General features: G+C 50.1%; 49 protein-coding genes and 1 tRNA gene. 9 read left to right on the top strand and 41 right to left on the bottom strand.

Features of this window, described 5'->3' with window-relative positions:
* Window positions 1-319, bottom strand: a 319-nt coding sequence (locus OXH16_18625) for an ATP-binding cassette domain-containing protein (protein MCY3683418.1), incomplete at its 3' end; no start/stop codon positions are given.
* A gap of 136 nt (window positions 320-455) precedes the next feature.
* The gene (fdhD, locus tag OXH16_18620; protein MCY3683417.1) at window positions 456-1,286 is read right to left on the bottom strand and encodes a formate dehydrogenase accessory sulfurtransferase FdhD; all 831 of its coding nucleotides are present in this window, start codon (window positions 1,284-1,286) and stop codon (window positions 456-458) included.
* A gap of 157 nt (window positions 1,287-1,443) precedes the next feature.
* On the opposite strand from fdhD, the gene OXH16_18615 reads away from it, so the two are divergent.
* Entirely contained in the window at window positions 1,444-1,740 is a 297-nt protein-coding gene (locus tag OXH16_18615) for an integration host factor subunit beta (protein ID MCY3683416.1), read from the top strand.
* A gap of 223 nt (window positions 1,741-1,963) precedes the next feature.
* Here OXH16_18615 and OXH16_18610 read toward each other — a convergent pair whose 3' ends face one another.
* Together OXH16_18610 and OXH16_18605 are read right to left on the bottom strand one after the other, a co-directional pair.
* On the bottom strand, window positions 1,964-2,245 hold the full coding sequence (locus tag OXH16_18610; protein MCY3683415.1) for a hypothetical protein: 282 nt from the start codon (window positions 2,243-2,245) through the stop codon (window positions 1,964-1,966).
* A gap of 52 nt (window positions 2,246-2,297) precedes the next feature.
* On the bottom strand, window positions 2,298-4,499 hold the full coding sequence (locus OXH16_18605; GenBank protein MCY3683414.1) for a lamin tail domain-containing protein: 2,202 nt from the start codon (window positions 4,497-4,499) through the stop codon (window positions 2,298-2,300).
* Window positions 4,500-4,779: 280 nt separating this feature from the next.
* On the opposite strand from OXH16_18605, the gene OXH16_18600 reads away from it, so the two are divergent.
* Window positions 4,780-5,565, top strand: a complete 786-nt coding sequence (locus tag OXH16_18600) for a hypothetical protein (GenBank protein MCY3683413.1) — start codon at window positions 4,780-4,782, stop codon at window positions 5,563-5,565.
* 81 nt (window positions 5,566-5,646) lie between these two features.
* On the opposite strand, the gene rpoN is transcribed toward OXH16_18600, so the two are convergent.
* From rpoN to OXH16_18510, 18 genes are all read right to left on the bottom strand, one after another.
* The gene (gene rpoN / locus OXH16_18595; protein ID MCY3683412.1) at window positions 5,647-7,134 is read right to left on the bottom strand and encodes an RNA polymerase factor sigma-54; all 1,488 of its coding nucleotides are present in this window, start codon (window positions 7,132-7,134) and stop codon (window positions 5,647-5,649) included.
* Window positions 7,135-7,137: 3 nt separating this feature from the next.
* A complete protein-coding gene (locus OXH16_18590; protein MCY3683411.1) occupies window positions 7,138-7,686 on the bottom strand; it encodes an MOSC domain-containing protein in 549 nt (182 codons plus the stop codon).
* A gap of 93 nt (window positions 7,687-7,779) precedes the next feature.
* Window positions 7,780-8,505, bottom strand: a complete 726-nt coding sequence (gene lptB / locus OXH16_18585) for an LPS export ABC transporter ATP-binding protein (GenBank protein ID MCY3683410.1) — start codon at window positions 8,503-8,505, stop codon at window positions 7,780-7,782.
* The gene (locus OXH16_18580; GenBank protein ID MCY3683409.1) at window positions 8,502-9,896 is read right to left on the bottom strand and encodes a hypothetical protein; all 1,395 of its coding nucleotides are present in this window, start codon (window positions 9,894-9,896) and stop codon (window positions 8,502-8,504) included. Before OXH16_18580 ends, lptB begins: the two co-directional genes overlap by 4 nt.
* Before the next feature lie 5 nt (window positions 9,897-9,901).
* Window positions 9,902-10,426 carry an LPS export ABC transporter periplasmic protein LptC gene (gene lptC, locus OXH16_18575; GenBank protein MCY3683408.1) on the bottom strand — a complete coding sequence of 175 codons (525 nt, stop codon included), beginning with the start codon at window positions 10,424-10,426 and terminating at the stop codon, window positions 9,902-9,904.
* Window positions 10,398-12,179, bottom strand: a complete 1,782-nt coding sequence (locus OXH16_18570; GenBank protein ID MCY3683407.1) for a CTP synthase — start codon at window positions 12,177-12,179, stop codon at window positions 10,398-10,400. Before OXH16_18570 ends, lptC begins: the two co-directional genes overlap by 29 nt.
* A 63-nt stretch (window positions 12,180-12,242) precedes the next feature.
* Entirely contained in the window at window positions 12,243-12,527 is a 285-nt protein-coding gene (gene gatC, locus OXH16_18565; protein ID MCY3683406.1) for an Asp-tRNA(Asn)/Glu-tRNA(Gln) amidotransferase subunit GatC, read from the bottom strand.
* A gap of 238 nt (window positions 12,528-12,765) precedes the next feature.
* A complete protein-coding gene (locus OXH16_18560; protein ID MCY3683405.1) occupies window positions 12,766-14,745 on the bottom strand; it encodes a DUF262 domain-containing protein in 1,980 nt (659 codons plus the stop codon).
* Between the two features lie 57 nt (window positions 14,746-14,802).
* A complete protein-coding gene (locus OXH16_18555) occupies window positions 14,803-15,270 on the bottom strand; it encodes a PIN domain-containing protein (GenBank protein ID MCY3683404.1) in 468 nt (155 codons plus the stop codon).
* A 12-nt stretch (window positions 15,271-15,282) separates the two neighbouring features.
* A complete protein-coding gene (locus OXH16_18550) occupies window positions 15,283-16,224 on the bottom strand; it encodes a hypothetical protein (protein ID MCY3683403.1) in 942 nt (313 codons plus the stop codon).
* Window positions 16,225-16,257: 33 nt separating this feature from the next.
* On the bottom strand, window positions 16,258-18,429 hold the full coding sequence (locus OXH16_18545; protein MCY3683402.1) for a UvrD-helicase domain-containing protein: 2,172 nt from the start codon (window positions 18,427-18,429) through the stop codon (window positions 16,258-16,260).
* A 25-nt stretch (window positions 18,430-18,454) separates the two neighbouring features.
* Complete coding sequence (gene mltG / locus OXH16_18540; GenBank protein ID MCY3683401.1) at window positions 18,455-19,480, bottom strand: endolytic transglycosylase MltG; 1,026 nt, start codon at window positions 19,478-19,480, stop codon at window positions 18,455-18,457.
* Window positions 19,477-19,896, bottom strand: coding sequence for a Holliday junction resolvase RuvX (ruvX, locus tag OXH16_18535; protein ID MCY3683400.1), 420 nt, complete (start codon window positions 19,894-19,896; stop codon window positions 19,477-19,479). Before ruvX ends, mltG begins: the two co-directional genes overlap by 4 nt.
* Before the next feature lie 2 nt (window positions 19,897-19,898).
* A complete protein-coding gene (locus OXH16_18530; GenBank protein ID MCY3683399.1) occupies window positions 19,899-20,075 on the bottom strand; it encodes a hypothetical protein in 177 nt (58 codons plus the stop codon).
* Complete coding sequence (locus OXH16_18525; GenBank protein ID MCY3683398.1) at window positions 20,068-20,415, bottom strand: hypothetical protein; 348 nt, start codon at window positions 20,413-20,415, stop codon at window positions 20,068-20,070. The genes OXH16_18530 and OXH16_18525 overlap by 8 nt, the downstream gene beginning before the upstream one ends.
* Window positions 20,416-20,490: 75 nt before the next feature.
* Entirely contained in the window at window positions 20,491-23,688 is a 3,198-nt protein-coding gene (locus OXH16_18520; protein MCY3683397.1) for a GWxTD domain-containing protein, read from the bottom strand.
* Between the two features lie 12 nt (window positions 23,689-23,700).
* Entirely contained in the window at window positions 23,701-24,477 is a 777-nt protein-coding gene (locus OXH16_18515; protein ID MCY3683396.1) for a tetratricopeptide repeat protein, read from the bottom strand.
* Window positions 24,467-26,029: a hypothetical protein gene (locus OXH16_18510; GenBank protein ID MCY3683395.1), complete on the bottom strand. Its 1,563-nt coding sequence runs from the start codon at window positions 26,027-26,029 to the stop codon at window positions 24,467-24,469. Before OXH16_18510 ends, OXH16_18515 begins: the two co-directional genes overlap by 11 nt.
* Window positions 26,030-26,211: 182 nt before the next feature.
* Here OXH16_18510 and OXH16_18505 point away from each other — a divergent pair, with 182 nt between their 5' ends.
* A complete protein-coding gene (locus OXH16_18505; GenBank protein MCY3683394.1) occupies window positions 26,212-26,898 on the top strand; it encodes an energy transducer TonB in 687 nt (228 codons plus the stop codon).
* Window positions 26,899-26,974: 76 nt separating this feature from the next.
* On the opposite strand, the gene OXH16_18500 is transcribed toward OXH16_18505, so the two are convergent.
* Genes OXH16_18500 through OXH16_18490 form a run of 3 tightly spaced genes read right to left on the bottom strand, consistent with a single transcriptional unit; the run spans window position 26,975 to window position 29,691 of the window.
* Window positions 26,975-27,715, bottom strand: a complete 741-nt coding sequence (locus OXH16_18500) for an AAA family ATPase (protein MCY3683393.1) — start codon at window positions 27,713-27,715, stop codon at window positions 26,975-26,977.
* Window positions 27,716-27,737: 22 nt separating this feature from the next.
* Window positions 27,738-29,261: a CHAD domain-containing protein gene (locus OXH16_18495; protein ID MCY3683392.1), complete on the bottom strand. Its 1,524-nt coding sequence runs from the start codon at window positions 29,259-29,261 to the stop codon at window positions 27,738-27,740.
* Window positions 29,245-29,691 carry a CYTH domain-containing protein gene (locus OXH16_18490; protein MCY3683391.1) on the bottom strand — a complete coding sequence of 149 codons (447 nt, stop codon included), beginning with the start codon at window positions 29,689-29,691 and terminating at the stop codon, window positions 29,245-29,247. Before OXH16_18490 ends, OXH16_18495 begins: the two co-directional genes overlap by 17 nt.
* Before the next feature lie 253 nt (window positions 29,692-29,944).
* Between OXH16_18490 and OXH16_18485 the strand changes: the two genes are divergently transcribed.
* A complete protein-coding gene (locus OXH16_18485) occupies window positions 29,945-30,712 on the top strand; it encodes an SDR family NAD(P)-dependent oxidoreductase (GenBank protein MCY3683390.1) in 768 nt (255 codons plus the stop codon).
* 101 nt (window positions 30,713-30,813) lie between these two features.
* Here the strand turns inward: OXH16_18485 and OXH16_18480 are convergent, their stop codons facing one another.
* The 11 genes from OXH16_18480 to OXH16_18430 all read right to left on the bottom strand — a co-directional run bounded on the left by OXH16_18480 (window position 30,814) and on the right by OXH16_18430 (window position 45,050).
* On the bottom strand, window positions 30,814-31,575 hold the full coding sequence (locus OXH16_18480) for a hypothetical protein (protein MCY3683389.1): 762 nt from the start codon (window positions 31,573-31,575) through the stop codon (window positions 30,814-30,816).
* A 12-nt stretch (window positions 31,576-31,587) separates the two neighbouring features.
* The gene (locus OXH16_18475) at window positions 31,588-32,247 is read right to left on the bottom strand and encodes a class II aldolase/adducin family protein (protein MCY3683388.1); all 660 of its coding nucleotides are present in this window, start codon (window positions 32,245-32,247) and stop codon (window positions 31,588-31,590) included.
* Between the two features lie 10 nt (window positions 32,248-32,257).
* Window positions 32,258-33,526, bottom strand: a complete 1,269-nt coding sequence (locus OXH16_18470) for a four-carbon acid sugar kinase family protein (GenBank protein ID MCY3683387.1) — start codon at window positions 33,524-33,526, stop codon at window positions 32,258-32,260.
* The gene (locus tag OXH16_18465; GenBank protein ID MCY3683386.1) at window positions 33,519-34,664 is read right to left on the bottom strand and encodes a hypothetical protein; all 1,146 of its coding nucleotides are present in this window, start codon (window positions 34,662-34,664) and stop codon (window positions 33,519-33,521) included. The genes OXH16_18470 and OXH16_18465 overlap by 8 nt, the downstream gene beginning before the upstream one ends.
* A 66-nt stretch (window positions 34,665-34,730) precedes the next feature.
* Window positions 34,731-35,477 carry a phytanoyl-CoA dioxygenase family protein gene (locus tag OXH16_18460; GenBank protein MCY3683385.1) on the bottom strand — a complete coding sequence of 249 codons (747 nt, stop codon included), beginning with the start codon at window positions 35,475-35,477 and terminating at the stop codon, window positions 34,731-34,733.
* Window positions 35,478-35,535: 58 nt separating this feature from the next.
* Entirely contained in the window at window positions 35,536-37,209 is a 1,674-nt protein-coding gene (locus tag OXH16_18455) for a thiamine pyrophosphate-binding protein (protein MCY3683384.1), read from the bottom strand.
* 12 nt (window positions 37,210-37,221) lie between these two features.
* Window positions 37,222-37,896 carry an NIPSNAP family protein gene (locus OXH16_18450; protein MCY3683383.1) on the bottom strand — a complete coding sequence of 225 codons (675 nt, stop codon included), beginning with the start codon at window positions 37,894-37,896 and terminating at the stop codon, window positions 37,222-37,224.
* A 12-nt stretch (window positions 37,897-37,908) separates the two neighbouring features.
* Window positions 37,909-40,152 (bottom strand): arylsulfatase, encoded by a 2,244-nt coding sequence (locus OXH16_18445; protein ID MCY3683382.1) that lies wholly within the window; start codon window positions 40,150-40,152, stop codon window positions 37,909-37,911.
* Window positions 40,153-40,174: 22 nt separating this feature from the next.
* The gene (locus tag OXH16_18440) at window positions 40,175-42,412 is read right to left on the bottom strand and encodes an arylsulfatase (GenBank protein MCY3683381.1); all 2,238 of its coding nucleotides are present in this window, start codon (window positions 42,410-42,412) and stop codon (window positions 40,175-40,177) included.
* 115 nt (window positions 42,413-42,527) lie between these two features.
* Window positions 42,528-43,979 (bottom strand): sulfatase-like hydrolase/transferase, encoded by a 1,452-nt coding sequence (locus tag OXH16_18435; GenBank protein ID MCY3683380.1) that lies wholly within the window; start codon window positions 43,977-43,979, stop codon window positions 42,528-42,530.
* 15 nt (window positions 43,980-43,994) lie between these two features.
* A complete protein-coding gene (locus tag OXH16_18430) occupies window positions 43,995-45,050 on the bottom strand; it encodes a phytanoyl-CoA dioxygenase family protein (protein ID MCY3683379.1) in 1,056 nt (351 codons plus the stop codon).
* Between the two features lie 514 nt (window positions 45,051-45,564).
* Here OXH16_18430 and OXH16_18425 point away from each other — a divergent pair.
* The 4 genes from OXH16_18425 (at window position 45,565) to OXH16_18410 (ending at window position 47,875) form a co-directional block, all read left to right on the top strand.
* Window positions 45,565-45,792, top strand: a complete 228-nt coding sequence (locus OXH16_18425; GenBank protein ID MCY3683378.1) for a hypothetical protein — start codon at window positions 45,565-45,567, stop codon at window positions 45,790-45,792.
* Between the two features lie 54 nt (window positions 45,793-45,846).
* Window positions 45,847-46,356, top strand: coding sequence for a hypothetical protein (locus tag OXH16_18420; GenBank protein ID MCY3683377.1), 510 nt, complete (start codon window positions 45,847-45,849; stop codon window positions 46,354-46,356).
* Window positions 46,357-46,404: 48 nt separating this feature from the next.
* A complete protein-coding gene (locus tag OXH16_18415) occupies window positions 46,405-47,010 on the top strand; it encodes a hypothetical protein (GenBank protein MCY3683376.1) in 606 nt (201 codons plus the stop codon).
* 61 nt (window positions 47,011-47,071) lie between these two features.
* On the top strand, window positions 47,072-47,875 hold the full coding sequence (locus tag OXH16_18410) for a WG repeat-containing protein (GenBank protein ID MCY3683375.1): 804 nt from the start codon (window positions 47,072-47,074) through the stop codon (window positions 47,873-47,875).
* A 122-nt stretch (window positions 47,876-47,997) separates the two neighbouring features.
* On the opposite strand, the gene OXH16_18405 is transcribed toward OXH16_18410, so the two are convergent.
* The 5 genes from OXH16_18405 to OXH16_18385 all read right to left on the bottom strand — a co-directional run bounded on the left by OXH16_18405 (window position 47,998) and on the right by OXH16_18385 (window position 52,303).
* On the bottom strand, window positions 47,998-48,345 hold the full coding sequence (locus OXH16_18405; GenBank protein MCY3683374.1) for a hypothetical protein: 348 nt from the start codon (window positions 48,343-48,345) through the stop codon (window positions 47,998-48,000).
* Window positions 48,346-48,426: 81 nt separating this feature from the next.
* The gene (locus OXH16_18400; GenBank protein MCY3683373.1) at window positions 48,427-48,672 is read right to left on the bottom strand and encodes a type II toxin-antitoxin system Phd/YefM family antitoxin; all 246 of its coding nucleotides are present in this window, start codon (window positions 48,670-48,672) and stop codon (window positions 48,427-48,429) included.
* Between the two features lie 149 nt (window positions 48,673-48,821).
* Window positions 48,822-48,897: transfer RNA gene (locus OXH16_18395), tRNA-Arg, on the bottom strand.
* A gap of 15 nt (window positions 48,898-48,912) precedes the next feature.
* The gene (locus OXH16_18390; GenBank protein MCY3683372.1) at window positions 48,913-49,425 is read right to left on the bottom strand and encodes an adenine phosphoribosyltransferase; all 513 of its coding nucleotides are present in this window, start codon (window positions 49,423-49,425) and stop codon (window positions 48,913-48,915) included.
* Window positions 49,426-49,441: 16 nt separating this feature from the next.
* Window positions 49,442-52,303 (bottom strand): FAD-binding protein, encoded by a 2,862-nt coding sequence (locus OXH16_18385; protein ID MCY3683371.1) that lies wholly within the window; start codon window positions 52,301-52,303, stop codon window positions 49,442-49,444.
* Between the two features lie 132 nt (window positions 52,304-52,435).
* On the opposite strand from OXH16_18385, the gene OXH16_18380 reads away from it, so the two are divergent.
* On the top strand, window positions 52,436-53,668 hold the full coding sequence (locus OXH16_18380) for a DegT/DnrJ/EryC1/StrS family aminotransferase (protein ID MCY3683370.1): 1,233 nt from the start codon (window positions 52,436-52,438) through the stop codon (window positions 53,666-53,668).
* The last annotated feature ends 36 nt before the right edge of the window (window positions 53,669-53,704 follow it).

The following is a 53,704-nucleotide window of genomic DNA, read 5'->3' as shown; positions in this document are numbered from 1 at the left end:
GCAGACCGCCCAGAACAGCCATATAATCGAGAAATTCCCAGGCAGTCAATTGCGGATAGGTCCCAAAATGCTGAGGCAAATATCCCAGGCGCCGACGAATTTCTGTGCGGTCTTTTACCAGATCGAACTCATCCATGGTCACGCTGCCGCTCGATGCATCCATCTGAGTCGATAAAATTTTAATCAGCGTTGTTTTGCCCGCACCATTGGGACCCAACAGACCAAATGTTCCGTGCGGAATACTCAAGGTGACATCGTCCAGGGCGGGAACTGCGCCACGGCGATATACTTTTGTCAGATTTGAAATCCGAATAACCATCAATATGCTCCTCATTTACCTTTGCCAACGATTAGACCTGAAATTTACAAATAGTGTTCCCATATACAGCAAAAAATTAGCGGTTGGGCCAACCAGCCCAACCGCCTATAGGAAGCTGCAAGACCTCCTTCCCACCCTATTGCACAGCACCTGTATAAATGACCATCCTTTTATCGCGTGCAAAGCCAATGAGGGTTATCCCCATCGCCTGTGCAAGATCTGCTGCCAATGAACTCGCTGCAGATACGGCAACCACGACAGGTATGCGCGCAACAACGGCCTTTTGTACGATTTCGAAACTCGCCCTGCTGCTCACCGCGAGTATTTGCACCCCCTCCCCTTCTGCGATGCTGTGTGTTTCGAGCAAATGCCCCACAACCTTATCTACTGCATTGTGCCGGCCAATATCTTCAAAACAGCAATACATATCCCCTGTTTCAGAAAATGCGGCAGCAGCATGAACACCCCCTGTTTGTGCAAATACGTACTGCGATTGGCGCATCTGCTCCTGTGCACAAAAGATCATCGCTGATCGAACAGCGCGATTGTCGTCAATGGGCTGGCATCGCTGCATCATATCTTCTATCTGCTCGCGCCCACATACCCCACACGCAGATGAAGTCAGTGTGCCTCGTCGCCCTGCTCGAATCCTTTCGGGATCGAGTATCTCACCCGGATGAGGGAGAACATCCATAACATTTCCATACTCAGGGGTTCCCGGGCGGCCGCAGTGTTCCGCACGTCCGACATCGCCAATTTCACGAATAATGCCCTCGCCATACAAAAATCCGAGGGCAAGGGCGCGGTCATCCCCTGGTGTTCGCATGGTCACGGCAACGGATTCCCCGGCAACGCGAATTTCAAGTGGCTCCTCTACAACCAGCACATCATCCGCGGATTTGCCAATAGAGCCATCATACCGCGTGACGCGGTGTATTACACTGGTTTCTGTTTTTGCTCGCCGCATAGATTTATCCCTGTTATCAATGGTAAAATAAGCGACATATAGAGCAAAAGCAATTTTTCAATTTGGTATCCCCAGGAAATTTTTGTCTTTGCATATCAGGGGTTTAGAGCTATATTAGCCCAACGCTTTGATAATACCAGTGAAATGGGAGGACCGAATGACAATGACCAAAAAAGACATCGCGTTAAAAATTTCCGATCGTTTGGGAATTAAAAAGCAACTCGCTTATGAGATTGTAAATACGCTTTTTAACACGATGCGCGAAAATCTGGTCGCCGGTGATCGAATCGAAATCAGGGGATTTGGTGTTCTGGGTATCAAGCCGACCAAACCAAAACCCGCTGCACGCAACCCCCGTACAGGTGAGATAGTTTATGTTCCTGCACGGCGAAAAAGCTATTTTAAAGCGGGTGTTCTGATCAAAAAAGCATTGCACGAACCTTTGGATACGTAGGGTCTAACTATCTATAATTATAGAAAACAGGCAGGTAGTATCACGAAGCAGGTTATAGATCCAAACGTTTACGCCACAAGCGGTTTACAAATAAGGTCCAGCTAATAGCTGAACCTTATTTTTATAACTATAACACCAGGCTGACTGCTGAACTGCTGTCGCAGTTGTGCTCCGCTCCATTCTATCGGGGCAGTGTACAGCGAGCAGGTGTACAACCAATTCCTCAAGCCTGTTCATCTGCTATCGCAGCCGCATCATCTGCTTCTGCTTCAACCTGACTGTTTGATGTCAAAAACTCATACGCTTTATTTAACACCAATACAGCTTTGGGAATGTCGTTTACCTTCAAGCTATTGGTGGTTTGCCAATTCCCTTCTTTATCCAGATAACTTCGCTGAAATGAAACCGTGCGTACAGTGAAAGATTCTTCACCGCGCTTGTATTCATTTTCAAAAATCGAAGCACTGCACAGACCATGACGGAATGTAATTTCGGGTTGTGCCATCCTGTTTCACCTCCTCTCTGTTTAGCAAAAGATTAAGATAGAAAATAAGCTCTCACTTCAAGAGCGCGACGCGCTGTGTAAATGTCGCTTCTTTGTCTTTTAGAAGGACTATATAAATTCCAGAACTCACAGATACGCCAGAGTCATTTTTACCATCCCATATACGCCGATAATACCCGGCTGACAAATGCTGTTGAACCAATCGTCTGACAGGTTGTCCCAAAATATTGTATATAGTCACGTCAACAGGACCTCCTGTAGTGTAAAAACCCAATACAGTTGCAGAATTGAAGGGATTGGGTGACGGGTAAATGCCCTCTTTGTAATCCTCTTCGATAAGATTATTAACAGTCTGGTCTTCACCATGAAAAACAATGGGTTTTCCCGCTCCAATTAAGGTATCTGATTTCGCCTCTGAAATAGGTGATGTTCCGGGCGACATTGTTCGCCCATCTGAGATTTGGGGATGTAATATCGGAGGATCATCGGACGAAAATAGCCATGAAACGTCTGGTGTCGCTTTTGGTACGCGCACAGACCGCGCTACAGTCTTACCATCGGCCATGATCAGGTGGACGACGTCGCCACCGCTACTGAGTCCATTTCCAATTCGCCCCTCAGCAGATAAAACAGTGCCGGGAATGCCCACAGGTGTTCCCCCACCAAAAATGGTGATATAGCCACCGGGTGAGAGCACGACATCATCGGGAAAGGGAAAGAATCGAGATACAACAATATCATCATCTCCAAGTAGCCATCCACTCAGGTCGAGTGTATCTGCACCGATATTGGTCAATTCGACAAAAGCATCAGCATGCCGATCGACAATTCCATCGTTATTGGCATCCACCTGTTCAGGCAACATCAGAATTTCGGAAAATACCAGACCATCGGGGATCGTCACTGGCTCGGTCAATTTTTCGGGATCAATAGGATCATCACCTGGCTCTAAGCGCCCGACTGAGATAGGCTCCTCTTCGTATATCTGGTTGTGTAACAGATAATTGCCGTCTTCATCTCTGGCATAAGATACGCCTCTGGTCGAACGTTCATACGTCATTGAAAATACCACTGTACTGCTATCGGGTGCCAATAACTGCACGGTATCGCTCCAATTGGACAGACCATCGCCAATGCGACCGTCATCGGCAAATATCCGTTCGCCAACGGGCATATCCCCCCCGCCAAAGAGCACGACAACTGCTTGCGTATCGAGTACTGTGTTATCGGGAAATCGAAATAGACGATCTATTGGGGTATCGTCATCACCGAGAAAATAGCCACCAATGTCAATGGGATTCTCGCTCAGATTCGCCACTTCGATAAACTCATCCTGATAGGTATGTCGCACCCCATCGCCATTGGTATCGCCCGCATCTCCCCAGGCGGGATTGGGATACACCTCCCAGATCACCAATGGCGGTTTTTCTTTTTCTAACACCCGGATATATGTGTGACGACTCTCGCGACCGCGCCAGAAAAATCCGACCTCCGTCTCACCAGCACGCACAGCAACAACCTTGTCGCCGTGTTCGATTCGCACGATAGTGGTATCCCATGATACCCATAAAACCTCGTCTTCAATTCGTATTGCTTCTTCGGGCTTTCCATCCCGATAGGTCACGGGTATCAGATAAACGGACTCTCCTTCTATCATGTCCAGATATTCGGGAAGAGACTCGAAGGTATCGAAAAGCGACCGCGGTTTGCCCGGCGAAAACAACCCTCTGCCAGGGTCCGCACTGTGCAACACCCACCTGCCAGTTCCTTCTGGATACCGCACCAGAGATTGGTCTTTACCTCCCTCACTACCCCATTCTGCTCTTGCAATTGTATCGTTTGAGGTTGTGATGAGAAATACCGCATCTCCCGAATTGCTCAATCCCCCACCGATCTTACCATCATCGACAAAAACTTTGCCTTCAAATCCGGTCGGGGTCCCTCCGCCAAAAAGCACGATGTATTCGCCTGGATCAATCCGTGCATTTGGTGGAAAAGTGAACGGCCCTTTTGACCCGGGTTTCAAGTCTGACAATTGCCATCCACCAATATCAATAGCATCCGGTCCAGTATTCAGTATTTCCACAAATTCATCCCCGTAGCTGTTTTGAATCCCATCCCCATTGGCATCGCCTCTATTTCCCGACGGTGGGTCTGCAAGGACCTCATTGATTACGACAACTGCTTCAGCGGGAACAATCTGCGTTCCCCACAGCATTCCCAACATCACAACAACAATCCCGTATCTCACCATATTGACCTCGCGCAATGTTTTTTGACCAGAACATTTGCAAATCGCGTGCCAAAATCTGAAAAATTCCGCAAGAGACGTTAAATCAATGGGTTATGCTTCCAAAAGACTGTATAGCCAGACTGTCTGGGAGTACAAAACGTTCAATTTCCGGCAATGAATGAATCAAATTTTTCACTAAAAAATCCCCGGCCACTAAAGTGACCGGGGGTTATTTTTTCTTGACGTATATCGAAAAAACCTCTTATTGGTTGTATCTTCTAACCAACAGGAGGATGATACTATGGACTGTAAACTACCCGAAGACTTTCACTCGGTTCTCCAAATCGAGAATGCTTCCGAACGCTTTGACGAAGCCTTACAGGTCGCCGAAAAAATTTCTGATGCTGGCGTCAAATTGTATCCCAACATGGACCACGCAGCGATCTTTACGGATCCTCCATACCTCGTCGCGGGACCTCTAAAAACAATGGGTTATATAGCAGGTTGGGACACCAAGTGTTATCCCTCACCCGTTGATGAACAGGATTATATCAACGTGCCATCGGGGTTGCCTCCCGGACACCCTGCTCTCACAAGAGGCTGGTTTCACTATGTCGCAGTGGTTCATCCCGTTGATCAACCCGCGCTTGATCAGATGCTCGGGCAGGGGTACGGAAATCCCTTTATCCACCACCTGACCTGGGGAATAGTGCCGCCAGATCGAAACGGAGGAGATGATTTTGATTATGCCTGCAGGATTATTTCTCACATGGTTAGCGCTCGACAACGCATTGGAGGTTATCTCAATACAGAACCGGGGACCCTGATTATGGCGTTGCCTCCCAATATTACACAACACCCGCGATTTGAAACCACTCTTCCCCTATTGCTCGACGGATTAGACGCCGACGCTTATCAGGTTGAAACCATGCAAGGTGGTGGGTTTCTGATTCAGTTTTTTGTACTAACTGGCGGGCGGATTGAAGTTGCACTTCGCATCAATACCCAGCAGACCTTTAATCCCAAAAGTGTACACAAGATCTCTGAAGACGAAATCAGCACTCAGCAGACAGACCGAAGGGAATAGACGAATAGACGAATAGACGAACCTCGCTCAACCCCCAACTGCTATCGTAGATTCGTAGATTCGCTGATTCGTAGATTTGTTCTAAATCGCCTTCCGCAGCCGCGCAGAGCTGATATTGAGTTCATCTCGATATTTGGCTACTGTGCGTCGCGCGATAGTAATGCCTTCTTTTTCAAGAATATCTGATATGTGTTGATCGCTCAATGGATTCTGCACATCTTCATCGCGAATGAGTGCTGCAATTTTTTCTTTTACACTTCTGGCAGAGATATCGTCGTCGTCGTATCGACTCAATCCACTATCAAAAAAATATTTCAACTCATAAACGCCATGCGGTGTTTGCACGTATTTGCCATTGCTCACACGGCTGATGGTCGATATGTGCATCTGCACCCTGTCAGCTACTTCTTGAAGTACCATCGGCTTGAGAAAACCAGGACCCCGGTCAAAAAACTCAATCTGATTTTCGACAATACATCGCATGACCTTTAACATAGTTATGCGTCTTTGGTGAATCGCATTGATAAACCAGCGCGCAGAATTGAGTTTTTCAACGACAAATTTTTTGGTCTCTCGCAATTTTAGGTCATCTCGCCCCGATTTATTCGATTGCCTGAGCAAGGTGCGATAAATTGGACTGACACGCAATTCTGGCAGCATGCGATCGGTCAGGGAAACAACGTATTCGTCACCGATCTTTTGGACTTCGAGATCGGGAATGACATGGTTGAGATTCAATTCGGGTTCGGGTTCAACATTGGGCTTGGGGCTGAGCGATGCGAGGACTTCTTCGACAACGCGCATATCATCAATACTTGTGTCAAGAGCCTGATTTATCTGGCTAAACCGGCGGTTGATCCAGTCGTCGAGGTGATTGCGTACCACCTTTGTAACCAAACCGTTTGTGATATTTTTTTCTTTTAACTGAATCAACAAACACTCTTGAAGATTTCGTGCACCAACACCTACCGGGTCAAATGTCTGGATAATGCCCAAAATGCGTTCCACGTTATCGTGATTGACCCCAAGCTCATCGGCTACTTCCTCTGTCGAACATTCCAGAAACCCGTCTTCGTCAATATTGCAAATTAGATATTCGGCGATGATGCGGTCGCTCGGCGAAAGATCCGTAACTACCACCTGTTCTAAAAGTGAATCTCGAAGCGTTTTCTCGATGGTGCTGTCGTTGTGCCAGTCTTCATTGGATTCAAATTCTTCGCGCGGGCTGGCATATCCGGATTCATTTAAGTAGTGGTCCCAGTCATGCGCATCGAATACGTCTGTGTCGAGCGTGTTTAAATCCGATTCTTCAAATTCCAATTCTTCAAGGGGAGCTTCATCCTGCTCTTCGTCCTCGGTTTCGTCATCCAGTTCGGCTTCGGGTTCTTCTTGCTCTAAATCCAGGGTCGCTTCTTCGTCAATTTCCAGAAGTGGATTGATCTCCAATTCCTGTCGAATTAATTCCGCTAATTCCAGAGTTGGCATTTGGAGCAGGTGCAAAGACTGGATAAGTTGCGGCGCCAGTTTTTGTTGGAGCATCTGAGATTGTGTATAATCAAGACCAATCATAGTTTACACCTTCTCCACAGTATCACCAATCCGTATAGTGCCAGAGCGAATGACCTTTGCATTGATGCCGCGCAACTGAAGCTGTTTGCCCACGGGAGAACTGATAAATTTCAGCGCATCCAACCCAAAACGCGCAGCAAATTTTTTACAGCCCGTGTGCGGTTGATCTGTTACCTCGATCACCGCTTCCCCCAGACTCAGTCTGGTACCCGGTGGCACATTCTCTGCGCTCAAATCGAGATCCATATACAATTGATCCCCCGCCAGTGCCCAACGCTCCTTTTTCTGTGCCAACAGGGCAATCACGCGGGCGTTCATAATGTTGAGTTGCATGTCTGGATGGGCCGACCCATCTGCGGTTTGAGAACTGCCGCGCGTTTTCCAGTTGTCGCCCACGAGTCCTTCAAACAGATCGAGTTTCCCCACATCCAGGACCTCCCGCGCTTCAACCTTCGGCCGTCGCACAATCAACGCCAGCACACCCGCATCTGTGGGCGACTGGCGAATACCTTCTAATCCCGTTTCCAACTCTGCCATCGTTACATGTTTCATTTTTGTCCTCATTGGTGTTCAGTAAAGAGAAAAGGCAACTTTAAATAAAATAACAAATAACGGAGAGGATTGTAAACCCTTTTTCCCCATTTGTCACGAATCCAGGCGAAATCGGTCACCCAGATAAATGCGACGCGCTTCGTCGCTTGCTGCCAATGCCCGGGATGTACCTGATAGGAGAATCTTTCCCTCGGAGAGCAAATAGGAGCGGTCAGTAATCGCCAGAGTTTCTCGCACATTGTGATCTGTAATCAAAACCCCAATATTCAGGCGTTTCAATTCTGCAATAATATTTTGAATATCTTCAACCGCACGTGGATCCACGCCGGCAAAAGGTTCGTCAAGCAGCATAAAAAGCGGATCTCGAGAGAGTGCCCGTGCAATTTCCAGTCGGCGCGTTTCGCCGCCCGACAAACTATCTGCGCGTTGGTGCGATAAATGTCCCACTCCCAGATCTTCCAATACCTTGTGAGCGCGGTCTAACCGTTCTGCCTTAGCCATTTTCTCGTATTCGAGCACGGACAGTACATTTTCCAATACAGTCATCTTTCTAAAAACCGTAGATTCCTGTGCCAGATAACCGATGCCCAGGCGTGCGCGGCGATACATGGGCAATGCCGTGATGTCTCGATCACCTAAGAAAATGTGTCCGGCATTTGACGAAATTGCGCCGACAATGAGGTAAAAACAGGTGGTTTTTCCCGCGCCATTAGGCCCTAATAGGCCGACAATTTCACCGGGATTGACAATCAAGTTGACCTGATTGACAACCAGACGTCGCGCGTATTTTTTGACCAGTCCCTCGGCTCTCAGGTTCACGGCGCATCCTCCAATTCAGCGGTATAGTGACCCCGAACAGCCCCCTCCGCCCGGATAGATGACAACTGCCCGGGGACAAATTTTAAAAGGAGATAATCCCCGGAGACCGTCACATCATCGCTATCTTGCGTGATCCGCGTGCAATACGCTTCATCGGAAATCGCCATCTGGGCTAACTCGCCATTGGAAAACCACAACATACATTGCTCGCCCCCCAGGCGACTTTCAGATAGGCTATCCCGGGCAACATAGGAACCGAGGCAGCCATCCGATAGTATCAGACTGTCCAGCTTACCCTCTTTATAGGCCACTTTGAGATCGCCGCCAGACAATACCGCTCGCGACGTATCTCGCTCGCTCAGATTGAGTATGACGTTTCCCCAGGCGTGCATGCGCTGTGGGGTTTCATCACGAAAGACAATTCGAGCAGAATCCGAGCGTATTTTTTGTGCGTGACCATTGGCAAGAGCCATAGCATGGATGCGTGTGCTATCTGAAAGCACCAGCGCACGGATGGTCTGGTCAGATACCTCCATAAGAATTTCTGCGCCCTGTGCCGAAACGGAATCGCGCCTGCTGGGATTGGTCCAGGTCATCAAGGGCCTACCTGAAAGGACGATTGCAGAATCTGCATACGCGCCAGACATGGCTTTTCCTCGCGTGTGTCCCTGGCGCAAGATGAGGTTGCCATTGAGCAAGAGTTCCCGTCCCTGATTGGCAAAGACAATAGAATCGGACTGCGCCTTGAGGGTATCGCCGTATTCCCCTACTACCTGTAACTGTGTTTGACCCCACAAATTGCCGCGTTCGCGGATTAAATCGTAGCGCAATTGGGAAGCGCGGAGACTTCGGCCTTCGGGCAATAGCAGGATGACATCACCCTCGGCAATAAGCGAGTCCTCTTTGCTTAAAAACTGCACGGTATGCGCCTCGAGCGTGCGCTGATCATCGCTTAAAAAGACATGCCCGCGAAATATCGCGCGGGCATCGCGGTCTTGAAACACGAGTGTATCAGCGCGAATTTCCCGCACAGTGTCTTTGTAACTCACTTGATGCACAAAAAGATAAATCGCATCTCCAACGCGTACATGTGCAGAATCGGCTTTTACAGTGAGTTGACGCAAACTGTCTTCATACACGACACGCCCGCGGTAATTGCGCTGCGTCTGGTCGTTCAAGAGTATCGTTTTCACCCAATCTGCACTGAGCTTTTGCTCGGCATTTACCCCCGAGCAGGTGCATATAAGCAAAACTCCGAGAAAGCCCCGGAGTTCTGTTCGAAACATAAGACGAATAGACGAATAGACGAATAGACGGAATCGGGTAAAACTGCGCCACCAGTCTTTGATTCGTGGGTTCGTAGATTCGTAGATTAGTAGATTTTTATTCACAGCTTTTAGCGTCTCATCTGCGTATTTACAAACAAAAGTGTCCACTGTTTCAGGTCTGATGAGGCATTAAAACCCACCCCCGTCTCTGTTCCATCGGGCCGAGAAATCACCACATAGCCCTCACCCCTAATGCGATCCTCATCGCGTTGCCAGCGCAGCGAATCCGTTTGCAATTGCGTGCGGTCTCGTGCTATGACAACGACATCCCCAAATACTTTCATATCGTCGCCCGATGCGTTAATTTCGCCCCTTTCAGCACTCAGTGTGGAAACTGTATCGCCTTGAGAATTAAAAAATACAACCCGAACCCCATCGAAAAATCGAGCGGGTTCATTTTCCGACACCTGTTGAAAAGAACCCGCTCGAACCTGTGCTCGGGATTTGCCGCGATCTGTAATCCGCGTGGACCAGTGCCACATTTCTCGGTTAACTGGCGTTTCTTCCACAACTTGTTCTACCCGATCAGCAGGCGTGCAGGCGCACAGGGCACACAACAGAGCTTCAGACGCTTTTTTCAGAAACCGACGCATCACCAACTCGTTCCTTTGAGTGAGCGACAACAGCTTCTACAAAACCGTAAAACAAAGGGGCGGGCTGTTCGAGGCGCGACTTAAATTCGGGATGAGATTGCGTAGCCACAAAAAAAGGATGGTCCGGTAACTCGATAAATTCCATGAGTTTAGTACCATCCTCTCGGCGGTGATACCCGGAAAAAATCAGGCCAAATTCATCGAGCAAATCGACGAATTTGGGCGATACTTCATAGCGATGGCGATGGCGTTCAATTACACAGCGCTCGCTTTCGAGAAGAACGCCCAGGCGGAAAGCTTCAGACGGATTCTTTCGCAGTTGATCGATGCGCCAGGCATCTTCCTCCAGGCGCCCCGTGCGTTCATACAGATCGAGAACGACGCTCTCACGACGGAGTACAGCCACATATCCTCCCAGACGCATCGTGCCGCCAAAACGACTTTCTTCAATAATTTCTCGCTGGCTCATCTGAATATCGATTACAGCGTGGGGCGTGTCGGGGTCATTTTCAGCCGAATTGGCATCTTTTAATCCCACTGCGTTTCGCGCATATTCGACAACTGCCATCTGGAGTCCATAACACAGTCCGAGAAATGGCAGACCATTTTCACGCGCATAGCGAATGGCCTCAATCACGCCTTCGGCCCCTCCTTCACCAAAGGCACCCGGGACAATAATGCCATCAAATTCTCCAAGCACATCTTCGACCTCTCCCATTTCGAGGCTGGCCGAATCAATCCAGGAAATATCGATGCGCGTATCCAAATTGGCACCGGCGTGTTCGAGAGATTGGTTCACTGAAATGTACGAATCCGTAAATTCGTAATCGCCGATCTCGACGTATTTTCCAACCATCGCCACTTTAACCGTCTGTGAAGGCTGGCGAATCTTCTGCACCAAATGTGTCCACCGCGTCCAATCGGGCTCTTTTTTTGGTTTTAGCCCCAGATGTGCAAGCATTTTAACACCGACCTGCTCGCTTTCATAATGGATCGGAACCTGATACACGATATCCAAATCTGGCGCAGAAATAATGCGATCTTTTGGGATATTGGCAGAAACCTCAATTTTGCGTTTTCGCACCTCATCAACCGGGCGCGTGGCGCGACAAATAATAAAGTCGGGCACCATGCCATGACCACTGAGCAGTTTGACTGCGTGCTGGGTGGGTTTGGTCTTCATCTCGTTGATATGATCGGGTACGGGCAAATAGCTAACCAGCACATACATAATATTAGCCTCGCCAATTTCCCGCTCCAGGCCCTTCATTGCAAAGAAAAACGGGATGTTCTCATCGTCACCAATGGTGCCGCCAATTTCGACCAGCGCGATATCGGACCCCTGTGCAGCCTGCTGGACCCGGTTTTTGATCTCGTCAGTAATATGTGGAATCGGTTGAACGGTCTGTCCGAGATATTCTCCCCGTCGCTCCCGCTCGATAACCGCGTGATAAATTTGTCCGGTTGTAAGATTGTTTGTGCGGGGCAAATCCAGGCCAAGAAACCGCTCGTAGTTGCCCAAATCGAGATCGATCTCACCCCCGTCATCCGTAACCCACACCTCGCCGTGTTCCGTGGGCCTGAGTGTTCCGGCATCGTAATTCAAATAGGGATCAATTTTTATGGCTGTGGTTTTATAGCCGTAATACTGCAAAATTTTACCGATAGAAGCCGTGGCGAGTCCTTTCCCCACGCCACTGATCACCCCCCCGGCAACCACGATGTATTTTGGTTCGCGATCATTTTTTTTCACAATGTGCCTCCATCTGAGTTCGACAAAAGAAAATCGGCGGGAGTTTACCGCCGACACTTGTGTTTATTCAATTACTCTGGGGACGCGGAAATGACCTTGCCCGGAAAGCGGGGCATTTGCCAGCGCGTCCGACCGATCCAACGATTGCCCCATTACATCGTCACGAAACGCATTTTCCAGGGGGAGTACATGCGCTGTTGGGGAGACCTCTGTTGTATCGAGTCGATCAAGTGCCGCAACATATTCGAGCATGCGGTTCAAGTCTTCGATTAGTTGCGCCTCTTCTTCCGGCGCAAAGTTCAAGCGCGCAAGTTGCGCCATTTTTTGGACATCATCTTTTGAAACCATAATTTCTAGCTTTCAGCGATTAACGGTCAGCGGTTTAGGGATTAGTGTTTAGCAGTTGACCCCCACAGGGATTATGTAAAAAACTCAATGCATCATTCTGACCGCATAACCATAACGTAGTAATCCAGTTAAATATTGCGATACAGTGATTTCCTTAGAGATAGCGGTCTGTCTCAAGCCTTTGACCCATTACAATTCTCTATATAAAATTGTAATTTGTCAACAATAAGGTCGAAGTTCAGGCGGCTTCCGCATCTACTCCCAGTATCTCGGCGTTGACGTAAGCGCGGAAAGTAACCTTTGTAGGAAAGCAACGATACCCCGCCGCGCTAGCGATGGACAGGACTTCATTTGGTTCGTTCAACAGAACCGCCACTGGAATAGTCAAGCCAGGCTGAAGACCATCGGGCCAGGCGAGATCAAGCACGGCACGTTGCTCGCCTGTGGTCTCATCAGACAGCTCGAAGTTGATCTGACCGTGCGGTAGTCCTTGTGCTTCTAACCAATTGTTGATGGCTTCAACCTCAAGTTCTTCCTCTTCAGTGGCAATGCCGCCAGTAGGCACCGGAATGATAGTAACAGTGTCAGCTGCAACCGAAGGGGTTGTAATTGCGGCTGGTGAAGCGTCCAGAAAGTTGGTCTCGCCGTGTAGAAGTTCCGCAAACCGATAGTTTGCCTCTTTTGCCAAAAGCTTCTTTCGCGTATCGAGGAAGTCAAAGTAGTTCTCGATCTTCCAGAGGTTGTGATCGTCAGGAATCCATTGTGATGTCAATGCGCTTGGATACCGATCCTCAACCTCGGCGAAGTAATCTTCAGGTAGGCGGTCAAGGATGGAGAAATTTGTGTCCTTCGTCAAGAAGCAGTAGTTGGCTAGTGCGTTGACGTCTTGTCGGCGGTGTCCGAGCTTGTACAGCCGAGCCTTGGGGAAGATGTGATGCACTTCAAGCTGGTTCATTTTGCCGAGAAGGTTTTCGCGCAGCGGCAGCCCATCGCCCCAGTCCTTGGCCTCGGCCATGCGGGTCAACATGTAGAGCACGGGATAAAATCGTGCACCAAGACTCCAGCCAGTGAAGTGCCCTGGTTCGATGCGAAGTCCACCATTCCACAAACGCAGTTCCTCAAGCAAATTGTCAAGGTTACCTTCTGCAAGTGTCGCCAGATCTTGATCAATAGCACTTTCCGTCGACCCGGAGAAACGGCCCCACATTCCGGCTTGGGCATACCAGAACAGCAACTTATCGCGCTCTTCCGCGCTGATCTTTCCTTGTTTCTGATCCAAATAACGTACCATGACTGGTATGGCGAAGCGTCCAAAAAAGACTCGATCATGGTCAAGACCAAGTCGCCCTGCAATCATGTTCAGACAGGTATTGATATGTTTTGTGGCCCGTTTCAGACCGTCTTGGATATCCAGTACGCCCCTGTCATACAGGTGGTTAAACCTCGCTTCGCCAGTTAGGACCGTGTTGACTGATCGGAGCAGCCAGTCGAGCGTAAAATCGTATCCGGCATCCTTCCATTCCTGTAGGGTGGCTTTCATAGTGTCGCGTGCCTCAGGCCATTCCGCGCAAATTTTAGCGAGGGCCAGATCGCCCTTAGACAGCTTCGTCCCGCCGCTATTCACGCGATTGAATATATCCACGACGACATCGGGGGTTTTGTCTGGTCCAGTGACCTCGTCGATATGCAACTCAATCTCAGCAATACCAAGAAGCGTTCCCAATCGACCGATGTAGTCTCCGACCTGTTCTGCATATTCATTGTTCGTACTGAGCGTCGTTATGAATCCTCCAAGGCCGTCATTGCCCGCCTGCATGAGCTTGGTTACATCCACCCATAGCGGGTCGCCCTTCATTTTTACCGGTTGATAGAACTCAAAAGTCTCATCCTCCAGATGAAATTGAAGTCCCGTAAAACTCTGTTCATTGCCATCGAAAAAAGCCGGTGGATGGCCACGCATCACGCCATAAAGCGAAGTCATACGTTGCTGCCCATCGAGAAGCAACTTCACGATGCCCGGTGCTAGTGAGCTATCGCCCCGATGCGCGGCATCCTTTCCTTCGGTCGCCCAAACCAACAGCCCGCCCACCGGATGTCGCCTGTAAAGGGAGTAAAAGAGACCACGCACCTGTTCGCGGTTCCAGACGTATCCTCGCTGAAATTCGGGCAAGGCCATGTGACCGGAGTCAATGTGATCAAGGATGGTAGAGACTTTCATGTCATACTTCCTAAAGAGCAGGTTAAAAACAGAAAGATATACGGAAATCAAGTAGTTTTACCCAAGTTTTTGATCGACATAGATAAATTTAAGCCACACATTATTAAGGTGTTCGAAGTCTTTGTCTGTTGACAGCAGTACAGCATCGCTAATATGTGCAGTAGCCGCAATCCATATATCGTTCTGTTTCATCGGGATAGCTGGTTTAGGTGGTGGGGTGCTATCGGGAGACGTGACGGATTTCCCATGTGTCCAGGCGTCAATTTGCGCGTAGGTTTCTAATATAGATTCATTATTGATGTCGATTATTGGCATTGTCGCCATAACTTCCTGGAGTTGGGTTCGTCTATCTCTGCCCCAACCGAACTTTTCAGCGAGTGATAGCAACTCGCCGTGACAGACAACCGACGTAAAGACCATCGTTTCCGGATCTTCAAAGCTATGTACCGTTCGCGTTCGGAGTGCCCAGGGGGCTGATCGACAAAATCCTAACAACAGACCGGTATCCAGCAAGAAGTTGCTCATGATATTCAGGGCTTAATCCAGTTGCGCCAGAAGTTCTTCCACAGGCTCATTGCCGGGCCATGTGCCGCATAAACTCAGGACATTGAAGGATCGGGCCTGCTTCTCTTGTCTCCGTGTTAAGCCTCGGGATTTGGGCATCTCAGTAGAAGGCAGTTCTTCAAAAATGGCATCTCTGTCTTGATAGGGTCTAAGCCGATAGGCTTCAATTAGTCGGGGTTGGCCGTTAGCCTTGAAGTGGACCATGCCCTGAACAGTTGCACGCTTGCCCCACAACGGGCGCAATTGTTCAACATCGAGTTGGTCAGATTGCAGGCGACCAAACATTTTCCTGCCATCACCTAATTCGAGGAAAAACCGACCGCCGTCTTGTTTGATTTCTTCGATCCAGCCGCTGATGATAAATGCTCTTGAGGGAGGGAGGCTCTTCAGTCTGTTTTCAATCCGATTACAAACGGACGCATCAAGGGTGAATTCCCCGTAATCAGATTCTTGAGGGATCAAGTGGTAGCAGATGTTAGCGTTTACTGTAGGCTGTCGGAATCTGAGAATCGCGCTGAGAACGGCTCTATCAAAGTAGTCACCAGAAGAGGTCGTTTCCTGAGCTTCTTGAATCGACAGCGCGGCGAGATCAACAGCGGTATCTTGCATGATTGTCTCTTCACGCCAGAAATTCTGTTGGGCAAACCGCACGTAGGCTGTCTCGTCAAGTTGGGGGGCCTCAATTTCAAAAATAGTTGAGCCGAGTTCTCCTCCGGTGATGGTGAAGTCAAGGGCTGCATTCAGCCATCCTGGTCTTGGTCCCCTACCACTACCTTCGCCAGTGACCATCAGACGAGTGGCACACTCCGCTGTCTTGACAAGGGCGTCCAAAGAGCACTGAAGCGTTGCCACTTTGATCCGACCTTTGTTCTCTCGAAGGCCGCTGAAGCGAAGTTGGTAGCGTCGCGTGTTCATGGGAACTTCCTTGCTTAGCTTAAAGAAGTGGGTTTACCCCGGCTGAAGATTGGCATATTCGACTAAGAGTGTCCTGACGGCACCGCCATCGAATCGCACTTTGAGTTTGGCATTTTGCCCCGATCCCGCGCGGCTTTGAATCTGTCCACGCCCCCAGGCGGGATGTACAACCCAGGATCCGACATCCATTAAAAACGGTTCTCCCGATTTGACTCGACGGGCGGGTTCTCTGCCCGTTTTTCGGCGTGGAATGCTGCTGACCTCGCTAATTTTAAAACCGGCATCGAGCAGATCTTCGGGGATTTCGAACAAAAACTGCGAGGCCGAACTACTCACCGCACCGCCGTATCGTTGCCGCCTCATCGCACAGGATAAAAAGAGCCGATCCTGGGCGCGGGTAATGCCCACGTAAAAAAGACGGCGTTCCTCTTCTAACGCATCTTCCATATTCCCCTCGTCGCCAGCGGGGCGCAAAATTGGAAACAGCCCTTCTTCGAGGCCGGTAACAAACACAATGGGAAATTCCAGCCCCTTAGCACTGTGCAGAGTCATCAGCGTGACCGCATCCGCGGCGTTTTCCCATTGATCTACATCTGTCACCAACGAAACTTTCCGCAAATACGCCTCTAAAGAGACATCGTCCGACTGCTCGACAAAAAGCTGAATATCCGTCAACAATTCCGTGACATGCGCTCGTCGCGACATCTGTTCTTCTGGCAGGAGTTTTTCAAAGTCGCGCAAATATCCGGTTTCATCGACAATTTTTGCCGCGAGTTCATCTGCGGGTATCGCTTCTATATCCTGGCGAAAACCCTCGACCATGTCGTAAAACCGCTGCATCGCGTGGGCTGTGCGCTTTGGAATTGCGTCAATAGCTTCTAAATGTGCAAGTGCCTCATAGGGCGCAACCCCCTCGCGCATGGCAAACTCATCGAGCCGTCCTGTAGATGTCGCGCCAATGCCTCGACGCGGCGTGTTAATCACGCGCCAAAAACTGATGGAATCGCGCGGATTGACCACCAATTTGAGATACGCGAGCACATCCTTGACTTCCTTGCGCTCGTAAAATCGCACATCGCCCACGATTTGATACGGGATATTGGCGCGTCTAAATCCTTCTTCAAGGGCGCGAGACTGTGCATTGGTGCGATATAACACCGCCATATCCCGGTAGGTATGCTCGCGCTTAAAATCTTGTGCCACACCGGCTATCCAACGCGCTTCTTCTACTTCATCGGCGCATCTTTTTAAACGGATTTTCTCACCCCGTGCGCGATCCGTCCACAGTTCCTTTCCCTTGCGCCCCGCATTGTTGCGAATCAGAGCATTACCAGCATCCAGAATAACCTGCGTGGAACGGTAGTTTTGCTCCAGGCGCACGACAAGCGCGTTGGGATAATCGGCTTCAAAATCGAGAATATTGCGAATATCTGCGCCGCGCCACGCATAGATGCTCTGATCGTCATCGCCAACAACACATATATTTTGATGTACTTCTGCCAGATAACGCGCAAAAAGGTATTGCGGACGATTGGTATCCTGGTATTCGTCGATTAAAATATGTGAAAACTGCGCCTGATAGGCCTGGCGCACATCCTCGTGGTCGCGGATCAATTCCACACACAATGTCAACAAATCGTCAAAGTCAACGGCATTATTTTGCTTCAAGGCATCCTGATAATGGCGGAAGACTCGCGCGATTATTTGCTCTCGAAATGTGCTCGCGCGCTGGGCAAATACATCGACGCCCACCATCTGATTTTTTGCCTGGCTGATCCGCGTGCGAATCAAACGCGCTGGAAAATCGCGTTCGGAAAGTTCCTCGTCGGCAATCACCCGTCGCAGGAGTGCGAGTTGATCTGTAGTATCGTAAATCGTAAAGTTGGGTCTCAGTCCTACCCGTTCAGCCTGTGACCGCAAAAGACGCGCACATAAACTGTGAAATGTGCCAATCCACATGGTTTTGCACGAGCGATGAAGCAAGTCTTCGACGCGCTCGCGCATTTCTCCTGCGGCCTTATTCGTAAAGGTCATCGCCAGAATCTGGCGCGGATCAACATCGCATTCACGCAACAGATAGGCGATGCGCCGCGTCAAAACGCGCGTTTTACCAGATCCGGCCCCTGCGAGAATGAGCACGGGACCATCTACGGCCTGTACAGCTTCGCGTTGTGCATCATTTAATCCATTGAGAATCGAAGACATAAGCCCGTTGCCAACCCTCCAAGCCCTAATCCCCTGTTACCAGTTTCTTTTTTTGCCAGGTATTTTCTCGTGCAGAAGCGGTTTTCTTTTTTGCAGCTACATGTTCTTGCAAGGTTCGTGTAAAAACATGGCCGCCTTCGCCAGTAGCGACAAAATACAAATAATTGACATCCGCGGGAAAAAGTGCAGCCTCGATAGACGCACGTCCAGGACTGTTGACTGGCCCGGGTGGCAATCCCGCATGGCGATAAGTATTATAGGGAGAATCGTAGTCATAATCCTTATAAAATAGTCGCCGAGGTGCACCGGGAAGAGCATATTGCACCGTGGGATCGGCTTGCAGACGCATGCCTTTTTTCAGGCGATTGTGATAGACTGCCGAAATCGTATCTCGCTCGGAATCCCAACTGGTTTCCCCTTCGATAATAGATGCGAGGGTGATTACTTCGTGAATACTCATTTCGAGTTCATCTGCGCGTCTCTGAAGTCGTTCATCAAAAACAGCCTGACAATGCTCAACCATCCTGCGCAGAACCTGTTGTTCTGACGCTGTTATCGGAAAATTATAGGTTTCGGGGAATAAATAGCCTTCCAGGTCTCTAGCCTGCACAGAAAGGGTTTTGCAAAAAGCGGTACTGTTCATTAACAACAGCAATTTATTCTGGTTGAGATTTAATTTTTCGGATAAGATCTCCGCAATTTGTTTTTTTTCTAAACCTTCGAGAACCGTGACATTTTGCGTGACATCGCGCGAACGCTCCAGCTCGAGCAAAACCTCCCAGGTTGTCATCTGACCGTCGAGAAGGTGAATACCGGCCTTCAGCCGCCGGCTGCTCCCATTGACTTGCGCGAGAAACTGCAACAGGCGCGGGCTGTGGATCAGGCGCTTCCCATAGAGTTGATGACTGATTTGTTTAACGGTTGCCCCATGCCGAATCTCGACCTCTTTCTCGCCCATTCCCGTTGGTCGATTAAAAATAAAAATCCCCGTACAAGCAGCCAAAATGCACACAATTGGCACAATGCTCAAAATAAAGAGAAATCGTTTCATGAGGAGCTTTTTCCTTTGTATTGCAAATAGGTTTCGAGGATTAATACGGCAGCCAGGCGATCTATTGCACCTTTGTGTTTTTTAGTCTGCATGGCCTGCAACTCGCGTTTTGCACCCACCGATGAAAGCCGTTCATCAAACGTGCGAACAGGCATATTACAAAAAACGGCGAGTTGGGAAGCGAAATTTTCTACAGCACGCGCCATTTCCCCACAACTGCCATCCATGTTTAAGGGCAAGCCAATAACCACTTCCCCAACGGCCTCGTCTCCTGCGATCTGTGCAACCTGCGCCACACTATCATTGAAATTGCGGACTTTGAGCGTGGGCAACCCGCGAACCGAAATTTGCAATTCGTCACACACCGCAAGTCCAATTCGTCGCCTCCCAAAGTCAACGGCTAAAACCCGTGCCATAATCAGGGCTGTCCATCAATATGCCCCCGCAAACGATCGCGTTTTTCCATGGCAGCTTTGTGGAGGGCAACGGCGAGTTTGCGCGCATCGACCTGTCCGCGTTTAGCAGAGGGCAGCAAATCGTCTCTAAGGGCTTCTATTTCGTCAATATGCGCCCGAAGGATCAGTGGATTATTCACTCTTATTCCTCTTGTTGGTATGACCATTGCGGTGGGGTTTGCCAAATTGAGGAGGCATCCCATACAGAGATTCGACAGCCGATGTATCGGTAACAGGGCGATCCCAAAGCGATTTGATAATGGATTGAAACATCACTTGCAGAGACCGCTTGCGATTTTTTAAGCAGAGCTTGCGAATGCGCTTTCGAGAGGTGCGCCTGGGTTCTTCGCGAATAAAATCAGCCGCACTGACCCCCTGTTCATGTGCGTGTTCCATCAGGTTGTTAAACGCTTCAATATCGGTATTGTCCGTCAAAACAGACAATATGCGTTCATCTTCGCTAAAATCTGGCTTTTCCATCTTTCTCTCCTTCAGGCAAACTTAAGCAATACACGCATTTCTGTCAATCAATCGACATAAAAAATCAACCTACCTTCACCGAATATACTGAAAAAAAGTATCCTTTGCTACCCGTGTTCCCGCAACGAGATCCTCAATAATCACAAAGAGACGATTTTGTCCTGCCTGTGCGTGTTCGAGATGGACTTCGAGGGGCAGGCGTTCCCAATCGCTATTGCCTACCTGTGTATAGGACAGCGCGACCTCGGGTTGATCAATAGTACCCGGCGCACGCCTCTGCTCTGCTACCGCTGCCTTGACCGCGGTTGTCACGCGATAGCGAGTCTGCCCAAAATCGTCTTTCGTCAAATTGTACACTTCGCAATAAAACGCAAGTGGATTGGGCGCGCGAACAGTCCTTCGGGGATTGGGAACAACCTGCCAATTCCCTCTTCGAAATCGTGTATGATGCAGCGTATCAGACATACTCTTAACGAGCATGAGATCGCTGATATGAAGCCGCTCTTCACCGTAGTCATCAATCGCCACATCGAGCGCGAGCACACCTTGTCGCGCGGTCATAACATCGGTAATGGTCAATGTAAGATGATACATCCCCGCAGGTATGTCCTGGCGCGTGATATCCACAACTTCCTGAGTGACGACATTTGAAGTATCTACAAAATGCTGCACTTTTTGCGCGTTTCGATACACCACGCGATATGCCGAATCGGCCAGCGCGACCGCGTGCTCAAGCACCACCTGGGGCTGTTGTCCATCTGTAACGGCGAGCAGATTTTCAAGCGGTATGCCATACATAATATCCACACGGGTTTTGCCCGCACTGCCTCGAAAGTCCGCCAGATCAAAATAAAAAGTGCCCAGAGACAAACGAGGTGCTTTGCGAAATTCATCGGGATGGTTCACAGTGGCGTTTTTGTAGCGAATTTCCGGGGCGTGTTCGGCAATGCGAATATTGTCTCTGAGCATAGTGGGCGGAATGGGAGGAATGGGCGCAAAATCAAAGCCGGAGACGCCACCTAATTCGCGTGTAAAATCGATAACTATGCCGCCATCTACCTCGGTATAAACCCACGACTCCCAGGGCACGATACTGCGGTCGTGTTGCATGGTAACAGGCGCATAAGCTTCCTGTGACGGGTCGCTGAGAGCGGTTTCTTCACGGCGTCCCTCAACCGGGCCAAAGGTATCCTGGTCTGGGATATCGAGTCTATTACTTTCGCGCTCGGCAGCAAACCCGCGATCGCTCCGAATGGGAAAAACCGGGCCAATCAATTCACTTTGATTGGGATCCCGGTACAATTCTCGGTACACCTTTTCCTTTACTTCCTGCACGCGCGTTGAAGGCAATGATGAGATCCATCCCGACCGGGCGCGATAATCGGGGTCACCGTAACGGATATAGACTTCACCGCGTCGGTCCCAGGGATAGTTTTCCCGCCCGAATGCCCAGCGAGCCGTCCAGACCCGTTCGTAGTGCGCCAGTTGTCGCTCGTTGTACGCGCTGGACAAATTCGGATTTTTGGTACGCCAAAAACGCGCCACATACTTTTCCTTTTCCGCATCGTCAAGCGCGCGATAAATTTCTATTTCCTCTTCTGACAATAGCACCTGAATATCGTCGTAAAGCTGGCGTCCGCGCGCGTCAATTTGCGCGAGAAATCGCTCGAATAATTGGGTCGATTCCCCGTAGCGCTTCACCCGTAGTGCTTTGATTGCCATAATAGGCAACAAATGCGAGGCTTCGGGTTTTTCGCGTGCGATAGGTGCGATAAAGCGGTCGATATCCCGATAATTTTTCAACTGCAACAGACTTCTGCCCAGCCGCACAGCGACCTCATCGTCGGAGTTGTACGTCAAATACGTCTGGTAAAATGTTCGCGCTTTTTGATGGTCTTCGAGGTCGGCATACCAATCGCCCAGCACGCGGTATGGCGGGAGATATGTCGAATCGCGCCGAATGGCATTTTCGGCAATTCCCACGCCATCGACCATCCCCTGGTCGAGAAGCGCCTGTGCCAAAAAGCTGTACGCATCCAGATAATCTGGATCCGATCGGATTGCAGATCTGAGTGCTTGTACCCCATCATTGAAATTCCCGCCTCGTCTCAGCAGCACCAGCCCTTTTCCCGCTTGTGCCTGTGCCTGTGCATCGGGAAAAATCATAGCTTTTTCAAATGCTTCTTCAGCCTGTTTGAGCAATCCCCTATCGAGATAGGCATGTCCCAGAGCACTCCACGATTTCCCATCTATTGCCTGATCACGCAGCGCTGCAATCTGCGTTTCTGCCGCTCCTGCGCCGTACTGCGAAAGGTCTTCACCAAGCCGCCCCAGAGTCGCGGATACGATATCCGCCATTTTGTCCCATCGCCAGACCCTTCTCCCAGTTGAAGACCCCATCCAGAGAATTTGTCCGGTCTCCACTTCAATCAAACGCAATACCAGGCCGATATTGTCTGTTGCGCCATCTTTGCCCAGCACGAGTAAGCTACCCGTCAGGATGGCTTCTGCAAGCGTTGTTTCTGATGCTTCACGGCGCAAATCGGGGCTGATGCGAGAAAATCGCTCGCGCCCCTGTCTTCCCTTTAATGACCCTGGTACGAGAGAAAATAGACCATCGCGCTGAATTGCATTTTTAAGATGCAATTCACAATCGGCAGCAAGGGGTAGATAATCCGTAGTATGGAACGGTTGCAAGAGGATATGATGCGGCAAATGCTCGGCTTCTAGCGCGGGTAAAGGTGTTTCCCCTTCGGCAAATCCAAGCGAAGAGCGCACCTCAGCAGCGGGAATCTCTCCCACAGATCGATGCGCTCGCGTCCAGACCCATGCCGGATTGTCCCGAACATCGCCAGTCCAGACAATCATACCTGTCCGAAGATCAATGAGTTTGAGTTTGATCAAATAAATCCCTGTAAACGCGACAGAACCCGTCAAAAGATATGTGGCGGGAATCCTTTTGCTAAGGAACTCGCGTAGCTCGGGAGAAAGCTGTCTATCGGTCTGATCTATCTCCCCCATTGGCACATCGGTTTCTATTAAAACAAATCGCGCCCTTCCCAGAGCAGGCACATAGGCACGACGATGGATTTCGTAGGCGATGCGATCGGCCATATAGACGCCGTAATCGCCATGGTAAGGAGAATAAAAGGGCGCGATTGCCAATCGGAAGGTAGCAGGCGGCTGAGAAAAAGTACTGACAGGCAATAGCAATGCGGTCAGTGCATAAAGGTGTACCCGATAGAATAAATTTTTTTTTAACAAACGCCTCAAGTCCGATCTCCTTCACTTGATGGGCACCGATAATGAGACTTGAGCTGGTCCAATCACCAGATGATCCAATACACTGGATAACCAGACCGCCGCGAGCAGGCCCAGCACGAGATTGGCCCTCCCAGCACGAGATTCCACGCGTTCAAAATTGCGCGTAAACGCATCGGAATCCGTACCTGATATGGGTTGACCCAGTTGCAAATCAGTCAGACGCGTACCGCGATAGGTGCTATATGCACTGCGATAGGATATATCGGTCACAAGCCAGGCCGCAGCGAGCACTGCCGAAGTCCCCATAAAGACATACCCCCGTTTTTTGTGTCCGCGGTACAATTGCCCCCACCCTGGCAAAATAAGCGAACGACTCGCAGCACCCAAAAAGGTGGTTTTTCCAAGGGTTTGGCGTACTGTTTTGCGGCGCATGCCCAAAAGCAACGTCCGCGTATCTGCAAGTGCCTGATCGGGAGCGATGTCCATAATCCCCCTGTTGGTCTCTGGATCCAGGCGAAATGCCTCGGCAAGTGCCAGACGCGCGCGAGTCGTATCGCCAGAAGCCATGTGAATGCGCCCCAGATCAAAAAAGATCTCGGCTCTTCGACTATGCTGCGGTCTATCGAACAAAGGCACCACGCCCAATAAGCGCGGAAGCTGTGAGAGCGTCTCAAATGCGCTGGTGTAATCACCTGTGCGATAGGCGGCCTGCGCTTTTTCAATAATTTTCTGGTCATTCGCCCATGCCGAACCCATCGCCAGACAAAACAACATCCAGACCAATAAACTACGGTACATATGTTATGATCCTTCCACCTCCATCTGCAAGATGGACAAAATTTCTGGTTGATCCGCCGATAGTTAGATCATCTGCTGAGAATGTGCCCGAAGGCAGTTCCCATGAGAGAAGTGGTGTCCCATCTGCCTGAAACACGCGCACCTGCGTGCGATCTAATACAAAAACCTGTCCCGCGGTATTGAGCGTTAAAGCGCGCGGTTCGATCTGAGAATGTAGCACATCCCATGTAATATCACTGAGGACATCATTCGAAAAGTGCAAAATCCCTCGTTGAACTCGATTTGCCCAGGCGGTCCAGATAACACCCTTGTGAACTGCGATATCTACGGGATTGCCATATTCGAGATCGAAAGTGCCCACAGGAGAACCTGTAGCAGAATAGACGCGCAATTGCCCCCCTGTCGCAACATAAACCCGCTGTTTATCGTCCTGAGCCAGTCGCATATGCGAAGACGCGCTTATCCAAGTGTCGGGAATGCGCCACACCGTGGTGTTATTAATTAGTTCAATACCCACAACTACAACGCGCCCAACCCGATCCAGACCGCCGATATAAGCGCGTTGAAAAGCTCCCTCCCCCGCAAGCGAAGGGCCAGCCAGATCCACCGATTGCGGCACGAGGTCGTTCAACCGCGGAAAAGAAGTCCCGACGAGGTGGCGCGATAGCGTATTGGAAATATCGACACTCAAGGTATGCCGCAGGCGGGAAAGCGATATCTGGTTGGGGCGAACAATCAGGGCGAGCATGTCGGCTTCGTCATCGGAATCATTGGGATCAGCAGCCGAAAGTCGCATTCGCTCGTTTGCACCACTCAGGGTCTCAACGACATGCCGTCCTGCTTCGCGATAAAATTGCATGCGCACGCTGCGACTTGTGAGACTCATATTCGGCAAGGAAATGCCAGCCTCCGAAATAAAATGGAAAGACCTTATGGTATAAGTATAAGGGAGATTGTCGGAAATTGATCGATCCCAAAAGGAAGTCTTCCCCAACCAGGCTTCTATGACGGAAATCACCTCTTTATGGTCACCTTCAGGCGTCCGCAGAATTTCATACCTTCTTGCCGTGTTTCCCTCATCATGCCAGACGAGTTGCACGTCAAGGGCAATGGGGTCGCGTCGAACTTCGAGTAAAGCAGCACCGGGGATAGGGACTTCAACAGCAGAAGTACTCACCAGACCACCTTCGCTATGTTCGGCAACTACGCGGTATTGCAAGCGCTCGCCAGCAAATAGCGTGCGGTCTTGAAATGCGCCCACAGTCGCGTATCTGCCATCGCCATCGGCACCGGAGGAACGCTCGATATTTCTAAAGCCAGAAATATTATCTCGACGCTGGAGGACAAAGTTCTCAACGCGCTTCTGCCCGAGATACTCCCACTGCACAACGACTACTCCCCTGGTGGAATCCTCAATCTTAAAGGAAGCATCGAGAATGTGAATGAGCGGTGTATTGTATGGGTCTATACTCAGATCGCGTTGGGGATTATAACATCCGACCAGAAGGCCCATAGCACACATAAATAGCAAATGAGAGAAGCGGTTTCCCATTTTTGAACCACGAGAAAGGTGATCATTGATTAACGGACTTCAATATATTGATATGAACCACGGATAAACAAGCAGTTTGTCAAATCGGGGCATGTAAAAACACCTTGCCTTTCCCTCACAGTGGTATTAAAATCATAAAATAGTAGTTAGCAGCCCCCCATTCTTTCTGTCGAGAAGGAACCATGAACAAAAAATCAGATTCGTGGATTACGCATGAGATTCTGCGTACTAAAAATCCAGCCTGTGATCTCAAACGTACATACAAGCACGTATTTCGCATCAGCATGGGGATTGCATTCATCTTGCATGTGGGCATAGGGCTTATGTTTCCCACATTCACAGCCGGTACGCGCAAAATAGAGCGACGCACCATCATCATCGAGTCTGTCGATATACCGGAAACCCGTCAGATTCATCGCGCGCCGCCACCGCCAAGGCCGTCTATACCCATTGCAACCGAGAGCGAGGATATTCCCGACGACGTCACAATTGAAACTACCGACCTCGATTTCGATAAGGTCGATCTCCATGTGCCTCCCCCTCCCTCCGAGGCTGCGGTAATAGAGGAACCGGAAGAAGAGATACTCGAATATTTCATGGTTGAAGAAAAACCCGTGCTCATCCATCGCGTAGCACCAGTATATCCCCCAGTCGCCCTCAAGGCGGGTATTGAAGGCACCGTTCACTTGAAAATACTGGTTGACAAAGCCGGAGTAGTCGAACAGGCCGTTGCTGTCAAAGGCAAAGAAATTTTTTACAAAGCGGCCCTTCAGTCCGTTAATCAATACCGTTTTAAGCCAGCCCGTCAAAATGATAGACCTGTTAAAGTCTATCTCGTCATACCCATACGTTTCCGAATTACTCGATAATTTACGAACGCAAACACCAACCCCCCGACAAGTTTATCGGGGGGTTGGTTATTTTAAGACATTGCAGGTACATCACTCATCCAAGCATTTGCAATTCTGTCCACAATTCCCGATATGCCAGAGTTCCCTTTGACCGCGGCCTGAAGCAGGCTACCGGTTGTCTCGCCCATCCCATTCTCTCTACATCCGTCGTGTACGGAATTTGCGCGCTCAGAAATTTCCCCTCGCGCTCGCCCACCTGTGCGATCATTTCCCTGTGCATTGTCTTGTACTGTTCAACCATTGAAAAAAACGACACCAATTTTCCGCGTTTTAATTTATTTTTTTTAAAAAAGTCCATCAATTTTTGATGTGTCAACATCGACAGAGTTGTCGGAATACACGGAACAATCACATAATCGGCCGCTCTGAAAACATGTTCAGCAAGGAGCGTCAGATTGGGTGGGCAATCCAAAAAAATATAATCGTACTCTTTCCTCATCGGCGTCAACAGACGTTTCAAATGGCTTTTGTTTTTCGCCCGATCATCCAACCCCAAATCCATATTGCGAAAAGACATGGCCGAAGGCAATAAGTCCAGACCTTCAAAGTCCGTTCCCCGAATATTATTCTCTAAATGCTTGCCGCCCTTCAAGAAACGCTTGCGTCCAAACTTTTTTTTTGCGCGAATGCGAAAATAAAAAGCCGCAGCCCCCTGTGGGTCTAAATCGCACAGCAATGCACTCGCACCAGAGCGAACCGCTTCATAAGCCAGATTTACGGCTGCGGCGGTCTTCCCTACGCCACCTTTCATGCTGTACAGGGCAAAGATACTCACATCCATTCCTCAACGAGATTCACTATCCAAATAAATCGCGGTACAAACGAACATTTTTCTTTTTCGCATAAACGGCAAATGCACCGGCAAATTCGCGCCTGACAGCTTGCTGCTGGTCGTGCAATCGCGCAATAAGTCCGCCAATAGCCGCGGCACAAAGCAGGCGGTCTGCACGCCGGCTGCGGGGCAACACCTCGTTTAAATAGGTCATCAATTCCTGCTGTTGTACCGATAAATCGTTAAAATCTCCCAGATTATCCTGCAATTTTTTCATATACCCGATGAGTTTGTCCATCTTTTTTTTCGGAAAAAGCGAGGCAAAAAATTCCAACAAATACCGCAATTTTTTGCAGTCAATTCGCAAATCGTGCAATGCCTCGTCGGGTGTATCGTCACCAATCACCTGCCCCCTTTTGAGCACCCGCTTAAAGCGTTTAAAAATAAATTTTCTCGCAAGGGCTATAGCAGGCACAGCTGAGTCCTTTCCCCCGCGAGACTGTTCGCCCTGGGAAAAAGCCCCCCATGAATCCATCATGTCCAGATATTCGGGTTTATCAAGGACCTGCACCATGTCGCTAAGGGCACGCCGGCGCTCGCTTTTTAAGCGCGAAAACACGGCATCCAGCCCGGGTTGCAAAGATTGGGGCAACATCGCGCGATAAGTCTCTTCATCGAGCAAATACACGTCCAGATCTCGCAACCGATTGGTCGATCTGTTCAATTGCCGAAACTCATCCTTAAAATGTGCTACAGCATCTTCGGGCAAAACGCCTTTGATTTGACTCAGCGCTGACCGCGTGCGCCGAATCGCCACCCGAAAATCGTGCAGAAATTCCGTATCCCAATCTGCGCGAATGCCCGATTCATTTTGGCGCATCACACCGTGCAGGTATTTCAAAATCTCACATGTTGCTTCACGCCCACTCGCCTTGTGATTCAAGTCGAGATTCAGCTTTGAGGAATAATCGCCCGGCACGCACCCTGCGAGATTCATCACGCGCTCAAATACATCCTCAGCCACATGTGCAACATCCAATTTCATAAACCGACAGCGTAAATTCTCAAAATCGCGCTCATATCCCCGCACGCTTCGGCAAGTCAAAGTCGCAACGCGTCCATTTTCTGTACTGGTATGCGTGATAAACAACCGAACAACTGTCTTTTCATCTGCATTTAAAACGCCAAATTCGCAAACCTTCTGCCTCACCTGTGCCCGAAGTAACAGCGCCCGAACAGAGAGCGCCCCCCGCAATGTGTCGCGCACTTCGCCCTCTGGAAACATCCACCAGAAGCGGCCTTCCAGATGTTGTTTCATTTCGATCTGGTCGTGCGGGTATGCACCATCTGAAATTCGCTGTAAATACACCGCATTTCCCGTTTGTATCAGCGCGAGTCCCTTCTGATACAACCGCCAGTCAAACGTATCGTAATACTGAATAATTTCCTCTTTCTCAGGCAGAGATTTACTGTATTCAATCCCAAGCGTTTCTATTAGATCCGGACCAGCAGGCTCGCGTAAGACATAAGTTTCACAGCGCGTGATCATTTGAAATTCCCATCAATGCCAGATAGGCATTTTTATAATGACTATCATCGGTCACTTCTCGTCCGAACCAGGGGGGCGGGACAAAGCGCGAACTTTCGTCTATGGTATCAAACTCGACTTCGGCCACTACCAGGCCCTTCAGGTGACCGCGGTACACATCTAATTCAATCGTCCAAACGCCTTCGGGTATCTCATAACGCACTTTTTCGACCCGCCTGCCCGCGGTCAAAGGCCAGAGATTATCAAATTGCGCCTGGCTCAATTCCACCTCAACCTCCGTCCGTTGCACACCCTTGCCAATTTTCACAGTCTGATAAAATCGCTCGCTCTTGCGACGCAAGCGGACCTCTGGACCATTCTCGCCTACTGAAATATAGCCCTGTGAGATTTTTACTCCTGTACAGACCGTTAGATCTGGTATCTTTCGCACACAAAACTTTCGTTCAATTTCTTTGGTCATAACAAAACGCGAGTTCCCAGATGAGAAAAGCAGGGCGGATGCTTTATCCCCAGTAATCGGGGAATAGTAATGATAACACACCTTATCATTGAAAGCAATTTTTAAGATAATACAAGGGGTTTGATGTAGCCATGCTTTCTCTATCGCATCGCACTGTTTTTGGTGTATATTGAAATTTGTAAATAATAGTCTTTTACTACTACGCCAAAAGGGAGATCACACTATGTCACTCGATGGAAAAAAGGCTCTCGTCACTGGTGGACGCCGCAATATCGGTCGCGGCATTGCCCTTGCTCTAGCTCAGGCAGGCTGTGATGTGGGCATCAACGACCTGGAACGAGATGCCGATGCCGACAGGACCCTGGAATTGATCCGGGATCAGGGGCGAGAAGCCGACTTCTTTCAGGCTGATATATCCGACCGGGCACAGGTAGAAGCAATGTTCACCGCCTTCATCGCCCGTTTTAACCGCCTCGATATCCTGGTCAACAACCCCTATGCCGGAAGCGGAGCTACCTTCCTCGAAATCACCGAAGAAAACTGGGATTTGACTCTGGACGTATGTCTCAAAGGCTTTTTTCTTTGCAGTCAGCAGGCCGCCCGCATCATGGTACAACAGGGCGAGGGAGGCTGCATTGTCAGTACTTCTTCAGTCCATGCCTATCGCGCCTGGCCCGAAGATACGGCATACGGCGTGGCCAAAGCCGGTGTGCTGCGTCTCACCGAGAGCATGGCCGTGGACTTAGGTCCCCACAATATCCGCTGCAACGCCGTGATGCCGGGGTATATGGACCTGACCCATATTTTTGGCACTCAGGCTCCGTCTGTGGGCAGTGTGTCCGATGAACTCAAAACCAATATCCCCCTGGAGCGCCGCGGCACCCCCGAGGATATCGGACGGGCCGTCGCCTTTCTCTGCTCGCCGGCGGCAGGCAATATTACCGGTGCCTCCCTACCCGTGGATGGCGGTCTCTTGACCACGGGCGTCTAATGCTGTTATACGACAAGCCTTCGGGACTGTTTCCCCAAAGGCTTGTCTCACTGAATTTGTAACATTTTGAGATAATTTGCATTGTATAGTGAGAGACCTTTTTATATGCTCGAAATACCACCGATCGTCCACACGCCCTCAACTTTGCCGACAACAAAAATGGCCTGTTCGCCGTTGCCAGATGCCTCGTCAGCAGTCACCGCCACAAGAACACCTTCAGGGCCAGATTGTGCAACCTCGATGTTTACATTGCCGAACGATATGGTTCTTTCATTGACTTGCTGTGCCAGTTCTGTGGCACTTTCGATCCGGGTGACTTCACCAACGCCGACGTCAAGGAGTGGAAACCGGCAGAGAGCAGCACAGGCATCGCCATCGTTTTTGTCGCGTGCATCGCAATAGCGCCGGACCTGATCGGTTGCGATCTCAACGGCCCTGGCGATCGCTGTTTCGTCGTCCTGCCCGTCGTGATAAGTACCCAATGCAAATCGCGCCTGGATACCCCACGAGTCGGCGGGCCTGGTAACAATGTAGGTGACGCGGTTCCAGAGGATGGGATCGTCGTCTGCATTGTAGCGCGTCCATCCGCCTACAAGGTGAACTTTGTTGGGCGATTCATGAAAACGAACCGGTTCTCGCCCTCTCGTTAGAACCCAACCAGTCGCGACCCGTGACGTCCAGTCGGCATCATCAGCGTAGTCTCGAGCTGTATCGAAATACATGGTTGGGCCGTTTGCGGCAACTCTTACATGGGGATAACTCATCACGGCAGCCCAGGCATCTCCATTTTGAGATGCGTCGGCTTTGTAAAATTCAAAGTAGGCTTCTTCGGGTGTGTCAAAGTGCATCTTGTATTTGGTCATTTGCGTTCTCTCCTAACCGTTTTTGCCGTATTGGTTTTCCACGCCTCTGTTGTGAAACGCGTACCAATCGTCATCGGTCAGATATTTTGGTTCGCCAAGCTGACGGGAAAGCACGTATTGTCGGCACATGATTTCCAGACGGTGGGCCTGGTTGACAGCGCGTTTTAAGGTTGGTCCGTGGCAGACCATGCCGTGGTTTCCGAGGAGACACGCGGTGCGGTCATAGAGCGCTTCGGATGCGTCTTCGGCAAGCGATTGGCTGCCAAATGTGGAATAAGGGACACAGGGCACATCGTTACCGCCAAACACACCCATGAGGTAGTGAAAGCCCGGTAGGGTCATCACATGGCACGATACCGCAACGCAGTAATCGGAGTGGGTGTGAACCACTGCTCCGGCTTCGGGGTGCTTTTTATAGATGGCACCATGCATGGGCGATTCCGAAGAGGGTTTGCGGTCGCCTGCATACTCACCGTCGAAGGTGGCTTTGACAATCGTTTCTATGGTAATATTATCTGCGGTTGCACGGTTGGGAGAGATGAGCATTTTGTCGCCAAATCGGACGCTCAGATTGCCAGAGGACATTTCGTTTAAGCCAAGCTCTCCAACTTTTTTATAATAAAAAACCAATTGCTCGCGTAAGGCCATTTCATAAACGGGATCATCTTCCATATGTATTCCTTTATTGGTTTTTGTCTGCTTCACGCATCTGCTCCAGGGCGGTATGAATAAAATTGTCTTCACCAACACCGCCCGCTTTCAGTACCAACGACAATGGATCGCTCCCTGCACTATGACAATAACCACCGTTGAGAACGTCGAATGTCGCCACCGAAACTTGCTTTATACCTAAAGATGCCATGACGGCCCCTGATGTTTCTCCCCCCATCACAACAAATTTACGTACACCGTGCTGATAGAAATGCTGGGCAACACCGGACAGAAGCTTATCGGCAAGTGTTGCAGCGCCTTCGCGCCCGAGTTCCGCCTGGGCTCTTTTTACGCCTTCAGGATCCGTTGAGGTACCCACACCTACAGGCCCTTTTTCCAATCGGTCTTTTGCCCATTCGACAATGCGGTCAACCATGTTGGCGTCTTGAGCTGCTTCTAAAAGGTCAATGCGAAACACCGGATGCGTTTGCTCGAAATGCGCAAGTTGCCGGACTGATTTTCCCGTGCAACTCCCAGAAATAACGGCTTCATAACCAGGTGCAGGCGGCAGTAATGTTTTCGGTTGGCTCTTTTTGTCCCTCTGCCAGTTGCGCGCAAGCATCACAGGGAGTAGATCTGCGCCAGTGCTCAACGGCAAATCCCTGGACAGTGTTGCCAATTGCTCGAGATTCGACTCATCAATCACGTCGAAAATAAAAAACTTTACGCCCAGGGCCTTCTGCTCTGAAATGTAGTTCTCGCAAGCGTCTGTTCCTGACGCCACAATTTGATATGGCAAAAGACCAACCTTGACCTGACTTTGTTTTTGTAGTACTTCAACAAGATTGGAATTGGTCATCGGTGTTACAGGATCATTGCGTCTCGGTGATTCGTGTAGCATGATTGACCCGAGAAACAACCGCCCCTGATAGATTGTTGTGTTTTTCCAGATGGGACAAAAAAATACGTGGTCGGCCCGGGTCAAGTCCATCAACGTTTCTGCCACAGGCCCGATATTGCCACGTGCTGTAGATGAAAAGAGCGCACTGTATTTGTAGTATATCTGTTTCGTACCTTTGGCGAGCAGAGCTTCAGCCGTGCGTTTTGCATCGGCCCGGGCATCGTCAGGGGGTTGGATCAGGAGTTTTCGTCCAACGACCACAGCTTGTGCATCGTCGTCGAGTGTATTGAGTGCATCACCAGATGTTACCAGTGGACAATGCACGCCTTCTCTTTCGAGCAAACTCGCGACCATCATCCCACCTGTGAGATCATCTGCGATCACACCAAGTTCAAGCATCGCTTTGATCTTCCGAATTTTGTGCCTCAGCAACGACTTCCTGCATGCCATCCCACTCACGCCAGGGATCACACAGTTTATCGATAGAAATTTGCCATGGATCATAACCTTCGGGATAGTCGAGAAATTCGCCTTCCCAACCGCGGTCGGGGTGATCGCTATCTCCTCTTACCTTTGCACCACCGGGACGATGGCGACGCAATCGAAAGTAGGCACTGATGCGTGGGTCTGCGCCCAAATCGTTGCGGGTACCGCAATGAGGCATACCGTGAACCGCAATAACGGCATCGCCTTCTTCAGCGAGCACAGGGGTAGGCTCAGGCCACATGAGGCCATCTGGTGTGTAATGTGCGCCCTCACGATAATGATTGGCGATCCATTCTGGCAGCGTATTGATACCAACACCCTTGTCACCCACGCGCTTCAATCGCGGCCAACCATGGCCTTCGGGGCCGATAACACCACCCTCGGTGCGTTGTCGCCGAAAGAACTCAGCGGTGTGATGATGGGCACCCCGAAGGACGGCAAAGTTGCCATAGCCAAATTTGGATTGATCGCTGAGGACAACAACGGCAAAGCAGGTAAAACTGCCGAGGGAGAGCGTGCAATCCGGATCCTGAAATAGAGGGGATCCGTTTACGCCAAGCACACTGGCACTGCGATCGCCAAAGTGCGGTGTTTTGGGCACGTGCCAATCATCTACTTCGTCCGCTGTTTGGGGAATGGCTCCAGACCACTGGCCATCAATGTGCGGGAAGAAGGCGTGATTGGGCACTTCATCGTCGGGCAGACCGTGGTTGCCGATTTCTCTGGATGGCTCGCGCGGATACAGGACCGGTGAAAAGCCGTGTGTCGGAGGATCGAATGGCCCCATCGTGTTGGTGAGGATGTCGGTCAGCGCTGTCTTGTTGATGAGGTCTGTGATGGCATCTTCACTGCCGACATAACGGTTTCTTCTTTTGGGCGGATCCATTGTGCCGTTCAGGATTTTACCAGCAGTGATGTTGACCAGCCGCCGGGCACGTTGGGTCAGCTCTTTGGGCACGATGTTTTTGAGGATAATGTACCCATCGCGATAGAAAGCGCGTTTTTGCTCGAAGGTGAGTTCGATTGGATCGTCTGAGCGTGTGTGTTTCATAACGGACATCTTTCTGGTTTAGATGACGATAACCCATTTCCTGGGTTTCAGTGCTTGGGGCTGGTTCTAATTAAAATCAAATGTCGCCGACGGATTGAAACGGGCGATTCCCTGTGTTTCTGCGGCTGGATTTGGATTTTGTGGATAATAATCGGGGATTTGTGTGCCCTTCCTCGCGAGTCTGACGGCCAATGAGATTCTTGGCTCGCCATACTCAAAAGGCAGGCTGCGATGCATGATTTGAGAATGAAACACCGTGAACTGGCCTCTTTCCATTGTGAGTGTGCCGATCCTATCATGGACGAGTTCTGGCACTTCTTTTACAAATCGCATATCTCTGTTCCATCCATCAATGGGCTGATGAGATCCCTTCACATATTCAATGCGGCCAGCACCGTACCCAATGTCGGTCAGCGCGAATAGAATAGAGAAGTGATTGCTGGTGTCATAGAGATTGACTTGATCGCGACCGTTTTCGTATGCGCGATCGTGGTGCCATATATTTTCTGACACGCCTTCAGATTTCAATTGAAAAACGCTACCCCAGATAAAAAGATCATTGCCGAAATGTTCGGACACCACGGACTTCACATTGTCATCGAGACAGAGGTCTCTCATCACCTTGAATTCCATGTGTCTATCGATCTTCGTTCTAAATTGGGGTTCTTGTCCTGCCAACTGGCGCACGATATTTTCTTGGCGTTGTAGCGCTTGTAGTTCTATCCCGACCTCACATACGGCATCGACGAGGGATTTGTCTGCCAACTCAAAAGGACCGGTTAGGCCATTTTCTCGTAATTGCTTGATTGACATTGTTTGTTGCTCCTCCAAAAAATGATGTTGAAGTGGTTTTCTGCGATCTTATATCCTGTTAGGCTGGCATCCAGGCTTTTGCAGCAATGCCTTCGAGATGGGTTTTGACATCGACGACAGCGGGTTTGCCTGCGTTGAGGGCTTGCTCAAGAGCACTTTGCAACTCGCTGATTTTGTTGACGGTGATGCCAAAGCATCCCATGGCTTCAGCCATCTTGGCAAAGTCTGCGTCTGGGAAGAGCCAGAGTTCATCAGAGCCTTTGGTACGACCGCCATAGGTATGTTCTACACCACCTTGTTCCTGGTTCAGCGAATGGTTGTTGTTGATGACGGTGACGGTGTTGATTTCGGATTTCATGGCGGTGTCGAGTTCGGTCATGTGATACCAGATGCCCCCATCGCCAGTGAAGCAAATGACGGGACGGTCTGGTGCGGCGCATTTGGCACCGAGGGCTGCGGGGAAACCCCAGCCGAGTGAACCAGAACAGCGGATATAAGATTGTGTGGGATATTTGAAGTCGAGCATGGTGCCGGTCCAGATGCCGGAGTGCCCTGTGTCGGAGACGAGTATGGCATCGGAAGGAAGAAAGTCAGACAGTTCTTTGCAGAGGCGTTCGGGACGCATGGGTTCGGTGTCGGAGTTGACATGTTTGGCCATGTCTTCTTTCCATGCGTTGACGAGTTCGTGGATGCGGGCGATCCATTGGGTGCGGGGCTCTGCTTTGCTGGCCTGATCAATCATGAGGCGCAATGTGTTTCGCACGTCGCCTTGAAGGCCGAGGGTGAGGGGATAGTTGCGACCCAATTCTTCGGCATTGATGTCGAGTTGAATGATGGGCGTGCCTTGTGGCGGCACTTTATACCCATTGGTAACCTGCCCGCCCGTATGACTGCCGATGAAGAAAACAAGATCGGTTTCAAACATGGCCTGATTGGCACAGGCGCGTGAGTATGAACCGGGTGTGCCGATAGCGAGTTCGTGATCGGCGGGAAACATGGCTTTGGCATTGAGGGATGTGGCAACGGGGATAGAAAGCTTCTCGGCAAGGGCGATGAGTTCGGCGCTGGCATCGGATGTGGTCACACCGCCACCGGCCATGATGATCGGCTTTTTGGCTTGAGAAAGAAGGCTGAGGGCTTCGGTGATCAATTCGGGTTCGGCCGTCGGGCGAAAAGGCGGAATCTGGGAAAAGGCAGATTCGATGACGACTTCAAAATCGGCTTCGGCTTCAACGACGACTTGACCGGCAAGACCTTGTAGATCGAGATGTACGGGACCGGGGGTGCCTGTGGTGGCTGATCGAAAAGCCTGCCGCAAATACACGGGCAACAGATCGACGGCGTGGACATCAGCGGTGTATTTTGTAACTGCACCAAACGGGTTTCGGTGATCGACTTCCTGATAGGCATGGCGGAGCTGATTGACATGGCTTTCTTTGCCTGTGATTGCGATAACAGGCGAGCAGGCAAGATAGGCGTCTTGAAGACCGGCAGCGAGGTTAACGGCACCAACGGATTGGGCCATACAAAGACCCGGACCGCGTCTGACGCGCGCATACGCATCGGCCATGTACGCGGCGGCTTTTTCTCCGTGGGTTTGCACGCGTTTCATGCCGAGATTTTCCATTTCCATCAATGCTCGGGGCGCGATGTAGGGCATAAAAAAGACGGTGTCTATTCCGTGGCCATGCACGGTTTCTGCGAGAAATCGTGCACCTGTCATTTGGGGCATTGGGGTCTCCTTTTATGGTCTTCTGCTGGTGATGGGACGCAGAACTTTGACGTTGGTATCGATGGTGATTTTTTTGCGATCTTGAATGGCTTTTTGGCCGATTTCCCAGACTTTGCCCATTTCTGGATCATCGGGTTGTGCGATGGTGCCAACATTTCTGTGATGGCCTTCCCAATGATACAGGCTGTCGTATCGCGTCATCATGTAGATGCGGTCTTCGGGTGCTGATTTGGTTATCCATTGGCCAATGGGGCGCACACCTTCGCCCCGGGTGACCCAGGGCCACCACTGATTTTCTGATAAGTCGGCAAAACGCGAAACGTCGGTGGGCGCGACTTTGAATGAGCGCAGCGTATAAATGCCAGGCTCTTTTTCGGGGGCGTCGCTATCGGGCTGTCTTTGCGTGAGGGGCAAGAGGGAAATACATTCGGTTTCGTGTACGAGTGCGGCACGTCCACTGCCTTCATTGGCGAGATTGTCCCAGTTTCGGGTTTCTTCCCAATGACCATGGCTGTCGTATCGCGTCATGAGAAAGATGCGTTCGGGGCCACCTATGGCAACGACCCAGAGGCCGAGTGCACGCGCTCCTTTTTCTTCGATGGCTGGCCAGATCTGTTCTTCGCTAAAGCGAACAAATTCGGCGTAGTCTTTGCGGTGAACGTGAAATGTGCGGATGGTATAGATCATTCAATCCTCCTCCTATTGACTACTCATCAGTTCTTCAAGCAGGGTATTTTGATCCACGATCTCTTCACCTACGGCCTCGATCACCACATTGAAGATTTGGCCTGAGAATACAAACGGGGCGTTGTAGTGATCGTCAACGGATGTCTGGCTATCTCGCCCCACTTCAAAGGGTTCGTTGACAAAGTTATATTGGCGAAATGGTGATATAAGACCTTCGCCCGCAGGCTGGTCATTTACAAAGAAACGTGCACGCCCTTCATCTTCTCCGGTTTTCACCACATCAAGACGAAGTGTTACATTGCCCGGTGGAATTGTCACTGATGAAGAAATGCGTTTTTGATCGCCGGAGTGGTTGTTTGTATAGTGCAGGCGATTGTCGTGGATGAATAAGCTCCAGCCACCAAATCGACCACCATCGGCGACAATAGTACCTTCGACGTCCGTTGATTTACGTTCAATGCGTGCGGTAATGCGATGTGAGAGACCGAGCACTCTTGGGCCGGATTTAAAATGGTGGGGCAGTACCGCATCCTGGTATAATACCCAGCGATCCTTGGGTTCAGGCCACCAGCCCACACCATTTCTGCCAACTATATCATCCAGAGGTAAGACGCCGTATTGCTCCGCTTCACGCCACCAGAGGTCGATCAATTCTCTTAATTTTTCAGGATGCTGATCTGCCAGGTTGTCTATCTCGGCCAGGTCCTGATCCAAATGATAAAGCTCCCATTCGTCTGTATCGAAGTCGGTGCCTCTGGTGTGGAAAGTCACGGCTTTCCAGCCTTCGTGCCAGATCGCTCTTTGACCAGTCGTTTCGAAATACTGGATTTTTTTTTGGGTATCCGCAGTATTGTCATTCAGTGTGTGAGCCATCGACGTACCATGCAAAGGGATTTGTTCTACGCCGTTCACCTGATTGGGCAGATCCAGCCCCAGAAGGTCTAACAGGGTCGGGGTTATATCCACCACATGATAAAACTGTCGCCGCGTTTCGCCTTTGGCCTGGATCCCCGCTGGCCAACGGATGAGCAACGGTGCGCGGACACCGCCTGCATAGGTATTTCCTTTATAGCGTTTGAACGGCGTGTTGCCCGCCATCGCCCAGCCGGAAGGATAAATGGGATAGCTTAGAGGACCGCCGAGGTCATCAATGTGGGCGAGATTTTCCTCAACTGTGGGTGGATCTCCTATGCGGGAACGCAGATGATGGTAGCTACCGTGAGGACCACCCAGAGATGCTGCGCCATTGTCAGAAAGGGCGATCACAATGGTGTCGTGGCGTTTACCGAGTGCATCCAACTGGGCAAGCAAACGGGCGATTTGAACATCGGTGTGTTCCATGAAGCCAGCGAAGATTTCCTCGAACCTGGATGCAAGGCGTTGCTCATCTGCGCTGAGTTCATCCCAGACCTGCACACCTGCATTCCGCGAGGTGAGACGTTGATCATCAGGCAATAGACCGGATGCTTTCTGGCGAGTTAGGGTTTTGTCACGCGCAACATCCCAGCCATCGTCAAACCGACCTTTGTATTTGTCTGCAAATTCTCGTGGCACGTGGTGGGGTGAATGACCAGCCGCAAATGCCAGGTATAGAAAGAAGGGTTTGTCGGGGTCTGCCGAAACCAACTGCCGAAGCCATTTGCAAGATTGGTCGACGATATCCTCAGATAGGTGATAGTCTTCGACGGGTGGCTGTTCTATGCGCTCGTTGCCCATGACGAGTTCGGGATGCCACTGGTTGGTCTCGCCAGCCAGGAAACCATAGAAGCGGTCAAAGCCACGTTGTAAAGGCCAGTGATCATAGGACCCTGCCGGACTCGTGTCATCGATGGCATTCAAGTGCCATTTGCCTGCGGCGAGGGTCTGATAGCCATGGGGTCGCAATAGTTCAGCCAGATTGGCGGCTTCTTTGGAAATAAACCCGCGTGTATTGGGAAAGCCGTTGTTCATCTCAGTCACGCGGCCCATACCGACACTATGATGGTTTCGACCCGTCAACAAGCAAGTGCGGGTAGGGGAACACAGTGGGGTTACATGGAAATTCGCATATCGCAAGCCATCTTCTGCTAAACTGTCCAGCGCAGGTGTCTCAATGTCAGAGCCATAACAGCCCAATTGTGAATACCCGACATCGTCTAACACAATCATCACGATGTTGGGCGACTGTTTTAACTCAGTCGGTTTCGTGATCCATGATGCAGTCGAGTCTTCAAAGGTCCGACCGATGATCCCATTGAAATGCCTGTCATGTTCCATATATCATTCTCTGATTAGTTCCTCACCTGAGTTCTACGTATATATCTACAAAATGGATAACGCCAGTGAATTCAAAAGGTGTACGATAAACGCTCGCGATGGGTGAATGTCGGTTGCGACCGACTTCTACACCGCGCATCTTTGACCTGCGTGTGGCGTCTGGAATTTGGATCGAACCGATTGTCTCGCCATCTCCCGTGAGCGTGATGGTTCCCGTGCCATCGTCGGCTGTTTCGAACGCAGCGCCCACGGTAATACGACCATTGGGAAGCGTCGTTGTGGAACGACCTGAGATTGTTTGACCCAGCGCGTTATACACAAAGCACAGGGTGCCATTCTGTATAAATAAAGAAAATCCATCGAGGGATTTTCCCTGGGCATAGATGACGCCTTCGGTTTCTGGCAGGATCTCAACTTCGGCAGTTAATGACCAGTTCCCCTGTTCCAGGGCGGGCGATTGTTTTGATGCAATGCGAGCCATTGGCGGAACAAAATGATACGTCAGCGAATCGGGTTCCGCAGTGGTGGGGCGCGGTGGCAGCCCAGAGCGCAGAGGCAAGACGCCATAGCGTCCGGCTTCTACCCACCATCTTTCAATCAGCTTTTTCAGTTGGTCTGGCTCGGCCTTTGCGAGGTTATTGGATTGCGAAAAATCTTCATCAAGATAATATAATTCCCATTCGTCATCATTATAATCGTCGTCTGGGTCGTGTCTGGTAACGGCCATCCAGCCGTCGAGCCAGAGCGCACGGTTGCCCATCATTTCAAAATACTGAACAGGTTTTTGCGTAGGGCAATCTCTGTCGTCAAAAGTGTAGGCCATGCTCGTTCCCGTAATAGGCATCTGATCGTATCCACGGTAGCACGACCGAGGTTGTAAATTGAGTACTTCAAGTATTGTCGGTGTGAGATCTGAAACGAAGTGGAACTGCCCCCTTACACCGCCAGCATCTTTTATGGATAGTGGATAATGAATAATCATCGGCACCCGTACACCCCCTGCGTGTGTATCCTGTTTATACCAGGGCAAGGGTGTGTTGCCGACCTGAGCCCAACCCCAGGGGATATCGGTGTAGCTGTGTGGGCTTCCGATATCATCCAGCTTTTCCTGTATGGCATCAAAGTCTTCTTCTGGTAAAGCGCGACCGGTTTTCCCGCCTATAGTCTGCCCATCGTTTGTGGCATTGCGCAGGGGGCTGGGTCCGATGTTCATAACACCATAAGGACCACCGTTTTGGCTGGTGCCGTTGTCGGCGGTGAGGATCAGGAGTGTGTTGTCCAACTGGTCGATGGCGCGCAGATGTTCGATCAAGCGTCCGATCTGTGCATCTGTATGTTCGAGGAAACCTGCCCATGTTTCCTGCAGCCGGCACACGAAATTTTTCTCATTCTGGCTCAGTGTTTCCCACGGTTGTACTCCGGGATTCCTGGGTGGCAGGCGAGTGCCGTCGGGAATAATCCCAAGTTCGGTTTGCTTTTGGAAATAGCGCTCGCGGATGACGTCCCATCCCTCGTCAAAACGACCGCGGTATTTTTCGATGTATTCTTTCGGCGCTTGATGTGGGTTATGCATAGCCCCTGGCGCAAAATACATGAAGAACGGTGTTTCTGGACGCATGGCCTTGAGGTCATTGACAAACTCGATGGCGTGATCTACCAGGTCTTCTGTGAGGTGATAGCCCTCTTCTGGTGTTTTTGAAGGCGACACTGGATGATTGTCATAGGTCAGTTCTGGATAGAACTGGTCGGTAGCACCCGGCAGGAAGCCGTAGAAGCGATCGAACCCGCGTTGCAATGGCCATTCGGCGTGAGATCCACCAGCCGAGTTCTGTGTGCTGGGGTTAAGGTGCCATTTGCCCAGGGCAAAGGTGGCGAAGCCTTCTTCGCTCAGCATCTCTGCCAGGGTAGCTGCGTGTCGGCTCACGCGACTTCGACGGTTGGGAAACCCAGCATCACCGCCATCGACAATCGTCGACATACCAACGGCATGGTGGTTACGGCCGGTTAACAGAGAGGCTCGGGTCGGGGAACACAGGGGCGTGACATGAAAATTGTTGTACCGCAACCCGTTTGCTGCGAGGGCGTCCATGTTTGGTGTTTCGATTGTCGAACCATAGCAACCCAGATTGCCGAATCCGGTATCATCCAGAAGAATCACAAGGACGTTTGGAGTGCCGTCTGACGATGGAGGGGAAAGCCAATCTGGCTCTGAATCCTTGTAGGAGATGCCTATCTTACCACGAAAATTTGATTCCATCATTCTTCCACATCCATTTCTTCTGCCCACGATTGAAGGTCAGCCATCAGTCGCCGTATCCTAAATCATCGCAGTAAATGACAACCAGGTTGGGTCGGTCCTTCGACATTTCATTCTCCTATTTTTCAAGCGGAAAGCCTCTTGGATCTCCGCCCACAGGAACCGTATCAGAGGTTTTCATAAACCAATCGAGCATGGCTCTTTCCAGGTCTGATTTTGTCTCTTGCATACCAGGATCATCAATCAAATTTTCTAACTCTCGTGGATCATTCTCCAGATCGTATAATTCGTCCTGACCGGCTGTGCGTCGAATAAGTTTGTGATTCAAACTCCTGATCATGGTCGTGCGGCAGACACTTTCGGGTATTTCTTGTTGCAATTTGCCTTTGGGCAAATAGATGCTATCCTGCTCGGGATTTTTATTCCACAAGTTCCATCGTCCTTCAAACACATGCGGTTCTTGGGGCTCATAGCCCCCTTCTGCGAATACCAATCTGTTTTTGTCTTCTGCTTCTCCGTGGAGTTGAGGCACAAAGGATCTGGCGAAATGCGTGTGTGTGGTCGAAAGACCGGCCAGTTCCAGAACGGATGGCATGATGTCAAACATTTCAACGGGGCCTTCAACCACATGACCTGCTTTGTTACCGGGTGCTTTGACCAATAGCGGTACGTGCGTCAGTGTATCGCTGTAATCACTGGGCCATTTTTCAACGAGGCCATAGTCGCCTGCCCAGTCACCGTGATCAGATGAAACAATGAGAACCGTATTTTCAAAAAGGCCCTTCTCCTCCATAACAGCCATCAGCTCTCCGAGAAGCCAGTCGGTAAAACTGATCATGCCGAGATAAGCGGCATTCAACTTTCGAAAGAAAGCATCTGACAATTCATCAAGGCGACGGTATTTCCTGATGAGCGTGTAGAAATCTGGCTTTTTGTCCAGGTCTGGAGGTCGCAAATCCGGTATATCTTTGGGATCATACATGTCGTAAAAATCAGGGTGGGTGGTATAACTTGGATGGGGTTGGAGAAGTGGCAAAAATAAAAAGAAGGGATTGTCATCGTCATTGCGATTGCGCAAAAAATCGATTCCCGATTTGACTTTCACATAGTCGGCAACCTCTTCTCTTTCGCAGTCGAGGGGGAGATAGTCAAAGCTATAGAATTCTTTGTCGCCACTTTGCCAGCGGTTCTTTCTTTTGTCGTCTTTGTGTTCATAATATTCTTTGATGCAGGACAAACTTCCGGGCGCGAGCATATCGTTTTTGCCAAACCAGTGAATATCGTAGCCAGCTTCATGGAGATATTTAAAAAGATGGGGTTCGTGAGGTCTGATCAGATGCCACATGGAGCGATGTCCGGCACAGTGAGGATAAAGCCCCGTCATCATCGAAACTCTGGAAGGCGTACACTGGGCATTTTGCACATGGCATTGATCAAAGCGAATGCCTTCTGCTGCGAGGCGATCGTAATTTGGGGTTTTGATCAATGGATGACCGTAACAGCCCAAACTTTCGGCTCGCATTTCGTCGGGCTGAAAAAATATGAAATTCAGTAGTTTTTGGTTGGCCATTACAACTCCTGTATATCAACCGATTGTTGGCTTGTTGGTCAGCAGCGCTGTTATATCCTTCTGTTCTCTATCATTTAGTTCATTGAAAATGGGACTCTCCACGAGGCGTTCATACGTGGCTGTGGTGTCGTTTTTGGGCAGAACATCTGGTGCTTGAAACGATTGTAGCATTGCAGCTCTTTTCTGCTGGCTGCGGTTGATGCCTGCTCGATGCCACATCCTGGCATCGTAGAGGATAACGCTACCACTGGGCGCTTCTATCACATCGGCTTCAGGGCCGTGATAGGGAAAGCGACTCGCTTGTGTGTCGTTCCACTCTGGTGGTGGTGGCGTATCTGATAGATGTGAGCCCAGTTTAAATGCTGTTGCACCGCGAATCCTGGTAAAGTCAGACACACAGACATTGCGTTGCATGGCCTTAATGGGTCCCTTTCTGTCGGGAGGCTCATTGCCACCGGTTGACGCCGAATAGGGAAAATCAGAGTGCCAACCGCCCAATTTTCTTTTGCCATCATCCGGGTACTCGATTCTAAAACCGGGTGGATGCGAGAGGTGTAAATCGCGGGCTCCCATATACTGCCTGGCCAACCAAATGGAGATGGGCTCAATGGTTGCTCTGGCAACAGAGACACTCTGACATATCCTGGGTATGTCGGTGTTCATTTCCAGGTGTTCGTAACGATCTGTACCGGCGACGCGTTCCATATCTTCTAAAATGTCTGGTGGCAGAATACAGGTCAGACAGACCCACCCTTCGCGCTTTAAGTGTTCGAGATATTCAGACGGCAATTTTTCAGGGCCGTGATAGGTGGTGAAGGTCATATCGTCTGAACCGATAGACAATGTGCAGACATCCTCATCGATATTGCTGGATACATCTTTACCGGTTGCCACGTGCTTTATGCCTTCTGGTGTGCGATCCCAGATCACACGATCGTCGGCTTCGTCGTGCAAGGCGAGTTCGCTACTTTCATCAAGGCCGAGCATAGAACCGTCAGGTGCAATCAGAAATACGAAGTGATGCTTTGGAGGCTCTATCTTTACGACACGCTCCTGAAATTCCCGTTCCATTTTCTGGCTCCTTAGATCTTCTCAAATTGATCCTTTAGATTTACAATCGACTCATCGTGACTTCCCGGTATGGTCAGGTAAAATAACGTATGGATTTCGCCTTTTGTATCCTCAAATAACTATAAAATAAAAAATATAACATATAATTGCAAAATGAGAAAAATGGGAATCAAAGGCTCTTAAATTGTGTTTCATATATTCTTAATATCGGCAATCACTATATATGGTCAAATATCGCGATATATAGTGATTAAGAATATAAAATTTCAGACTGATTCTTATATTTTATTTTTTAATTACTTAAATATAAATAATACTTTATGAATAAAAATATCTTGTGGCAAATTACGTTGGCACGGATATTGCATTGTTAAAATTATATTTGCAAAGCAGGACCAGCCGTGATATTTCTCAGCAAAAACGAGAAAAGGCTCTGTCGGATTGGTAGTCAGCCAGTGGTCCTCTCTGACACAACATACAGAGCAGATATGGTCCAGCAAATAAGGAGACACCTGTGATTTTACCACCAGAAAAATATCCCTTTGGATTAAAAATGGAGATGGCAATAGGTGAAGTTGAGAATCGCGTGAAATCTATGGCGGGATTGAAGTGGGAGCGCAATGACGAAAATACCATAACCATCTACGATGTGCCGTTTGAAAGTCGCCGTCTCGATCTAATTTGTAGGTTTAGATTCGACGGCAATCTCTATGATATATATGGAGTTGATCCGTTTTGGTAGGTCCCTTAGGAGTTGTTAGAAAGCCGCCAGGTATCTGTTTGGGAAATAGCAGAAATGTTTATCCGTAGTGTCGCGGTCTCGCGCGATGGTTCAAAACTCGCTACTGGCGGGGCCGGATTCCGCAACGACACAAAAATAAAAGTGTGGGATGTGGCAACACGAGACAGCATTGCCCTGCCTGGAGGATTGCCAGAGGGCGCTGTCTATTCTGTCGCCTTTTCACCCCACGGGCAACGGCTCGCGTTAGGGATGGAAGATGGGGTTGTGGTGCTGTGCAATATCTCAGAAGATGCGCCACCATTAACGGGGGGAACGCCACCACCACAACCACCACCACAACCACCACCACAACCACCACCACAACCACCACAACCACCGCAACCGCCCTCACCTGATTTTGATGGCAACGGGGTAGTGGACTTTGCCGACTTTCTGCTATTTGTCGTAACTTTCGGCTCTCGACAAGGCGATCCTGGCTATGATGCCCGCTACGATTTGGATGGGGATGGTGCTATTGAATTCGATGATTTTTTAATCTTTGTGAATGCCTTTCATAAAGGCTAAACAAACCCGCTATTGTCGCGCCAGTCCACCCAACCAAAGGAGAGAGTCATGCAAAAAATCACCACGTCCGTCTTGTCCCTGGTATTGGTACTGTTTGTGTTGAGAGGTCTGGCATTGCCAAAAGACATGACCCACATCCCGGACAGGGACTTCAATACGTTGAAAGCCGCAGGAAACAGAAACCCCACAGGGAGCTGGTCGGATGGAACGACCATGTGGGTGGTGAACAGTGGCTACGGTAGGATTTATGCCTACGGCGGCCTGGGCACCACTGATCAGGGCATTGTGAGTGAGCAGGCCATCCAGGACTTTTCAATGAAAATCAGAGGCTCGACGGGAACCCTGAAGGTTTGCGTGCGTGACCACGAGTGCGAAGATGGCGATAGGATCAAGGTCGAGGTCGATGGCAGGAGCATATTTTCCGGAGAAATTGACAACGACTGGGACTGCTACACGCTGAATGTGTGGGCAGGAGAAAGCTATGCAGTGGAATTGACAGCGCTCAACGGCACGGGATACAAGGGAGACTGTAGCTACCGAGACGAAAACACGGGTGAGATCCGTGTTACCGGAGAGAACACAGAAACCCAGGTATGGCGTCACCATGGAGGAGCCGGGTCGAAAGCACGCATCATCGTGGAAAGAACCTGGTGAGGTCCAAATGAGGTCGCAAGTCATGTCTGTTATTAAGCCTGAAAGAAAGGGGTTGAGTATAATGAACAAGCTATTATACATCCTGATTTGCTCAACATTGCTATTTTCAAGCTCCGATGCGGAACAGGGCGAGATAGAATATGTTATCATTCCACAATTTGACCGTGCTTATTCTTTTTCAGAAGGTTTAGCTGGTGTGAAAATTGGTGACAAGTGGGGGTATGTCAATAAGGAAGGACAATATGTTATCATTCCACAATTTGACCGTGCTTATTCTTTTTCAGAAGGTTTAGCTGGTGTGAAAATTGGTGACAAGTGGGGGTATGTCAATAAGGAAGGACAATATGTTATCATTCCACAATTTGACCGTGCTTATTCTTTTTCAGAAGGTTTAGCTGGTGTGAAAATTGGTGACAAGTGGGGGTATATCAATAAGGAAGGACAATATGTTATCATTCCACAACTTGACGAAATCTGGTATTTTTCAGAAGGTTTAGCTTATGTGAAAATTGGTGACAAGTATGGGTATATCAATAAGGAAGGGCAATATGTTTTCCAGCCGCAATTTGACGATGCCTGCTTTTCTTTTTCAGAAGGTTTAGCTCGTGTGAAAATTGGTGACAAGTGGGGGTATGTCAATAAGGAAGGGCAATATGTTTTCCAGCCGCAATTTGACTCTGCTTGGCCTTTTTCAGAAGGTTTAGCTCCTGTGAAGATTGGTGACAAGTGGGGGTATGTCAATAAGGAAGAGCAATATGTTATCCAGCCGCAATTTGACTCTGCTGGGTCTTTTTCAGAAGGTTTAGCTCCTGTGAAGATTGGTGATAGGTGGGGATATATCAATCAGGATGCTTTTGAAAAATGATTGGAGTAGATTTGACCCATTTAGTGGCTATTTTATTTTTTTTTAAAGAAAGAAAAATCATATCCAGCTAAATGTGCTTGCGAGCATCAACACGGGAAATAACATCCTAATATCAGTAACACCTATATTCCCACGCTCAACGCTGGAGAAAACATGTCAAAATCTAAACGGCCTATTGGTCGCCCAAAGACAAGCGACCTGGTAACGTTCTCGGTAAAGATTCCCCGCAAGCTACAAGCCCAACTCGACAAGGCTGCCTTGATGTCCCTGGCAATCGTCACAGCCACAACGGGATTCATTTTGCCCTCATAGCCCACCAACTCGCCCTTGCCTCTCAACGCCCAACAAATGTCATGAAACCTCAACACCGCGGCCTCTGTGTCCTCACGTTCCGCAATCTTCATTTCGTCTTGTTCAACTACCCGATCGGGATCGTTAGCCCGCCACCAGATTTCATTTGCTGATCGCACAACCTGGTGTCCTGTCTCCATCTGTCACCCACATATTTTGCTCCTTCAAAAGTTAAGCCCGCAATGCGCGTGAGACGTGCGTTATTGGGTGCGTTGACGCCACCCTCTTATTCTACCTCTCTCTTGCCTGACAAGTGTGACGATTTCCTGTGTAGAGATGTCTGCCTTGATTGAAGGAACATCCAGCGGTGACCCGGTGGGACGCTCCGGCACCAGGGCATAAATCCTGCCGTCTTGTCTGCGTATAAGAACCTTACCTGACGACTCAGCTTTGTCCAGCACACTGGAGAGTTTTTGCCTGGCTTCTGAATACGTATATACGTCCATCTTACCCCTCCAAATTAACGAGGTTGATATTGAGTTCGTCTGCGGCCCGTCTAAGGCTTTGGTCCAGCGTTAATAAGGGCGCTGCATGCCGCTGTCTAAAGAAATGTCAAGGGATATGTACACCACCTTGACCAGCGAGACGATACAATTGGTGCCCCTGGCAGGACTCGAACCTGCGCCCAACGGATTAGGAATCCGCTACTCTATCCTCTGAGCTACAGGGGCACCTTATTGATACTGTCAATAGTGAATCAGCGTGTGAATGGGCCAATTCCCGAGCTTTTCGCGTCCGTTTAAATAGTCCAATTCAATAACAAAAGAGATACCGACGATTTTTCCTTTGAGTTCAGATACAAGCTGACACGCAGCAGCCATTGTGCCACCGGTTGCGAGTAAATCATCCACAATAGCGACCTTTTGGCCTTTGGCGATTGCGTCTGTGTGAATCTCAATCCTATCTGTTCCGTATTCCAATTCATATTCCGCAGAAATCGCGTCTGCTGGCAGCTTGCCGGGTTTGCGGATCGGCACAAATCCCACACCGAGTTCACGCGCGAGTGCTGTCCCAAAAATAAATCCACGCGACTCAATCCCCACAACGAGATCAACAGCCCCATTGCGATAGGGGTGTGCAAGTTGTTCTATCGTCGCGCGAAGCGCATCTGCATCACCAATCAGAGTCGTAATATCTTTGAACAAGATACCCGCTTTGGGAAAGTCTGGCACCTCGCGAATAAATTCTTTTAAGTCCACTATTTTCTCCTGTGTATTACGTATTTTCCTTGTCCAGGGCATCTGCTAATACCTCAGCAGGATGACGGGCAGTGCGCCCTGTGGCGTGTGCGATCTGCTGCCTGCACGACAACCCTGCTGCGGCAATTTCAGTTGTGTCGTCTGCGTCGCGAACCACCTGAAGCAGCCGCGACTCACCCACTTTGAGCGACACGTCGTAGTGCTCGGCTTCGTATCCAAAAGAACCCGCCATGCCGCAACAACCCGACTGAATGGGCGTCACGGAAAAGCCCTCGGGCATTCCCAACGCAGCCTCAGACGGTCCTATCCCCCAAAGAGCCTTCTGATGACAGTGGCCGTGGAGCAAGATATCTTTTTTAAGATCGGTAAATGGCACGGAAAATTCGCCCTGTTCGGAAAATGTCTGCACAAACGCTTCAAAAGTATAAATATTGTCGGCTACGGCACGCACGCGCGGATCGTCAATTAAATCGCCGTATTCATCCGTGAACATCGAAACACACGACGGTTCAAATCCCACAATGGGATATCCCTGTAAGGTATATTGATAGAGATTTTCAATATTAAACAGGGCGTTTTCTTTTACGCGATCGATATAGCCACTCGAAAGCATCGGACGACCACAGCATCGCTTTACGGCCAAAATTACCTCATAACCCGCTGCTTCAAACAAGGCTGTGGCTGCCTTGCCAATTTCGGGATAATTGTAGGTCATATACGTATCGGCAAAAAACACGACGCGTTTATTTTTTGGAGGCGCGTTGCGACTGGCGAACCAGTGTGTAAATGTCTGACGCGCAAATGGCGGCAGTGACCGTGCAGGCGCGATCCCAAGACGCTTCATCATCCACTTTGAAATACCCATACTGGACAAACGATTGGCAAGAGGTGCGATGAGGCATCCGAGTTTGCCCATTAATTCCACATTGCCAAATAAGATAGACCGCAAGGGGCGTCCGTGTTTGGCGTAATAATGCGCCTTAAATTCATACTTGATTTTCGCCATATCCACATTGGACGGACACTCGGCTTTGCATGCCTTACATTCCAGACAAAGCGCGAGCACATCGTTGATGCGATGATCCGTAAGTCCGCCTTCCCACCGTCCCGAAATCGCCGCTCGAAGCGCGTTTGCCCGCCCCCGTGTCGAATGCTCTTCTTCCAGCGTTGCCATATAAGACGGACACATCGTGCCCACCAATTTTTTGCGACACTCACCCACCCCATTGCACATTTCAATGGCGCGGTGGAGTCCCCCATCGGCAGAAAAATCGAAGTGGGTATTTATCTCGTGCGCGCGATATTCTGTCCCATAACGCAAATTTTCGGTCATCATCGGCGCATCGACAATTTTGCCGGGATTCATCAGCCCCTTGGGATCAAAAGCGCGTTTGACCTCCCGAAAAGCCTCGTAAAGCATCGTGCCAAAGAACGTTTCGTTCCAGCAACTCCGAACGAGGCCATCTCCGTGTTCCCCACTCACAGCACCGCCGTATTTCATCACCAGATCGCGCACGGATTCAGCGATAAATCGCATTTTGGCGATCTCGTCGGCCTCTTTGAGATTGACCATCGGCCGAACGTGTAGCAAACCCACGCTGGCGTGTGCATAATAACCCGCGCGCGTGTTGAGCGATTTCACCAGTGCTCCAAACTCAGAAATATAATCGGGTAGCCTCTCCGGCGGAACAGCGGCGTCTTCAACAAAAGCAATGGGTTTAGAATCGCCTTTTACGCCCATGAGCAGACCCAGGCCTGCCTTGCGGACATTCCAAACATTGGCCTGCTCGACATCGGAAACAGCACGAGAAAAAGTATATTCGAGATTCTGATTGTCCAACAGCGCTTCGAGTTCGTCCAGCTTAGGAACCAGTTCACCCTCTGACTCTCCGTAGTATTCAACAGCCAGCACAGCCTCTGGATCCCCCTGTACCCAGGAACGCATCCTGGACAGCTCCATAGAGCCTCTGGTCTGATCGAGAATCATCTTATCGATCAGTTCTACCGCGGCCGGAGCCGTTTCCAGGATCGGCGCGACGGCTTTCATAGATGCAATCAGGTCGTCGAATTGAACAATGCCCAACACCTTTGCCTGGGGCAGTGGAATTACCCTGAGTTTTGCCCCGACAACTGTCGCCAGAGTCCCCTCAGATCCAATGACCATGCGCGCGAGATTGAACGGTTGCTTTTTGATAAATTCATCGAGATTATATCCACCGACCCGCCGCAAAATTTTGGGATATCGCCGCTCAATTTCTTCCGCATTCTCCCGCGCTATGCGGATCACTTCCCGATACGCCTGACCTTCGAGGTCTTGTTGCTCGCACTTTTGTTGCACAGCAGGCTCGTCTAACTCCCCCACCGTTATTTCTGTACCGTCGGACAAGACCAGATCGAGTTCCAAAACGTGATCTATAGTCTTGCCGTAAATAACCGAATGCGCGCCCGCCGAATTATTGGCCACCATGCCCCCGATTGTCGCGCGGCTGCTGGTCGCCACATCGGGCGCAAATTGCAATCCGTGCGGTTTGAGAAATGCATTGAGTTCATCGAGTATCACGCCAGGCTCGACCCTGACCCAACCTTCTCCGGCATTGAAGTCGAGAATGCGATTCATGTATTTCGACATATCCATCACAATACCGCTACCCACCACACCGCCAGCAAGCCCGGTACCGCCGCCTCGGGGGATGAGCGGTGCATCGTGTTCATTGGCGAGGTTGATGACATGCAAAACATCTTGTTTGTGTTTGGGCAAAACAACGCCAACGGGTTCAATTTGATACATGCTCGCATCTGTGCTATAAAGAATACGCGACATCTTATCAAACCGCACTTCACCCTCAATTTTTTGCATCAATATTTCCGCGAGGTTCATCGTCGATTATCCTCTCTTGATAACTTGACAATCAGTCTATAAATCGTACCTTGAATAACAGATTAAATATACATCCCGCCTGACGACGGGTCAAGGCGCGTCGTCTCCAATATATCCAACAAGGAGCTTTACATGTCAGAAACACTCGCAATAGATGGTGGTGTTCCCGTGCGCGATACCAAAGCGTCTCATTGGCCGACATGGCCGGATAACACAGAGCGGGAATGGGAAGAAGAAATCGTTCCCATCCTCAAAGAAGTCTATCTCGGTCACACCGAAGGTCTCCCCGCCCCTGTGGGACACCGCTTTGGTCAGGCATTTGCCGCCTATTGCGATGCGGCGTATGGCGTGATGATGCCCAGTGGAACCACATCTATTGCGGCCGGATTATCCGCCGCGCTCGACCTCGACGGCCTCGTCGATGGCGGCGAAGTCATCATTCCCAACTACACGTTTATTGCCACTGCAAGCGCGCCCCTTTCGGTGCGGTGCTCTCTGGCTCTGGTCGATATTGATCCCGTGAGTTTTACCATGTCGCCCGAAGCTGTCGAAGCTGCCATCACAGACCAGACAGTCGCGCTCCTTCCCGTTCACCTGGGGGGACACCCGGCGGACATGGATGCAATCAATGATATTGCAAGTAAGCACAATCTCAAAGTTATCGAAGACTGCGCTCAGGCACACGGCGCCGAGCACAAAGGCCGCAAAGTGGGTTCTTTGGGCCATGTGGGTGCATTCAGCTTTCAGTCGAGCAAAAACTTGACCTCGGGCGAAGGCGGGTGTCTTCTCACCAATGATCGAGACCTCAGAGACCGGGCATGGGCATTCCGTGATGTGGGGCGACGACCTGGAGGTGAGCGATGGGAATATCCCCGTCTGGGCTGGAATTATCGCACCTCTGAGTATCTGGCAGGCATCCTGTTAAAACGACTGCCAAAACTCGAACCTCAAATCGATTTGCGCAATAAAAATGCAGCTTATCTCAGCAAGGGTCTGGACGAAATTGGCGGATTGGAACCACCGCGATGGCATCCCTGGGTCACGCAGCACGGCTATCACCTCTATATGATGCGCTACAACAGCGAGGCATTCGGAGGGAAAAACCGCGGTGAATTTATCGCGGCCTTACAGGCCGAAGGTATTCCCTGCACACCTGGCTACCAGCGGCCCTTAACCGATGAAGGTGGCCTCAAAACCGTGATGGACCGACATCCACACCTGATTCGCCGTTTGCCGTGTCCGCATGTGGAAGCAATATGCGCCTCCAGTGTCTGGTTCTTGCAAAATATGCTATTGGGAGAACGGGAAGACATGGACGATATTTTAACAGCTGTCGCCAAAATCAAACGCGCGTTTGCTGCCTGAGGGGGATGACATGGCAATTGCCAAACGTCTCCTATT

The sequence above is a fragment of the Gemmatimonadota bacterium genome (assembly GCA_026705765.1).
Classification (GTDB): domain Bacteria; phylum Latescibacterota; class UBA2968; order UBA2968; family UBA2968; genus VXRD01.
This window is presented reverse-complemented; position numbering and strand designations above follow the sequence as displayed.

Excerpts from the sequence above, each read along its gene's own strand:
- fdhD (MCY3683417.1), bottom strand. The coding sequence starts at position 1,286 with ATGCGGCGAGCAAAAACAGAAACCAGTGTAATACACCGCGTCACGCGG.
- OXH16_18615 (MCY3683416.1), top strand. The coding sequence starts at position 1,444 with ATGACAATGACCAAAAAAGACATCGCGTTAAAAATTTCCGATCGTTTG.
- OXH16_18610 (MCY3683415.1), bottom strand. The coding sequence starts at position 2,245 with ATGGCACAACCCGAAATTACATTCCGTCATGGTCTGTGCAGTGCTTCG.
- OXH16_18605 (MCY3683414.1), bottom strand. The coding sequence starts at position 4,499 with ATGGTGAGATACGGGATTGTTGTTGTGATGTTGGGAATGCTGTGGGGA.
- OXH16_18600 (MCY3683413.1), top strand. The coding sequence starts at position 4,780 with ATGGACTGTAAACTACCCGAAGACTTTCACTCGGTTCTCCAAATCGAG.
- rpoN (MCY3683412.1), bottom strand. The coding sequence starts at position 7,134 with ATGATTGGTCTTGATTATACACAATCTCAGATGCTCCAACAAAAACTG.
- OXH16_18590 (MCY3683411.1), bottom strand. The coding sequence starts at position 7,686 with ATGAAACATGTAACGATGGCAGAGTTGGAAACGGGATTAGAAGGTATT.
- lptC (MCY3683408.1), bottom strand. The coding sequence starts at position 10,426 with ATGCGTCGGTTTCTGAAAAAAGCGTCTGAAGCTCTGTTGTGTGCCCTG.
- gatC (MCY3683406.1), bottom strand. The coding sequence starts at position 12,527 with ATGGTTTCAAAAGATGATGTCCAAAAAATGGCGCAACTTGCGCGCTTG.
- OXH16_18560 (MCY3683405.1), bottom strand. The coding sequence starts at position 14,745 with ATGAAAGTCTCTACCATCCTTGATCACATTGACTCCGGTCACATGGCC.
- OXH16_18555 (MCY3683404.1), bottom strand. The coding sequence starts at position 15,270 with ATGAGCAACTTCTTGCTGGATACCGGTCTGTTGTTAGGATTTTGTCGA.
- OXH16_18550 (MCY3683403.1), bottom strand. The coding sequence starts at position 16,224 with ATGAACACGCGACGCTACCAACTTCGCTTCAGCGGCCTTCGAGAGAAC.
- OXH16_18545 (MCY3683402.1), bottom strand. The coding sequence starts at position 18,429 with ATGTCTTCGATTCTCAATGGATTAAATGATGCACAACGCGAAGCTGTA.
- mltG (MCY3683401.1), bottom strand. The coding sequence starts at position 19,480 with ATGAAACGATTTCTCTTTATTTTGAGCATTGTGCCAATTGTGTGCATT.
- ruvX (MCY3683400.1), bottom strand. The coding sequence starts at position 19,896 with ATGGCACGGGTTTTAGCCGTTGACTTTGGGAGGCGACGAATTGGACTT.
- OXH16_18525 (MCY3683398.1), bottom strand. The coding sequence starts at position 20,415 with ATGGAAAAGCCAGATTTTAGCGAAGATGAACGCATATTGTCTGTTTTG.
- OXH16_18515 (MCY3683396.1), bottom strand. The coding sequence starts at position 24,477 with ATGTACCGTAGTTTATTGGTCTGGATGTTGTTTTGTCTGGCGATGGGT.
- OXH16_18510 (MCY3683395.1), bottom strand. The coding sequence starts at position 26,029 with ATGGGAAACCGCTTCTCTCATTTGCTATTTATGTGTGCTATGGGCCTT.
- OXH16_18505 (MCY3683394.1), top strand. The coding sequence starts at position 26,212 with ATGAACAAAAAATCAGATTCGTGGATTACGCATGAGATTCTGCGTACT.
- OXH16_18495 (MCY3683392.1), bottom strand. The coding sequence starts at position 29,261 with ATGATCACGCGCTGTGAAACTTATGTCTTACGCGAGCCTGCTGGTCCG.
- OXH16_18485 (MCY3683390.1), top strand. The coding sequence starts at position 29,945 with ATGTCACTCGATGGAAAAAAGGCTCTCGTCACTGGTGGACGCCGCAAT.
- OXH16_18480 (MCY3683389.1), bottom strand. The coding sequence starts at position 31,575 with ATGACCAAATACAAGATGCACTTTGACACACCCGAAGAAGCCTACTTT.
- OXH16_18475 (MCY3683388.1), bottom strand. The coding sequence starts at position 32,247 with ATGGAAGATGATCCCGTTTATGAAATGGCCTTACGCGAGCAATTGGTT.
- OXH16_18470 (MCY3683387.1), bottom strand. The coding sequence starts at position 33,526 with ATGCTTGAACTTGGTGTGATCGCAGATGATCTCACAGGTGGGATGATG.
- OXH16_18465 (MCY3683386.1), bottom strand. The coding sequence starts at position 34,664 with ATGAAACACACACGCTCAGACGATCCAATCGAACTCACCTTCGAGCAA.
- OXH16_18460 (MCY3683385.1), bottom strand. The coding sequence starts at position 35,477 with ATGTCAATCAAGCAATTACGAGAAAATGGCCTAACCGGTCCTTTTGAG.
- OXH16_18455 (MCY3683384.1), bottom strand. The coding sequence starts at position 37,209 with ATGCCCCAAATGACAGGTGCACGATTTCTCGCAGAAACCGTGCATGGC.
- OXH16_18450 (MCY3683383.1), bottom strand. The coding sequence starts at position 37,896 with ATGATCTATACCATCCGCACATTTCACGTTCACCGCAAAGACTACGCC.
- OXH16_18445 (MCY3683382.1), bottom strand. The coding sequence starts at position 40,152 with ATGGAACATGACAGGCATTTCAATGGGATCATCGGTCGGACCTTTGAA.
- OXH16_18440 (MCY3683381.1), bottom strand. The coding sequence starts at position 42,412 with ATGATGGAATCAAATTTTCGTGGTAAGATAGGCATCTCCTACAAGGAT.
- OXH16_18435 (MCY3683380.1), bottom strand. The coding sequence starts at position 43,979 with ATGGCCAACCAAAAACTACTGAATTTCATATTTTTTCAGCCCGACGAA.
- OXH16_18430 (MCY3683379.1), bottom strand. The coding sequence starts at position 45,050 with ATGGAACGGGAATTTCAGGAGCGTGTCGTAAAGATAGAGCCTCCAAAG.
- OXH16_18420 (MCY3683377.1), top strand. The coding sequence starts at position 45,847 with ATGTTTATCCGTAGTGTCGCGGTCTCGCGCGATGGTTCAAAACTCGCT.
- OXH16_18415 (MCY3683376.1), top strand. The coding sequence starts at position 46,405 with ATGCAAAAAATCACCACGTCCGTCTTGTCCCTGGTATTGGTACTGTTT.
- OXH16_18410 (MCY3683375.1), top strand. The coding sequence starts at position 47,072 with ATGAACAAGCTATTATACATCCTGATTTGCTCAACATTGCTATTTTCA.
- OXH16_18400 (MCY3683373.1), bottom strand. The coding sequence starts at position 48,672 with ATGGACGTATATACGTATTCAGAAGCCAGGCAAAAACTCTCCAGTGTG.
- OXH16_18385 (MCY3683371.1), bottom strand. The coding sequence starts at position 52,303 with ATGAACCTCGCGGAAATATTGATGCAAAAAATTGAGGGTGAAGTGCGG.
- OXH16_18380 (MCY3683370.1), top strand. The coding sequence starts at position 52,436 with ATGTCAGAAACACTCGCAATAGATGGTGGTGTTCCCGTGCGCGATACC.